A 43,502-nucleotide genomic window follows, 5' to 3' on the forward strand; every position below is an offset into this window, starting at 1 on the left:
CCCTCGACCTGCACCAGGTTCTGGAGCCAGGGCATGAACACGTTCGGATCGAGCGGCTTGTCGGTCTTGAGCGAGAGCGATTGCATGTCCTCGTCATGATAGTGCTTCAGGCCATGGCCGTGATCATGATCGTGATGATGGTCGTGACCGTGGTGATGATGATCATGGTCGTGATCATGATCATCGGCATTCAGGAAGTCCGGCTCGATGTCGAGGATGCGGTCGAGATCGAAGGCGCCGCGGTCGAGCACGTCCGCCAAAGCCACCGAGCAGCGCTCGGTGCGGTGCAGCTTCGCATAGGGATTGATGGCGCGGATGCGGGCCTCGACCTCGGCAAGCTCGCCCTTGGTGACGAGATCGGTCTTGTTCAGCACGATGACGTCGGCAAAGGCGATCTGGTTCTTGGCCTCGGGCGCATCCTTGAGACGATCGGACAGCCATTTTGCGTCCGCAACCGTCACGACCGCGTCAAGGCGCGCGTTCTTCTGCACGTCCTCGTCGACGAAGAAGGTCTGGGCCACCGGTGCCGGATCGGCAAGACCGGTGGTCTCGACGATGATGGCGTCGAACTTGCCCTTGCGCTTCATCAGGCCTTCCATGATGCGCACGAGATCGCCGCGCACGGTGCAGCAGATGCAGCCGTTGTTCATCTCGAACACTTCCTCATCGGCGCCGATGATGAGGTCGTTGTCGATGCCGATCTCGCCGAATTCGTTGACGATGACGGCGTATTTCTTGCCGTGGTTTTCCGACAGGATGCGGTTCAACAGCGTGGTCTTGCCGGCACCGAGATAGCCGGTCAGGACGGTCACGGGAATTTTTGGGGCGGTCGCTTCAGACATAACAACTCCGGACTTCGGGCTTTTCGCGCGACGCGAGGCGGGGTGGCCCCTGCCCTAGTGGTCAAGCGCGCTGGTCAGGGCCTTTATATTGTGCCTGACCATATCAATGTAAGTGGGTGCAGGCCCCTTTTCGCCGGTCAAACCGTCCGAAATCAGGGTCCCGCCGACTTTTGAGCCGGTCTCCGCCGCGATCCGCCGGATCAGCCGGTCGTCGCTGATATTTTCCAGGAACACGGCTGGGATTTTTTGGGCCTTGATCTGGCCGATGATGGCAGCGATGTCCCGCGCGCTGGGCTCGGTTTCCGTGGAGACGCCCAAGGGCGCGATGAAGTGGACGCCGTATTCGGCGGCGAAATAGCCAAAGGCGTCATGGGTCGAGATCACCTTGCGCCGCTCCGGCGGGATCTTGGCCACGGCTTCGCGGACCTCGCGGTCGAGCGTTTCGAGCTTTTCCAGATAGGCCTTGGCCTGGGCGCGGAAGAACTCCGCATCATCTGGGTCGACTGCGGCCAGCGCATTGGCGATGTCGGTGACGTAGACCTTCGCGTTGGGGACGGACTGCCAGCCATGCGGGTCAGCGGCCGAGCCGAGCTTGAGCGGTGCGATGCCGGCGCTCGCGGTGATCACCTGCGCCTTGCTGCCCGAGGACTGCACGAGGCGCGGCAGCCAACCCTCGAGACCAAGCCCGTTGACGATGACGAGCTTTGCGTCCGCGATCCGCTTCGCATCGCTTGGCGCGGGCGTGTAGACGTGGACGTCGCTGTCGGCCCCGACCAGCGTTGTCAGATTGACCCGGTCGCCGCCGACATTGCGGACGAAATCGGCCAGAATCGAGAAGCTCGCGACGACCTTCAGCTGCTCCGCGGCGTGCAGCGGCGAGGCAATCAGCAAAAGCACACAAAGCAGGATGCGCCGCATCGCTGTCACGCTTCCAGATGCCGGCCGGGAAACAGCTGCCTGACGACGCCGCCGACCCGGCCGAACATGACCGAGACGGTGTAGAGCGCGCTCGCCACCAGAATGATCGCAGGGCCCGAGGGCACACGGGTCTGGAACGACAGCACGAGACCTGCATAGCCGGAGACGGCGGCAGCGACGACCGCGATGCAGATCATGACGGTGAGATCGCGCGACCAGAACCGCGCGATGCCGGCCGGCAGGATCATCAGGCCGACCGCGAGCAGCGTGCCGAGCGCCTGAAAGCCGTTGACGAGGTTGATCACGACCAGCGCGAGGAAAGCGAGATGCGCAGGCCCGCCAGCCCGGCTCACGGTGCGCAAGAACAAGGGGTCGACACTTTCGATCACCAGCGGCCGGTAGATCACCGCGAGCACCAGCAGCGTCACCGTGGCGTTGAAGGCGACGACCAGCAGCGTCTGGTCGTCCATGGCGAGAATATTGCCGAACAGCACGTGCAGCAGGTCGATGTTGGTGCCCTTGATCGAGACGATAGTCACGCCCAGCGCCAGCGATGCCAGATAGAAGGTCGCCAGCGAGGCGTCCTCCTTCAACCCGGTCGAGCGCGCGACGAGGCCGGCGAGGATCGCGACGGCAAAACCTGCGATCAGGCCACCGGCCGTCATCGCGAACAGGTTGAGACCCGAGAGCAGGAAACCGACCGCCGCGCCGGGAAGGATTGCATGCGCCATGGCGTCGCCGACCAGGCTCATCCGCCGCAACATCAGGAACACCCCGATCGGCGCACCCGCGAGCGACAGCGCGATGACGGCCGCGAGCGCACGTCGCATGAACTCGAATTCGGTGAACGGGCCGATCAGCGCGTCATAGAGCATCGGATATCAAGCCGCCCGTGAGCGGGCATCATCGGCCGAGCATGCCGCCGCGCTGTCGTCGAAGGCTTCGCACATCCGCATCGCGACCATCAGGTTTTCCGGCGTCAGCACCTCCGCCGTCGGTCCCCACGCCACAGGGCCGCGCGCCAGCACCAGCGTCTCGCTGAAATGGGTGCGCACCATCTCCATGTCGTGCAGTGCGGCGAGCACGGTGCGGCCCTCGCCATGCCAGTGCTTCACCAGTGACAGCAGATCGGCCGTGGTCTTGCTGTCGATGGCGTTGAAGGGCTCGTCCAGCACGATCAGCCGCGCGTCCTGGAGCAGTACGCGGGCGAACAGCACGCGCTGCATCTGGCCGCCCGAGAGTGTGCCGATCGGGCGGTTTTCGAAGCCGTTGAGGCCGACGGAAGCGATCGCGCGGAGGATCTTTTCGCGCGCCGCCTTGCCGATGCCGCCGAACAGGCCGGTCCCGCGCCACAGTCCGGTGGCAACGAAGTCCAGCACCGAGATCGGGAAGCTGCGGTCGATCTCCGCACTCTGCGGCAGATAGGCGATATCGCGGCTGTCGAGCCCGCCGAGATGGATGCTGCCGTCGAGCGGCCTGAGGATGCCGACGATGCCCCGCAGCAGCGTCGACTTGCCGGCGCCGTTCGGGCCGATCACGGCCAGCAACGCACCCGGCGCGACCTCACCATTGAGATGGTGCACTGCCGGATGACGGTCATAGCCGAGCGTGACGTTGTGAAAATGCAGCGCCGCCATGGTCACCTCATCGCCAGAAAGACCACGCCCCAAAGCACGGCGCAGACCGCGAGCGCGGCCGCGAGGCGGGCGGCCATCGTCATGCGCAGGATCGACCAGTGCGCCGCCTGAGCCGGATGCGGAGAGGCCGCATCGTGGACGTGTGCGTGGGTGTGATCGTGTCCGTGCGAATGCCCGTGATCATGGGAATGGCCATGAGCATGGTCGTGTTGATGGGCTGGGGACGCGGCGGGAACCATGCCGAAACGTTATATTATAACATTACCCCTGTCCACGCCGGGCTCAGGGCTTGCCGATCACCATGGCGATGGCGGCGGCGACGAACGGGAACGGCACCGAAACCGCACAGCGGAACCAGACGAAACGGGCCGGCATGAACGGAATCTCCCACAAAATCACCCGCTGGAAGGCAAACAGCGCCCAGGCGACGACATAGGCCACCACCTGCGGCACCCCACCGCCCGATTTCAGCGCCACCGTACCGATGGAGAACCCGATCACCGGGCCGCCGGGGGTCGCGGCCCCGGCGACCACGGCAGTCGCGACCCCAAGCCAGCCGCTATCCGGGCCGAGCCAGCCGCTGATCACCTCCTGCGGGATGATGGCGGCGATGTAGCCGGAGCCGATCACCCCCAGCGCGATCCGCGGCACGATGTTGATGAAGTCCATCGAGCCTTCGCGCAGCGAGGCCTTGAACACCGGTGGGCCGCGGCGAAAGGCGATCAGGCCAACGCCGAACACCGAGCCCCACAACAGGATGTCGATCAGAAGCGCGGCGCTCAATTCTCGTCGTCCTTGATGGCCGGCTTCGGATAAAGCCGGACGTAGACGAAGCGGCCGAGCGCGCCTGCGAGCACCGGCAATGGCAGCGAGATGACGATGCGCCACAGCGTGAAGTCGGTGCCCATGATCGGGATCTCCCAGGCCACGGCCCGGCCATAGCCGATCAAGGTCCAGCTCACGACCATGGCGATGGTGGCACCGAAATCGGCGCCGACCGCGAGCAGCGCACTCGCCACGGGATAGGCGGTGAAGGGACCGCCGGGCAGGATCGCGCCGAAGGCGGTGCCGATCAGAAGGCCTTTCAGGCCCGATTTCGGCCCGAGCGCGCGCGAGACTTTTTCGTGCGGCAGGATCTCGGAGATGAACGCGCCGAGCAGGCAGCCGGCCAGCACGCGCGGCAGGATGCCGCCGAACAGCGAGAGATCGTGGGTCAGGATGTCGAGAACACCGTCGGTGCCGTCACGCCGCCAGACCAGACCTGCGCTCACCGCCACCAGCGCTGCGATGATGATGGTCGACCAGCCGATCGGCTTGCGCACGCGACCCGGCCGCGGCTCGGAGTCCGCGTCCTCGGCGGGCGCCGGTTCTTTCGGGGAAGGTTCTGACAACGGGCGCGTTCGGCTCGAGGGTGATGCCCGTCCTGATTAAGGGCGCCGCAGATGCGATGCAAACAGTACGATGACGGGAGCGATGCGCACCTCGCGCATGGCCATGCGAGACGAAGTGCGAATTCCGCACAGCAAAAAGGCGGCCGCGCATGCGACCGCCTTTCGCTATTCCGATGAGGCTTAACTCAGGCCTTGTCGAACAGGGACTCGACGTATTCCCAGTTCACGAGGTTCTCGACAAACGCCTTCAGATAGTCGGGACGGCGGTTGCGATAGTCGATGTAGTAGGAGTGCTCCCAGACGTCGCAGCCGAGGATCGGGGTGGCGCCGTGCACCAGCGGATTCTCGCCGTTCGGGGTCTTGGCAATCTCGAGCTTGCCGTTCTTGACCTGGAGCCAGCACCAGCCGGAGCCGAACTGGCCGACGCCGGCCGCCTGGAAGTCCGTCTTGAACTTCTCGAAGCCGCCGAGGTCCTCGTTCATCTTCTTCTCGATCTTGCCCGGCAGCTTGGTGCCGCCGCCATTGGGCTTCATCCAGCTCCAGAAATGGATGTGGTTGTAGTGCTGGCCGGCATTGTTGAACACCGCGGGGTTCTTGCCGAACGAGCCCTTGACGATCTCCTCAAGGGACTTGCCTTCCCATTCGGTGCCCTTGAGCGCGTTGTTGCCGTTGGTGACATAGGCCTGATGATGCTTGTCGTGGTGGAATTCGAGCGTTTCCTTCGACATGAATTGTCCGAGGGCGTCATAGGCGTAGGGGAGTGGGGGCAGCGTAAAGGTCATGGGTGTTGTCCGCGACTGATGGGGGAACGAGACTTAACGGTCACCCCTTATAGAAGGTTCCGTGGCCGTTAAATACCGCGAATTTTTCCAAAAGGCCTGGTGCAGCGGCTTGGCCGGATTGCATAAAATCGTCGCAAGGATGTCGGCGTTTCAACCAGGCCGCAAAATATCATTGCCTTTGAGGTGCTTATGGCAGAACGAAACGTACCGACGGCGCAGAGATGCGGAAGAGAGAGCGATGAGCATCGAGATCGACATTTTGAACGGCGACGCCTCCTGGCGGATGGCGGAGCCACTGCATCAGGCGGTCTTCGGACCTGATATCGTCGGGAAGCAGCCCTGGGCTCACGTCAAATGGGCCAATGCCGACCTGCGCGTGCTGATCGAGACGCCCGAGGATGGTCTCGTCTGCCACGTCGGCATCTACTTCCGCACCGTCACCTGGAATGGGCAGAAGGTTCACATCGGCGGCATCGGCGGCGTCTGCACGCGGGAGGACCGGCGCGGCCGCGGCTATGCGACCATGGCGATCGACGCTGCGCTGCATACCATGCGTGCCAACGAGGCGGTCCGCTTCGCGCTGCTGCTCTGCGAGCCGCACAATTTTGCGTTTTACGAGGCCCGCAGCTGGCTCCCCTTCAAGGGCGAGGTCTATTGCGAGCAGCCGGAGGGGCGGATCCGCTTCACCCACATGGCGCCCTACGTCTGCAACATCGTCAGCGCGCCGACGCTGGGCACCATCGACCTCTGCGGCCTGCCCTGGTGAGCCCTGCGTGAGGCGCGGCTGGTGCCGGGGCTGCACGCCATATAATATGTCGATCATCATCCAATATTCCGCGCGGTGACACATGACGATCGACGCCTCCCTGGACGCCGTGCCGCCGCCTGCCCCGGTTGCCTCCCCGATCGCCAGCTTGCTGACGGCACCGATCTTGTCCACACTGCTGCGGCTCGCGATCCCCAACATGATCGCGATGGTCGGCAGCACGCTGGTTGCGATCGCCGAGACCTCCTATATCGGCCGGCTCGGCACCATCCCGCTCGCAGCGATCGCGCTGGTGTTTCCGTTCGCCATGCTGACGCAGATGATGAGCGCGGGCGCGATGGGCGGCGGCGTCTCGTCTGCGATCAGCCGCGCGCTCGGCGCAGGCGACCGGACCCGAGCGGCGACGCTGGCGCTGCATGCCGCCATCATCGGCCTCTGCGGCGGGCTCTTCTTCACGGTGACGATGCTCGTCTTCGGCCGCTCGTTCTTCACGCTGCTGGGCGGGCGCGAGCGCGTGCTCGAGGAAGCCAGCGGCTATTCGCAAATGCTGTTCTCCGGCGCGGTCGCGATCTGGCTCGTCAACACGCTGGCCTCGGTGATCCGCGGCACCGGCGACATGCGTCTGCCCTCGATGGCGCTGATCGGCACGAGCGTGCTCCAGATCGCGCTCGGCGGCACGCTGGGGCTCGGCCTGTTCGGTGTGCCGCAATTCGGCATGCCCGGTGTCGCCGCCGGTCAGTTGATCGCGTTCACCTGTGCCGCGATCTTTTTCCTCTGGTATCTCTGGTCCGGCCGCAGCCGGCTGCCGCTGGATTTCCGCGCGTTCCATTTCGATCGCGCGTTGTTCTTCGACATCCTCAAGGTCGGCGCGGTCGCCTGCCTGTCGCCGCTCCAGACCGTGCTCACTATTTTGATCTTCACCAAGATCCTGGCGACCTTCGGCACCGAGATGCTGGCCGGCTATGGCATCGGCTCGCGGCTGGAATTCCTGCTGATCCCGATCACCTTCGCCTTCGGCATCGCCTCGGTGCCGATGGTCGGCATGGCGATGGGCGCCGGACAGGTGAAGCGCGCGCGGCGCGTGGCCTGGACCGCGGCCACGGCCTCGGGAATCACGGTCGGCCTGATCGGCGTCGTCATCGCGCTCGATCCGTCACTGTGGGTTTCACTCTTCACCAGGGATCCCGGCGTCGCCGCCGCCGCGCACAGCTATTTCCACTGGGCCGGCCCGACCTTCGTGTTCTTCGGCATGGGCGTATCGCTGTATTTCTCCTCGCAAGGCGCGGCGCGCGTCGGTGGTCCCGTGCTCGCCTCCACCGCGCGGCTTCTGATCGTCGCGATCGGAGGCGGCGGCCTCATGATGGCGCAGGCTCCGGCCTGGACCCTGTTCGCGCTGGTTGGCGGCGCCATGGCGGTGTTCGGGCTATCGACCGCGGCCTCGGTCGCCTTGGTGCGCTGGGGCAAATGAGCGCAGGTCATTGCACGCAGGCAAATAAACGCGGGAATGTGATTCCATCCAGCGTTGCACTATCCTGCTAGGCTGCTATGGAGGCGCTCCAGTTCGGGGCTCTCTCCATGACTTCCAGATTCGCTGCTCTCATCGTCCTTCTGGCTGCGCTCCTTGGCGCGACTGCCGCCCATGCGCAGAGCGCCGACGGGACCTGGCTGACCCAAGCCGGCGATGCCCGCGTCAAGATCAGCAAATGCGGCGGCGGCATCTGCGGCAACGTCGTCTGGCTGCGTGAACCCCACGACACCGCGACGGGCCAGCCCGCCACCGACAGCAAAAATCCCAATCCCGCCCTCGCCAGGCGCCCGATGATCGGCTTGCCGTTGTTCAGCGGCATGCAGCCTTCCGGGCCGAACAAATGGTCGGGCCAGATCTACAATGCCGACGACGGCAGCACCTACGCGAGCAGCGTTACGGTGACATCAGCGGATTCGCTGCGGGTCGAAGGCTGCGTCGGCGCGCTCTGCGGCGGCGAAACGTGGACCCGGGCGGGGCGCTAGCGCCTCACGCCATCATCGTCTTCAGCGCCGTCGCCGCCGAGGCGTAGCCGCCCCGCGCACCGTCGATGAAATGGACGTGGTCGCTGCGCAACGCCGACGGGGTGAAGCAGGTCATCATCGCGGCGTCCTGCTGGTGGAGCCCGTAACGCACGATGCCGTCGCGCGCGGCAGTCGCGAGGCGATCACTGAGGGCGCGTTCGAGCTCCGGCGTACAGTCGAGGATCATGCGCAGGCCGTCGTCATATTTGCGGAAGTCGGAGTTCTCCACGACCTGCCGCTTATAAAGCTTCGGCACGAAGCCGCCGACCTTGAGATCGAAGCGCATGATCAGATAGACGAAAAGCGTATAGGCCAGCACGCCGGCGCGGCGTGCGAGCAACGGACCTCCGCGCTTGGTGCGCGCCTCATAGTCCAGCCCCTGCGGCGGCCATGTCAGCGGCGGCCCTTGTGGCGGCACGGGCCGACCGGCATCCGGACTGCGCTCGACGAGATGGATGATGTCCTCGATCACCTTGCGGAATGCCGAGGGATCGGCACCCTGGGTCGGCATCACCAGCACGGACAGGATCAGGCCGCGCGCCGCCGGAATGACCTCGAAGCGGCAGGACAGGCCGGAGAGATCGGGCTGCGTGCCCGCGGGTGCTTCGGTGATCGCAAACTCGCCGCGCTTCATCGCGGCGTCGGCCCAGGCGAGCCCGCCGCCAGAAAACATCGCATAAGACAAATTGGCCGACGGACCGAAGCGCGCGACGCGCACGTCGAGGCCCTGCGCGCGGATGGCGCTCACCGGCACCAGCGCGACGCGCATCCCCAAATCGAGATCTTCCCGCACCCAGGTCGCGGTCGCAGCCAAAGCCTCGCGGGCCGGCTCGAGATCGCGGGGCGCGACCGCAAAACTCGCGCCGTCACCGCCGAACACGAACGGAAATTCGCGTCCCTCCAATGCGTTCGTCACGGCCGCGATCACGGCGGCACCGGCCATGTTCACCGCCTTGTAGCGCTGCGCCGCGATGGCCTTGGTGGAATCCACGATGTCGGCAACGCCGACGCTCCAGTCGTCGGGCAGCGGCGAGTACAAAGCGGGGTCCATCAGGCTGGTGAAGCCGCGAAAGACCGGAATGCCGCTATAGAACGCTGATGTCATCGGATGATGCCGAATGGTTGGGACGCACGTCCAAAAGACATACGTAGCAGAATCGATCCGGGTTCGCCGGAGCGCGCTCTTGCAACCATTGGCCGAAATGGACCCGGACAACAAGACGAGGGCGCGCTGCAATGCCACAGAAGCTCATTGATCGGCATCAAACAGCGGGCCGCAAATGGGGTCTAGTCTCGATGATCTGACATGGTTGCGCGGGAACATCGACGTGTCCGACTTCGACGGGAAGGACTCCATCGCTCCGGTACGCCAGCGCACCGGGCGTGATCCGATCAGTGCGGTGAAGATGCCCGAAAGCCTGACCGCGGCCGTCGATAGCTGGGCCGAAACCCATCACCTCTCGCGCTCGGATGCTATCCGCACGCTGGTCGAGCTGGGGCCTGAAGGTCGCGCCCCCGGCGCTCCCGCCAGGGCACCCGCTCGCCTCGGATGCCACCAGGATCGAAGAGCTCGCAGTGCATGAACTCGAGGGACTGCTCGATCCCGCCCTGTCTGAAGACGAACGCGAGCGCCGGATCCGCCGCCTGACCGACGGCCCGCCGGAGTTCTCGCACGAACGGATTGACCTGCCGAAGCACCGGACCTGAACGTCTAGTGCAGCTTCTCGCCCTCGCGCTTGCGCAGCGCAGATGAGGGTACGTCGTGGCAGCCGACCAGACGCACGAGTTTCTGCGGATACATTTCGTAACCGTGATCACCGGAATTTTGATGAGACATCGGTTGGCAGTGAACGGCCTGGCTGTGAACGTCGCTTTGCTGTGCGCAAGATGGCTTTGCCGACGCCTTGATCTGGCTCGAAGCGGTCATGGACTGCTCCCTATCGATTAGGGCAGATCGATTAACGTAACCCAATCGATTGCGGGGCATCTTACGGCCAAATCCGGATGATGTCATTGCGCCGGATCAATGCAATTGTGGCGATGGAGTTCCGCCTAAGCCGTGTTGCCCGCGTCGACCGTGAACACGGTACCCGTCACATTGCGACCGCCCTCGCCCAGCAGATATTCCACCATGCGAGCGACGTCGTCGGTCTCCGGCAGGCGGCGCAGCGCGCTGCGGCCGGCGATGCGCTTGCGGCTGTCGTCGGAGAGATTGTGCGTCAGCTCGGTGTCGATGAAACCGGGCGCGATCGCGTTCACGGTGATGCCGAGCTTGCCGACCTCGCGCGCGAGCGAACGGGTGAAGCCGGTGGCGGCGGCCTTGGTCGCACCGTAAACGGAGAGGCCGTTATAGCCGGTGGTCGCGATGATCGAGGAGATGTTGATGATGCGGCCGGCGCCGTCGGCCATCATCTGGCGCGCGACATACTTGGTGAGAATGATCGGCGACAGCACGTTGAGCTGCACCAGCGCCTCGATCTCGGAATTGTGCATGGTCGCGAGCAGGCCTTCGGTGCCGAGGCCGGCGTTGTTGACGAGGCCGTAGATCGGGCCGAATTCGTCGCGCACGAGTTTTGCGAAAGCGGGAATCGCGTCGATCACGGCGAGGTCACAGGCGCGGAAATGCAGGCGCCCTTCCGACCCGGCGATCGCCGCCGTGAGCTCGTCGCTCTCGCGCCGCGCCGCCGCGATCACGTTGTAGCCGGCATCGACAAGCCGCCTGCCGATCGCAAGGCCGATGCCGCGGCTGCCGCCGGTGACGAGGACATTATGCATCGGTGCGCGCCAGTTTGCCGGCCGGGGTGACGTCGAGCGCCTCGACGAAGCGGATCACCGCCGGCACCTTGTGGGACGCGAGCTGCGCGCGGCACCGATCCAGGATCTGGTCGCGGATCTCTTTCGCGCGCGCCGGATCGGCGCCGTCGGCGAGGATCACGTCGCCGACGACGATGCCGCCGGTGATCGGGCTCTTGCGTGACTTCGCCCGCGACATCCGCACGTCGGGATGACGGTTGATCACCGCCTCGATCTCTTCGGGGTGAACCTTCAGCCCGCCGATATTGATGATGCCGCCGCGGCGGCCGACGAAATAGTAGCGGTCGCCGCGCAATTCGACGATATCGCCGCTGTCGACATACCCGTCTGCATCGGTGAGCGCAGCCGCGTCGCGGCCGATATAGGCGTGCGCCGTGCGCGTCGAACGGATATGTAGCGAGCCGTCGACGACCTTCATCTCGACGCCGTTGCGGTTGCCGAGATAGTCCGCCGGAAAGCCTTCCAGCCCGTCATTGACGGCAAAGCCGACGCCGGCCTCGGTCGATGCATAGGCATGGCCGACGGAGGAATTCGGGAACGCCGCTTTCAGGCCGTCCAGCACCGCCTGGTCGGCGATCTCGCCGGAGAGGCGGACATAGCGCGGCGCGAACTGCGCGGCCGAGCCGCTCATCAACAGCTTGCGCCAGTGCGAGGGCGTGCCGGAGATGTGGGAGACGCCGCGCGCGTTCAGCCGCGTGACGTGATCGCCGAGCGCCTCATGCGGATCGGACAGCACCATCGAACCGCCGGAGAGGATGGCGCGGAGGAATATCTGCAGGCCACCATAGCGGCGGATGTCGTAGAACGTCGCCCATACCGGCGCGGGTCCACGCGCTGGGCCTTCGGCGACGATGGCGCCGGTGAGCGCTTCCAGCGTATGGCCGACGATTTTTGGCACGCCCGACGTGCCCGAAGTGAGCATCAGCCATTCCGTGGCGCGTTCGGTCCTGGCCGGTGTGGTAGCCTGAGGCGGCAGTTGTGCGGTGACGACGAGCGGCACGCCGTTCTCGGCCCAGCGATCGGGCTCGTCGGTGACGACGGCATCGATCCCGGCATCCGCCATCAGCGCATCGAGATGCGCGGGATTGAGATCGGGCGGGCACAGCAGCATGCGGCGGGCAATACCGTCGAGCTCGATCATGGCAAGGCCCGATCGGAATTGGTCGGACAATTTCAGCAGCACCGCGCGCCCGGACAGCTCGCCCAGACGGCCACCCAGGACCGTCTGCGACAGGATATCGGTCAGCGACACGACATGGTGCGCATCCGACAGCGTGCGGCCGGTCAGCTCCGCGCCGAGATGGTCGCGAAGCGCAAAGATCTCACGCGGGGACATTTTCGTAGGCCCGCACGAAATCGCCTACGGTGGCGGGGAACGCTGCGTCCTCGGAGATGGTGAAGGGGTCGACGCCGGTCTCGTCCTCGAGGCGCGCCACCAGGATGGCGAAGGCGAGCGAGTCGAAGCCCGTCTCGTGCAGGGACAGATCGTCCGAGAGTGCGGGAAGCGCGACGTGCTGCTCCTTGGCGATCTGCTGGATCGCTTCAATGACCTTAGACCGTACCGACATGGCTGGCTCGCTTCTGTTGTCGTTCGTGTTACGGCGGTTCTTGATGACCGCCTCCCTTGCCCGTTTGTTTACCCGACAGAAGTAAATGGCTTCTTGGACAATTCGGATAAAATTGGACCTATCTGGCGGATTTTCGTGCGGCTAGAGCCGGATCGTGCCCTTGTTGATTTGCGCATATGTCTCCGCGTCCAGCGCGACATAGCTGCCGGCCTTCGGGTCCAGCATGAACAGCGGGTCGGAGACCGCGCCCGGATCAAATCCCTCGCGCGCGAGTTCGCCTTTTTTCTGCTTGAACGTCTCGGTCGCATCGAGCTCGCGCGAGATGCGTATGAAGACGGGGTGAGCATAGGCCGGCAGGCGCTGTGCGAGATGGGCGGGCAGCGCCTCGAGGACGAAGCCCTCGTTTACCACGATCGCGCTCATGCCGGCGCGGCCGTCGGTGCCGGAGATGCTCACGCCGTAGGTGGTGGCGTCGATCACGCCGCTGAAATCGCGGACGGCGTCGTTGACCTCGGAGGTCGCGACGTTCTCGCCCTTCCAGCGAAAGGTGTCGCCGATGCGGTCGACGAAGTGGAAGAAGCCCTTCTCGTCGAGCCGCATCAGATCGCCGGTGCGGAACCAGGAATCGCCCTTGGCAAAAACATCGCGCAGGATCTTCTTCTCGGTCTCGCTCGCCTCGGTGTAGCCCTCGAAGCGGCCGCCGCCCTCATCCGCCGTGCCGATGCGGCCTATGGCTTCGCCGGGCTCGCCGCGCGCGCAGGGGATACAAAACCCCTCTGCATTGCGCAGCGGCGCACCATTATCGGGGTCGAGCTTGACGAGACCGGCAGGGAAACGATGCGCGAGCAGCGGCGGAACGCGGCCGATCGCGCCGGGCTGGCCCTCGACGTTGAACAGCGAGAAATTGCCTTCCGTCGCCGCGTAGAATTCGAGGATGCGCGGAATGGCGAAACGCGTCTGAAAATCATCCCAGATGTCACCACGCAGGCCGTTGCCGCAGACGAGCCGCAGGCGATGCCGGTTCTCGTATTCCGACGGCGGCGCCTTGAGCAGATAGCGGCAGAGCTCGCCGATATACTGAAACAACGTGCAGTCGTGGCGCACGATGTCGGGCCAGAAATTCGAGGCTGAGAATTTTTCCGCGATCACGACCGAGCCCCCGGCGGCGAGCATGCTGCATGGCGCGACGATGCCGCCGACCGAGTGGAATAGCGGCAAGCAATCGTAGAGACGATCCTGCGGCGTCGCGCCGGTGAGGCCCGCGAACCAAAAGCCCCAGTTGAGGATGCGGCGGTGGCTGATGCTGGCGGCTTTCGGCAGGCCGGTCGTCCCGGACGTGTAGATCAGCAGGGCCCGGTCGTCGATGGTGACGTCGCCACGCTCGTCCGGCGAAAGCGGCCCGTCATCGAGGGCGGCAAGCGCGACATCGATCGCACGCTCGCAGCGAGCATCGCCATGGGTCCAGACCTTTGCTTCCGTCTTCAGGTGCGGCGACGCGTCGTCCAGCGCATCCTTCAGTTCGTGCGCGACGATGATGTGAGCGGGCCTTGCGACACCGATGCAATGCGCGAGCGACCGGCCGACGAGCTTGGTATTGATCAGCGCGACCACGCCGCCGACCCGACTGATGCCGAGCCAGGCCGCCACATAGTCGATGCCGTTCGGCATGATCAGCGCGACAGTATCGCCCTTGGCCACACCGGCCGAGCGCGCCCACCGCGCATAACGATTGATGCGTCTTGAAAGCCCCTCATAGTCGAGGCTCGCGTCATCGGAGGCCAGCGCGATGCGATCCGGCTGACGCTGCGCCCAATCGTCGACGACATCGGCGAACAGCCGGCCCGGCAACGTCTCGATCCGTGCGGTGAGCTCGATCGCCTTCAGCCAGATTTTCGAAGCCGAAGGTGCGCGCGCGGCTTTCGGTTGCTCGATGACGCCGGTTGTCATGCCGTTCATTCTTTCGGAACGTGTCTGCTGGTTCCCGGCAGCTTAGCTCGCACGCCCTGCCCAGGTGTTAAGAGACAAGGTAAAACCGGGTTAGTGCGCGATTAACTCTAGTCATCCTTTACCAAACCGGTGGGATGGGCGTGCGCAGTCTCGCAATCCTTGCGATAGCAAAGCCAGTTGTCGGGGCGCGCTACGCGTGTCCCCTTGCCCCGCTTGCAGCGCGAGGTGAACTGGAGAGCATGATGATCACCAAGCGACATTTCATTCAGGCTGCGGCCGCTGCGGCAACCGTGCTCGCCACGCCACGCGCCTTTGCGATCGGGAATCCCTCCTATCCCTCGCATAGCGTGAAATGGGTGGTGCCCTATGCGCCGGGCGGGGCCACCGACGTGCTGTCGCGACTGCTCTGCCAGCGCCTCTCCGACCGGCTCGGCCAGACCTTCGTCGTCGAGAACAAGCCTGGCGCCGGCAGCAATATCGGGACACAGGCAGTGATCGCGTCCGCCCCGGATGGTCACACCCTGCTGTTGACCTCGACCGCGAACGCCATCAACGCCTCGTTCGATCCGGCGCTGCCGTATGATTTCGCCAGGGGGATCGCGCCGGTCGCCGGCGTCGCGCGAATTCCGCTGGTGCTGGTCGTCAACAACGACCTGCCGGTGGCCAGCGTCGCCGACTTCATTGCCTACGCCAAGGCCAATCCCGGCAAGATGTCGATCGCCTCTTCCGGCATCGGCACCTCGCTGCATCTCTCCGGCGAGCTGTTCAAGTCGCTGGCCGGCGTGCAGTTCACCCACGTGCCCTATCGCGGCTCGGCACCCGGATTGACCGACGTGATGAGCGGGCAGATCCAGGGCATGTTCGACAACGTCACTTCATCCTTCGAGCTCGTGCGCGCCGGCAAATTGCGCGCGCTCGGCGTCACCACGCGCGAGCGTTCGGAGATTTTGCCGGACGTACCGTCGATCGCGGACATGCTCAGCGGCTACGAGACGAGTTCATTCTACGGTGTCGGCGCTCCGCACGAGACGCCGCGCGAGATCGTCGACCTGCTCAATCGCGAAATCGACGCCGCGCTGTCCGATGCGGAGATCAAGTCCCGCATCGCCGGGCTCGGCGCAATCCCGCTGCATGGCAATGCCGGCGAATTCGGCGGCATGCTGACGGCGGAGACCGACCGCTGGCGCAAGGTGGTGGAGCTGTCGGGCATTCGGAAGGAATAGCGACCGCGCCTGCACGCGAAGCGGGAGCGTAGGATTCGCCAAGCGCTAGCCGCCCCGCTGATGGCGGAAGCGCTGCGGCGGTGCGGTGAACGGATAATACGGATTGAGATCGCAGCTGGCGGAGCGGCCTGAAGCGGTAGCTCGGCACTGCGGCACTGAGGTGAAGGAGCAATCATACCACTCCCCGCCACCGCCGTTCGCGCCGGAATAGACGTGCATGCAGACGGGATAGCGCGGATCGAAGGTCTGCGCATGCGACGGCGCAGCCATGAGCAAGGCACCGACGGTCATGATCAGGCCGAATAAGCGACGCATAAGAATTCCCCCTGAAAGCCGCATTGCGGATCGCTAGTGCACGTTCTTGTGGCGCCGGCGCGGCGGCGGGGGTTGGTCGAACGCATAGTAGGGATTGACGTCGCAGCTTGCCGAGCGACCCGAAGCCGTTGCGCGACATTGCGGCAGCGAGGTGAAGGAGCAATCGAAATAATCGCCGCCGCCACCGCCGAAGCCGCCGGGCGTATAGACGTGCATGCACACCGGATAACGCGGATCATAGGTCTGGGCGCTGGCATCTGCCGCCACGAACAGCGTGACAATTGCGGTGAGGGTCAGGATCGGCAAACGCATGGAGAAATCCTCGAATCTGTCATGTCGGCGGCCCGGATGCCGGCCACCTCGTATGGCATAACACCACGGCAGAGGCGACCGTTCCTGCGCGTAAATGACGGCAAGGTGAGTGCGGTGCACTGCGCCCGCTACGCGCCGAGCCCTTGCAACACCAGCCGGTTCAATCTTGCCGCAAACGCCGCAGGGTCTTCCGGCAGTTCGCCGTCCAGGATCTGCGCCTGTTCGAGCAGGAGCAGGCTGAGATCGTCGACCGCCTTCGAGCCGGCCTGAGCCTTCGTGATCGCCGAGACCAGCGGATGGCGCAGATTGATCTCGAGGATCGGCTTCGTGCGCATACCGCGGTTCTGCTGGGCCAGGATGCGCTCGAGCTCGCGGCTCGGGCCCTGGCTGTCGGCAACGAGGCAGGACGCGGAACTGGTGAGGCGCGTCGATGCCTTGACGTCGCTGACGCGCTCGCCGAGCGCGGCCTTGATCACCGCGATGGTGGCACCCTCGTCGGCGGCCGGCTCGTCCTTCTTCGCTTCGTCCGCCTCGTCGACGCGCGGGATCAGGTCGAGATTGAGATCGCCCTGGCTCAGCGACTTCAGCGGCTTGCCGTCGAACTCCGATGGCATCGAGGTCCAGAAGGCGTCGACGGGATCGGACAGCAGCAGCACTTCGATGCCACGCGCAGTCGCCGCCTCGAGCCGGGGGCTCGACTTCAGCCGCTCGATGCTGTCGCCGACGAGATAATAGATCTCGGTCTGGTTCGGCTTGAAATCAGCGATGACGTCCTTGAGCGAGCGCTTCTCGCCCGAGGTCGTGGTGAAGCGCGACAGCGCGAGCAGCTTTTCGCGGCGCTCGAAATCCTCGTAGATACCTTCCTTCAGCACCGCGCCGAAGGCCTCCCAGATCTTCGCGAAGTTTTCCGGATCCTTCTCCGCAAGGCTTTCGAGTTCGGACAACACGCGGGTCGCCACGGCCTTGCGGATCTGTGCGAGCTGCGGATTGTTCTGAAGCATCTCGCGGGAGATGTTGAGCGGGAGATCCTCGCTGTCGACGACGCCGCGGATGAAGCGGAGGTAGCCCGGCAGAAGATCGGCATCGTCGGTGATGAAGACGCGGCGGACATACAGCTTGACGCGCCCCTTGCGGTTCGGCTCGAACAGGTCGAACGGCTTGGTCGAGGGCGCAAACAGCAGCACGGCGTAGGAGTAACGCCCCTCCGCGCGATAATGCAGCGTCATCGCGGGATCGTCGAAGGCGGAGGCGATCTGCTGATAGGCTTTCTTGTAGTCTTCCGGCGTGAGCTCGGATTTCGAGCGCTGCCACAGCGCGCTCGCGGAATTGATCTGACGCGGTTCTCCCTCTTCAGGCACGAGCTCGATGGGAAAGAGGATGTTGTCGGAATAAGCGCCGACGACACGCTCGATCTCGTAGGCTTCGAGATATTTCTTCGCATCGTCCTTGAGGTGCAGGACGATCTCGGTGCCGCGCTGCACGCGGGCCGCATCCTCCTCGCTGGCACGCGCGATCTCGAAGCCCGACCCGCCTGTGGACGTCCAGGTCCAGACGTCGCTCTCGCCGGCGCGGCGGCTGACCACGACGATCTTGTCGGCGACCATGAAAGCGGAATAGAAGCCGACGCCGAACTGGCCGATCAGGCCAAGTCCATCCTTGGCTTCCTTGAGCTTCGACACGAAGGCCTTGGTGCCCGAGCGGGCGATGGTGCCGAGGTGGTCGATCAGCTCCTGCCGCTCCATGCCGATGCCATTGTCAGCGATCGCAAGCGTTCCGGCCGTCTTGTTCGGAATGATCCGGATCTTGAGCGCGTCGCCCTCGCCCAGCAGCGCCGGACTCGCGATGGCCTCATAGCGCAGCTTGTCGCAGGCGTCCGATGCGTTGGAGACGAGCTCGCGCAGGAAGATATCGGTCTCGGAATAGACGGAGTGCACCATCAGGTGCAGAAGCTCGGAAACCTCGGCCTGGAAGGGCTGCGTATGCACAGCCGTGTCTGACGTCGTCATGCGTTTACCCGGTCAATCGAAAGGGAAAGAAACCCGGGATATAGCGCGAGGGGGCAGGGGATCAAGTGGACGCAAGCAATCGCCCTCCAGGCGGAGGGCGACTTGTCCGTGGCAAATGCCGATCAGGTCACACAGCGACCGGGCTGGAGCAGCTTTGCGACCTCGGTCAGGGAGCTGACCATCGGCTCGCAGGCGATCGTCGGTTTCTTGCGGCTCTGCTTCTGGTCCGGGAGCAACACCGGCGGCTTGGCGTTACCGGTCTCGATCACCGCGGGGACCCGCAGCAGCACCGACGTGTCGGCGAGATCGTTCAGCCGCATCGACACGGTACGGGTTGGAACCTCCGCCTGCTTGATATCGGCGAGGCGGTCGGCTTTGCTGGAGCGGTTGACGTTGTGGCCCGGCTTGTCAGCGACCGCCTGCCAGCGGTCGGCCAGATCATGGCCGGAGGCCAGCTGCACGGCGCCGACCTGAACGGCGCCAAGCGTCGCGGCGAGCGCGACGGCGCCTAAAAATACCTTTTGGATCTGTGACATGGCTGTCGGTCCCTCGCCCCATGGCGATCGCGGGAACAACGCGAGGAGATGACTGGGAGTTCTCAGTCGTTAAGATCACTTAACCGTGTGCGAAAAACACACGGCCTGCGAAAAATTTCGCAACCGGCTGGAACGACTTTCGAGGACGGGAGTCGTCTCAACAGCCGGCTATTCCCCCCTGCCCCATAAGCCGGCGACGTAGGGCGCGACTGTGGTGATGCCAGTCGCGCCTTACTTTTGTCTGGCGTTCAGTTCGCCTTCCCCGCGAGCCACTCCCGCCCCTCCCCATAGAGCTTCTCGACCTCAGGCCCGGTCAGGCCGGGCATGTCGCGCTTGACCTTGTAGCCGATCAGCCCCTGCATGTAGGCGAGGTGGCGGTAGCCTTCCGGGAGCGCGGCAAGGGCTTTCTGGTCGAGCTGAAGTGTCGCGGCGGGATCGACCGGGTCGATCCGGTCCTTCTCGTAGATCGGCTGGCGGCGGACGATGCCCCATTTTTCCTGCCGCTTCTCCAGGAAATCGTAGAAGCGCCCGGTGCAGACGACGTCGCAGGGCACGTCGTGCACCGGCGCGCGCTGCGAGATGGTCATCTTGGTCTGCGCGATGGCGCGCGCCCCCTCGAGGTCGATACTGCAGCCGCCGAGGAAATGCAGGATGCGCACGCCCTTGGCGAACCCCTCCTGGCTGACCCGCATGAAATCCCGCGCCGGCCCCTGAAACCAGGTGGCGGACATCCAGCCCTCTTCATGCCAGACCGTGGCAAAGCGCTCCCAGTCGCCGGCATCCCGCCACACCGCCCAGTTCTCGACGAGGTCGCGGATGGCGAGGCGGTCGAGGAGTTGCTGGTCCATGAACACGTCTCCGATGGCACCGCGGCTGCAACGCGGCCGCTGCAGGAGGTATGAGCGGCGAATTCGATGGCCGTCAAGCGTGGCAACCTGGTCAATAAAAATCCGGCGCACCTTGCGGCACGCCGGATCGGATTTCGTCAAATGTCGGGCGTAGGCGCTCCCTTACGCCGCCGGCACTTTCGGCGCGCGGTTACGGGAGTTGCGCTGGAAGAACAGGGCCTGGCTCGCCACCGCCGATACCATCGCCGGCTGGAACGGTTTTGAGATCAGGAACGCCGGCTCGGGCCGCTCGCCGGTGAGGAAGCGCTCGGGGTACGCGGTGATGAACACCACCGGCACCTCGAAGGTGCGGAGCAGCTCGTTGACGGCGTCGAGGCCCGACGAGCCGTCGGCGAGCTGGATGTCGGCCAGGATCAAGCCGGGCCGCCGGTTCTTTGCCAAGGCGACCGCATCGGCGTGGGTACGGGCGACGCCGACGACATTATGGCCGAGATTCTTCACCAGGCTCTCGAGATCCATGGCGATGAAGGTCTCATCCTCGATGATCAGCACGTCGGTGGCGATCTCGGCGGCCATCTCACGGCCTGCGGCATCCGCGAGCCGGCGCGTCTCGCCGACGTCGGTGCCGAGAATGTAGCCGACCTCTTCTTCCGAAAATCCCTCGAGCGAGAGCAGCAGGAAGGCTTGCCGCGGCAATGGCGTGATGTTCGACAGCCGCCGCTCCGGCGGCATCGGCAGGTTCGTCACCTCGGAATCGTCGTTGACGGAAACGGAATTCCAGATTTGGGTGAACAGCCGGAACAGGCCGGCGCGCGGCCCGTGGCTCTCGTCGAGCACCGACGGATCCCCCAGCATGGCTTCCAACATGGCTGCGACATAGGCGTCACCGGAGGACTGGCTGCCCGTCAGGGCGCGTGCGTACCGGCGCAACAACGGCAAGTGTTCAGCAACGAGCTGTGAACGGGACATCCCCACTCCATATCATCTTCGGGCCGACCTTGACGTGCAGGCGTTAGGCGGGGGGCCCGGGTTCCCCTGCTGGACTGATTACGCCTCAGCCTGAGAAAAGTTCCGCATGGGGGCGGAACTTTTTCTCGCAACTCGCATTGAGCCTATCCAGGGAACGGCTCCCGGTTGAGAGAACTTCTCGATTTTACAGTTACTTAACTCGGGGAAACGTGGAACAGGTCATGAAAGATCTCAAGTCTCAAGCCAGCAAAAGCACGACCCCCGGCAAGGGAGGGCTCACTCCGGAGATCCAGTCCCGGATCGGGCACCAGCTGCGCGCCATGTACGACGACGTGGTGCGGCAGGGGGTTCCGGACCGGTTCGCGGAACTGATCAAGAAACTTGATGCGCCGGGAGCGACACCCCAAGTGGAAAATGGTGGCGGCTCTAACGACAACAACAATGGGAGGGATTGATGCCTCTCACGGACTCCCTGCGTAACGACATCCTGGCGGCCGTGCCCAGTCTGCGCGCGTTCGCCATCTCGCTCAGCGGCAATGCCGATCGCGCCGACGATCTGGTCCAGGAGACGCTGTTGCGCGCGCTCGCCAACATCGACTCGTTCCAGCCCGGCTCCAATCTGCCGGCGTGGCTGTTCACGATCCTGCGCAACCTGTTCCGCTCCGACTATCGCAAGCGGCGGCGGGAAGTCGAGGATGCCGAAGGCAATTATGCCAAGACGCTGAAGACGCAGCCCTCGCAGAACGCCCATCTCGAGTTCGAGGAATTCCGCACGGCGCTCGACAAGCTTCCGCAGGACCAGCGTGAAGCGCTGATCCTCGTCGGCGCCTCCGGCTTCTCCTATGAGGATGCGGCTTCGATCTGCGGCTGCGCGGTCGGCACGATCAAGAGCCGCGTCAACCGTGCGCGCTCCAAGCTCGCGGCGCTGCTCTATGTCGACGGCGCCGAGGATTTCGGACCCGACGAGACCATTCGCGCCGTGATCGGCGGCAGCGGCGGCTGACCGCCGGCGTCAATCGGACTGAGACCGGCATGAAGGCGGCCGTTTCCGCGGCCGTCTTCGTATGTCTGAAGCGTGAAACTTGGTGCGTGCCTGCGCCACGTCAATCACTCGTCGACGAAGGTCACGGTCTCGGCCACGCTCGCACGCGACGTGCGGTAGCTGTTGACCTTGTGGGCATTGTCTGCATAGCCGAACGAGATGCCGCAGACGATGCGGCGGTCAGCAGGCAGATTGAAATGGCGGCGGATCAGGCCGGAGTGGCGCGCGAGCGCCGCCTGCGGAATCGTGCCGAGCCCGAGCGCCTGCGCGGCCAGCATGAAGTTCGAGACATAGGCGCCGCAATCAATCGCACCGTAGATTCCGAGCGGCTCGTCGGTGTGGATGATGGCCACATGCGGCGCGCCGAAGAAATTGTAGTTCTCCAGCGCCTGCTTGGCATAGGCCGACTTGTCTCCGCGCGCGATGCCGAGTGTGTTGTAGAGCTGGAAGCCGCTATCGCGCCGGCGTTCGAGATAGGCGCCGAGATATTCGCGCGGCGGCGGGAAATCATAGTCGTCCCCGAGACCACCCGAAGCCTCCTTGTAGATCAGCTTGCGGAAACGCTCCTTGGCCTCGCCGCTGGCGATGACGACCTGCCAGGGCTGGCTGTTGCACCAGGATGCCGTGCGCTGCGCGGTCGTCAGCAAATGTTCGATCGTCGCGCGATCGACCTCCTTGGCCAGGAAGGCGCGCACCGAGTAGCGCTCGTTGAGCAGCTCTTCGAGCACGCCGATGCGGTCGTTTTGCTTTACTTGTGCGTCCATGGATCAACTCGCGCCTTCTCTTCGTAGGGTGGGAAGGCGCATAGCGCCGTGCCCACCGACAAACTTACCTCGGCGCATCTGCGCATGGTGGGTACGCTTCGCTTTGCCCACCCTACAAGATACAGCGAGAGGCTGGATCACCGTCCCTTGGTCGGCATCTTGTTATACGGCACGTCCTTGTCGACGCGGATGTCGCCCGGCAATCCCAGCACGCGCTCGGCGATGATGTTGCGCAAAATTTCGTCGGTGCCGCCCGCGATGCGCATCGAGGGCGAGGACAGCAGTATCTGCTGAAACTGGCCCTGAACGGTTTCCTCGTCGCTGCCTGTGAGAACGCCGGTCGCGCCCTGGAGGTCCATGGCATAGGTCGCGATGTCCTGCAGCATCATGCCGGAGACGAGCTTGCCGATCGAATTCTCCGGCCCCGGCCGCTCACCCTTGGACAGCGCCGAGATCGCCCGGTAGCTGGTGTATTTCAGGCCGCTCGACTTCACCGCCCAGCTCGCAAGTTTTGAGCGCACGGCGGGATCGTCGATGGCGAGGCCATCCTCCAGCATCAGATCGGAGCAGAACTCGAACATCTCGGGGACGCCGGTCGCAAGCCGCGAGCCGATCGACATCCGCTCGTTCATCAACGTGGTCAGCGACACGCTCCAGCCCTCGCCGACGGCCCCGAGGCGCTGGCTGTCGGGAATGACGACGTCGGTGAAATAGACCTCGTTGAACTCCTGCATGCCGTTGGCCTGCTTGATCGGGCGCACCTCGACGCCGGGACTCTTCATGTCCAGGAAGAACATCGTGAGGCCCTTGTGCTTGGGCACATTGGGGTCGGTGCGCGCGATCAAAAGTCCGTAGTCGGAATAGTGCGCACCAGAGGTCCAGATCTTCTGACCGTTGACGACCCAGTTGTCGCCCTTCTTCTCCGCGCGCGTGCGCAAGCCCGCGACGTCGGAGCCCGCTGACGGCTCGGAGAACAGCTGGCACCAGATCTCCTCGCCCGCGGCCAGCTTCGGCAAATGGCGCCGCTTGGCGTCCTCGCTGCCAAAAGCCATCACGGTGGGCCCGCACATGCCCTCGCCGATCTGGAACGGCTGCGTCAGCTTGCCATAGACGCCCTCCTCCTGCTGCCAGATCACCCGCTCGATCGGCGTCGCACCGCGGCCGCCATATTCCTTGGGCCAATGCAGGCAGGCCCAGTTGCCTTCGGCCTTCTTCTTCTGCCAGGCCTTGCCGACATCGACGATGTCGTGGTTGGCGAGCCGGATGCGGCCGAGCGAGGATTTTGACAGTTCGGCCAAAAACTCCTTCGGCGCGTTGGCCTCGACCCATTTGCGCGCGGTCTCGCGGAATGCGGCTTCCTGCGGGGTGTCGTCGAAATTCATGGCGGACCTCTTCGTTCTTGCTCTGTCTTAGTCCCTCATGGTGAGGAGGCGCGCAGCGCCGTCTCGAACCACGAGCCCCAGTCGGGCCTGCATCCTTCGAGACGCCGCGTTCCGCGGCTCCTCAGGATGAGGATCATCAGCCTCTTCCCTTCGTCGGGATCTTGTTGAACGGCACGTCCTTGTCGACCCTGATGTCGCCGGGCAGGCCCAACACCCGCTCGGCGATGATGTTGCGCATGATCTCATCGGTGCCGCCTTCGACACGGGTGCCCGGCGCGCGCAGCAGCATCGCCTGGAAGCGGCCGGCGAGTTCGGCGTCCTCGCCGCTGACCACTCCGCTCGCACCCTGCAAGTCCAGCGCGTAGCTCGCAACGTCCTGGATCATCGAGCCCGCCACCAGCTTGCCGATGGAATTTTCCGGTCCCGGGCGCTCGCCCTTCGACAGCGCGGAGATCGCGCGCATGCTGGTGTATTTCAGCCCGCTCGCCTTCACTGCCCAGTTCGCGAGCTTCGCGCGCACGGCACGATCCTCGATGGCCGGGCCATCGTCCAGCATCAGGCTGGAGCAATATTCGAACAACTCGGGGAAGCCTGTCGAGACGGCCGCGCCGATCGCGCTGCGCTCATTCATCAGCGTGGTCAGCGAGACGTTCCAGCCGTCACCGACCTCGCCGAGGCGCTGATGATCGGGAATGCGGACGTTGGTGAAATAGACCTCGTTGAAGTCGGAAGCGCCGCTCGCCTGCTTGATCGGCCGCACCTCGACGCCCGGGCTCTTCATGTCCAGGAAGAACATGGTAAGGCCCTTGTGCTTGGGCACGGTCGGATCGGTGCGGGTCAAGAGGATACCGTAATCGGAATAGTGCGCGCCCGACGTCCAGATCTTCTGGCCGTTGATCACCCATTCGTCGCCGTCCTTCTCGGCGCGCGTGCGCAGGCCCGCAACGTCGGAGCCGCCGGCCGGTTCGGAGAACAGCTGGCACCAGACCTTTTCGCCGGAGGCGAGCGGCGGCAGATAGGCGCGCTTATGCTCCTCGCGCGCGAACGCCATCATGGTCGGCCCGCACATGCCGTGGCCGATGATGAACATGCGGGATAGCTGGCCGAACGGCCCCTCTTCCTGCTGCCAGATCACACGTTCGATCGGCGATGAGCCGCGGCCACCATACTCCTTGGGCCAGTGCAGACAGGCCCAGCCGGCATCGGCCTTCTTCTTCTGCCAGGCCTTTGCCACTTCCAGAATGTTGGCGTTCTTCAATTGCGTGCGGCCGAGCGAGGACTTGCGAAGCTCGTCCTCGTACTGCTTGGGCGCATTCGCCGCGATCCAGGCGCGAGCAGTGGCGCGAAATTCGGCTTCCTGCGGGGTGTCGTCGAAGTTCATGACGTTGCCCTTTGCCTACGCCGCGTTCTTCTTGCGCATGCGGTCGATCAATTGGTCTTCCCAATAGGACAGGCTGCCGAGACCGAGCGCCATGGCGTTGGCGCGGCGGTAGTACATGTGGCAGTCGAACTCCCAGGTGAAGCCCATGCCGCCGTGGACCTGGATGTTGTTCTTGGCGCAGTGCTGGAACGCCTGCGTCGCACTGATGCGCGCGGCTGCAGCCGCTTCCGGCAATTCGCCCGCATTGGTCGAGAGCGCCCAGGCGCCGTAATAGCTGTTGGAACGTGCCAGCGTCGCCGACACGTACATGTCCGCCAGCATGTGCTTGACGGCCTGGAACGAGCCGATCTGTCGGCCGAAGGCGATGCGGTCGAGCGCGTAGTCGCGGCCCATCTCCAGGGCGCGGTCGGAGCCGCCGACCTGCTCGAACGCGCAGAGCACCGCGGCGCGGTCGAGCACTTGAGTCAAGATGCTCCAGCCTTCGCCGGCCGCGCCCAGCGGCTCGGCCTTGCAATCCCTGAAAGTGATCTCGGCCTGCCCGCGGGTCGGATCGAGATTGGAAAGGCTTTTCACCTCGACGCCGCCGTCCTTGAGGTCGACAATGAACAAGGAGACGTCGCCGTCGCGTCCGCTCGATCCCGTGCGCGCCGCGACCACCGCGAAATCGGCAATCGCGCCGTCGGCGACCGGCTTCTTGACACCGTTGAGCATGCCATTGGCAGCCGTGAGCTTGATGGTCTTCGGCGACGGATTGCCCTTGCCCTCGAACAGCGCCAGCGTGCCGATCGCCTCGCCCGAGGCAATCGCCGGCAACCATTTCTTCTTCTGCGCGTCGCTGCCCGCGATCAGCAGCGCTTCGGCAGCAAGATAGACGGTCGAGGAAAACGGCACCGGCGCGTTCGCCCGGCCCATCTCTTCGGCGATCACGCAAAGTTCGAGATGACCGGCGCCCGCGCCGCCAAAGTCCTCCGGGATTGCGACACCGAGAAAGCCCATCTCGGCGAGGCCTTTCCACAGCTCCTTGTCATAGGGCGCCTTGCCGTCGAGAACTGCGCGCACCGCCTTCGGCGGGCACTTCTCGGTGAGGAATTTGCGCGCCTGGTCGCGGAGCTGCTTCTGGTCGTCGGAGAAATCGAAGTTCATGGCGCGTATCCGTGTTGATGATGTCGATTACTTGAGAATGATGACGTCCTGGTCGGGCTTGTCGGCATAAAGCCGCTCCACCAGAACGGCACGGCGCTCCAGGCCGGCGCGCTGGTTGATGTAGCCCTTGTCGGTGAGCTCGTTGCCGTCGATCGAGGGCGGCTCCGCCATCAGCATGGCGCGTGCGATGATGCGGCTGCTGGCGCCTTCGCACTCTTTGTTGTGAGCCTGCAGCCCGCGCCTGAAGCAAGCGATCACCTCGGGATGCTTGACTGCATCATCGAAGCTGAGATCGGCCTTGCCGACGAGTTGGCGGCAGGCATGCAGGTTCGGCCAGGCCAGCAGGCCGATGAAGGCGCGATCCTGCCCCGCGACCAGCGCATCATGCACGACCGGCGTCGCGGCTGCGATCGCATCCGTGCGCAGCGAGCCGACATGGACGAAGGTGCCGGTGGTCAGCTTGAAGTCCTCGACCACGCGCCCGGCAAAGATGATCCCTTTCACCGGATCGGTGTCGTCGACGAAGACGCCGGCGTCACCGATGCAGTAAAAACCTTCCTCATCGAACATCTTCTTCGTCAGGTCGGGCTGGCCGAAATAGCCGGGGGTGACGTTGACGCCGCGCAGACGCAGCTCGTATTTCGAGCCGCAGGGCACCATCTTCAACTCGACGCCGGGGAACGGCAGGCCGATGAGGCCGACGCGCTCGGTGTCCCAATAGGTGCCGGTCGAGGTCGGCGCGGTCTCGGTCGAGCCCCAGCCGGTGTAGAACACGATGCGCTCACCGGTGGTCTTCACGGCGAGGGCCTGCATGCGGTCGTAGAGATCATCCGGCAACCGCGCGCCGCCATAGGCCATGATCGAGAGGTTCTTGAAGAAGGATCGGCACAGCGCCTCGTCCTTCTCCATGGCGGCGGCGAGCGCGGCATAGCCGGCGGGGACGTTGGCGTAATAGGTCGGCGAGATCTCGCGCAGATTGCGCAGCGTCTCATCGAATTGGCCCGGCATCGGCCGGCCGTCATCGATATAGAGCGTGCCGCCATCGACCAGGATCGGGTGGAACGCCGCGTTGCCGCCCATGGTGTGGTTCCAGGGCATCCAATCCAGCATGGTCGAGATCGGACCGCCGGGATCGCGCGGCCGCACCTGCATCATCATCGCCGCATTGGCGCACATCATCGCTTGCGTGTTGATGACGGCCTTGGGCATGCCTGTCGAGCCTGACGTGAACAGCAGCTTGCCGACGGTCTCAGGCGTGATCTTCGCGATCGACCCTTCGACATCGGCAGTCACGGCTGTCGCCGCGAGCGCGGCAAAGCTGACGCTCTCGATACCCTCGCAGGGCCGCAAGACGTGAACCACGGTGACGCCGGTGAGATCGAGCGCTTTCAGCGCCTTCTCGAAGGTCGGACCGTCCTGCACCATCACCACGCCGGGCTTGATCAGGTCGAACAGATATTTCAGCTTGACGTGATCATGGCTCATCAAGGAGTAGGCCGGCGAGACCGGCGCGGCCGGGACGCGCGCCTGCATCGCGGCCTGCGTCATCAGCGCGTGCTCGATCGAATTGCCGGAGAGAATCGCGACCGGGCGGCCGTCGAGCGCAAGATTGAGCAGGCCTTGCGTCAGCGCATCCACGGTGCGCTTGGCTTCGCCATAGGACACCTTACGCCATTCGCGGTTAGGGCCGCCGCGCTGGGCAAGCCAGATCCGCTCGGGCGCTTCCTTCGCCCATTTTGCCAGCGAAGCCGGGATATGCTTCTCGTAGGTCTGCAGCGGGATGCGCGACTTCAGCACCACCGTGCCGTCGTCGCGGCGCTCGACATCGATGTCGCGCGCAAGCCACTTGACCTTGCGAAAGGCGGGCTTCGTCATCACCGCCGCCGCGCTTCCACTCATTGTGCGTCTCCCGGAATTTCTTGTCCTTTACGGATCTTCATTGTCAGCGCCTGATATAGACAGGCTTTCGCTTCTCAAGGAAGGCCCTGATGCCTTCCGAAAATTCTTCGGAGCGGCTGCACAGGACCTGGTTGCGATCCTCCATCGCGATCACGGTTTCCAGCGATCCGGCATCGACGCTCATGTTGAGGCATTCCTTGGACAGGCGTAGGCCCACGGGCGAGGCCGTGATCATCGCGTCGACATAGGGTTCGGCGGCCTCATCTAGCTTGTCCTCGTCGACGACCTCGGAGACCAGCCCGACCGCGAGCGCCCGCTCGGCGCCGATGAAGCGTCCCGTGAGGATCAGCTCCGAGGCAACGGAGACACCGACAAGGCGTGGCAGGAAATAACTGGTGCCGATGTCGCAGCCGCCAATGCCGAGCTTGATGAAGGCGCAGTTCATCCGCGCCGATCTCGTCGCAATGCGGATGTCGGAGGCGAGCGCAAGTGCAAAGCCGCCGCCAGCCGCCGCGCCCTGTACCAGCGCCAGGATCGGCTGCGGACAGCGCCGCATCAGCATCACGATGTCGGCGATGCGCCGCTGCGAATCCAGCGACTCGGTGACATCAGGCGGCTCCTGCTGGCCGGCACGGCGCGCCATCGCTGCCTTGAGGTCGAGACCCGCACAGAAATTCTTGCCGGCGCCCTTCAGCACCACGACGCGCGTGTCGCGGTTGCGCTGGAGGCCCTGGAAATAGACGTTGAGCGCCTCGATCAACGCAGGATCGAGCGCGTTGAGGTGTTCGGGACGATTGAGCGTCACGGTGTCGACGCCGTCATTGTGCTCGATCAGCAGCGGTTGGGACATGAGGCGCCTCGTGCTTGCCGCCGTTCGCGGTGCCGATTGCTGCGCCCTCTCCCCTTGCGGGAGAGGGCATCTACGCTGTGAGCCCGGAATTCGCTTGGGTGAGGGGTCTGTCTCCGCGGATAGAGACCCCTCATCCGGCGCGCTCAAGAGCGCGCCACCTTCTCCCACAAGGGAGAAGGGAGGAAGAGCTACCGCGGCGCCATGCGGATGGCGCCGTCGAGACGGATGGTCTCGCCATTGAGCATCGGGTTCTCGACGATGTGCACGGCCAGCGAGCCGTATTCATTGGCGTCGCCGAGACGCGCGGGATGCGGCACCTGGGCGCCTAAGCTCTTGCGGGCCTCTTCGTTCAAGCCCATCAGCAGCGGCGTCAGGAACAGGCCGGGCGCGATGGTGTTGACGCGGATCTTCTGGCTCGCAAGGTCGCGCGCGGCCGGCAGCGTGAGGCCGACGACGCCGCCCTTCGACGCGGCATAAGCGATCTGGCCGATCTGACCTTCGTAGGCCGCGACCGAAGCGGTGTTGACGATGACGCCGCGCTCTTCACCGACCGGCTCGATCGTGACGAGACGCTCGGCGAACAGACGCAGGCAGTTGAAGGTGCCGATCAAATTGACATTGATGATGCGCGCGAACTTCTCCAGCGGGTAGACCCCGTCGCGGCCGACGATGCGCTGCGAGCCGCCGATACCGGCGCAGTTCATCAGCACGCGCGCGACGCCGTGCGCGGCTTCCGCCTTGGCGATCGCCGCCTTGATCTGCTCCTCGCTGGTGACATCGGCATGAAGCGCGATGCCCTTCACTTCGGCGGCGACCTTCTCGGCGTTTTCCTTGCTCTGGTCGATCACGCCGATCTTGGCGCCCTTGGCGGCCATGGCGCGGGCGGTCGCGGCACCGAGGCCCGACCCGCCGCCGGTGATGAGAACGGCTACGTCTTTCAACTGCATCGCAAATACCTTTCCTCGAACCTTTTCCTTGGGCGTTTCTTCTCTAGACTTCTGCGTTCTGGCCGGATCATCCGGCCGCGGCAGTTTCCTCGACATTCGTGAGAATGCCGCCGCAGATCAGCGTTTCCATATGCTTGATGTATTGCCGGCAAACGTCGTCGGTGACCGGGCCGACGCCGGTCGCGCGTGACATCGCGTGCCGGCCGAAGAACAAGTGATCGCAGGCGCCGATCAGGCTGGTGTAGAACAGCACCGGATCGGTGGCGCGGAATTCGCCCTGACTGACGCCTTCGGCGAGCAGGCGGCGATGGAAATCCAGCAGCGGCGCGACGAAGAATTTCGAGACTTCGTCCGCGGAGCCCGCGACGCTCTCGTGCAGCAGATAGTGGATCAGCCGGTTCATGTAGGGAAACCGGTGATAAGCGCGGATGATGCCGCCGATATGCAGCTTCAACTTGGCGGTCGGCGTGATCGGCTGCGCCAGCAGATATTCGAGATTGGACAGTTCCGTCCCCGCATCGCGCTCGAGCAGCGCCAACAGCAGGCCGTCCTTGTTGCCGAAGTGATATTTGACCAGCGCGGCGTTGGCCCCGGACTTCTGGGCGATGTCGCTCAGCGAAATCTCGATCGAGGAGCGTTCGATCATCAGCTCGCTCGCGGCCACGAGCAATTTCTCTGCCGTGGAATTCTTTCCGCTGGGGAGCCTGTTCGGTACGCTGGTAGTCACGGAGATCCCTGATTTTGGCGCGAGAGCGGCCGCAGATAAGCCCAAGCAGCGCCTCCCCACAAGAGTTAATTGATCGATTGACTAAACAACCCGTCGCCCCTTAAATCCGCCCCGACAAGCAACCGTTCAAAACAATCCAGGGAGAAACCGACATGGCCGAGGCTTACATCGTCGCCGCTGCGCGTACCGCCGGTGGGCGCAAGGGGGGCCGCCTCGCCGGATGGCATCCGGCCGATCTCGCCGCGAAGGTGCTGGACGAGCTGGTCGATCGCACCAAGGTCGATCCCGCTTTGGTCGAGGATGTGATCATGGGCTGCGTCATGCAGGTCGGCGAGCAGTCCAACAACGTCGCGCGCAACGCCATCATGGCCTCGAAACTGCCGGAGAGCGTGCCGGGCACCTCGATCGACCGCCAGTGCGGCTCCTCGCAGCAGGCACTGCACTTCGCAGCCCAGGCCGTGATGTCCGGCGCGATGGACGTGGTGATCGCCGCCGGCGTGGAATCGATGACGCGCGTGCCGATGGGCCTGTCGTCGCAGCTTCCCGCCAAGAACGGCTTTGGCAACTACAAGAGCCCGGGTATCGAGCAGCGTTATCCGAACATCGTCTTCAGCCAGTTCACCGGCGCCGAGATGATGGCCGAGAAGTACGGTCTCTCCAAGGACGAGCTCGACGAGTACTCCTACAACAGCCATCAGCGCGCGATCGCGGCAACCCAGGCCGGCCACTTCAAAAAGGAGATCGTGCCGCTCGAGATCACCCGCGCCGACGGCTCTAAGGACACCCACCACATCGACGAGGGCATCCGCTTCGACGCCACGCTCGACGGCATCAAGGGCGTCAAGCTGATCGCCGAGAACGGCAAGCTCTCCGCGGCCAGCGCCAGCCAGATCTGCGACGGCGCCTCCGGCGTGATGGTGGTGAACGAGCGGGGCCTGAAGCAGCTCGGCGTGAAGCCGCTGGCGCGCGTCCACCACATGACCATGATGGGCGGCGATCCCGTGATCATGCTCGACGCACCGCTGCACGCCACCAAGCGCGCGCTGGAAAAGGCCGGCATGACGATCGACGACATCGACCTGTTCGAGGTCAACGAGGCCTTTGCCTCGGTGCCGACCGGGTGGCTGAAGACCACCGGCGCCGATCCGGAACGTCTCAACGTCAATGGCGGCGCCATCGCACTCGGCCATCCGCTCGGCGGCTCCGGCACCAAGCTGATGACGACCCTGGTGCATGCCCTGCATCAGCGCGGCAAGCGCTACGGGCTCCAGACCATGTGCGAAGGTGGCGGCATGGCCAACGTGACGATCGTGGAGCGGCTGTAAGCCGTACTTCGCTAATGGTGTCGTCCCGGCCTAGTGCGCAATTGTGCACTAGGCCGGGATGACACCTTTTTTGTTGAGAGACCTGCGCTCATGACTCACCCCTCCATCCACGCCCGCGCCACACCCGACAAGATCGCCTATCAGATGGCCGGGACCGGCAAGGCGATCACCTATCGTGAGCTCGACGAGCTCTCGAACCAGGGCGCGCACCTGTTCCGTTCGCTCGGGCTGAAGGCCGGCGACCACATCGCGCTGCTGATGGAGAACCGCCTCGCCTTCATGGAGATCTGCTGGGCCGCGCAACGCAGCGGGCTCTATTACACCGCGATCAGCCGCTATTTGAAGCAGGACGAGATCGACTACATCATCGCCGATTGCGGCGCCAAGGTCGTGATCACCACGCCGAAATGCGCCGACCAGATCAAGGGTGCGGCCGGCGAGCCGGTCTTCTACATGATGGACGAGCCGCAAGCCGGCTTCCGCTCCTACGACAAGGAAGCCGCCGCACAGCCGACAACGCCGATCGCCGATGAGGTCGCCGGCTATGACATGCTGTATTCGTCCGGCACCACCGGCCGGCCCAAGGGCATCAAGAAAGCATTCGAGGGCAAGCCGATCGACGAGCCGAACGCGTTTCTGCGCGTGCTCTGCGCCAGCATGTGCGGCATGAGTGCCGAGACTATTTATCTCTCACCGGCACCGCTCTATCACGCCGCTCCATTGCGCTTTAACATGATGGCAATCCTGCTCGGCGGCACTTCCATCATCATGGAGCACTTTGACGCCGAAGATTTCCTGAAGCTGGTCGAAAAATACAAAGTGACCCACGCGCAGCTCGTGCCGACCATGTTCGTGCGCATGCTCAAGCTGCCGGACGAGGTCCGCAACCGCTACGACGTCTCGACGCTGAAGGGCGCGATCCACGCCGCCGCGCCCTGCCCGGTCGACGTCAAGGCCAAGATGATCGAATGGTGGGGGCCGATCCTGATCGAGTATTACGCGGGCTCAGAAGGCAACGGCGTCACCGTCTGCAACTCGAAAGAATGGCTGGAGCACCGCGGCAGCGTCGGCCGCGCCGTGGTCGGCAAGATCAAGATTCTGGACGAGAACGACGAGGAGCAGCCGACGGGCGAGATCGGCACGGTCTATTTCGCCGATGCGCCGGTTTTCACCTATCACAACGATCCCGAGAAGACGAAGAAGGCCTACAACGCAAAAGGCTGGTCGACGCTCGGCGACGTCGGCTATCTCGACAGTGACGGCTTTCTCTTTCTCACCGACCGCAAGTCCTACATGATCATCTCGGGTGGCGTGAACATCTATCCGCAGGAGACCGAGGACGTACTCATCACCCATCCCGAAGTCGCCGATGTCGCGGTGTTCGGTGTGCCGAACGAGGAGATGGGCGAAGAGGTCAAGGCCGTGGTGCAGCCGCACGATCCCAAGCGCGCCGGCAGGGAGCTGGAGGTCGACCTGATCGCCTACTGCAAGAGCCGCCTCTCGACGATCAAATGCCCGCGCTCGATCGATTTCGAAGCCGAGCTGCCGCGCACGCCGACCGGCAAGCTGGTGAAACGGCATTTGCGCGACAAATATTGGCCGAAGGCGGCGGCGAAGATTTAGCCCGCCTCATCGCCTCAATCGAACAAGCTCGGCGTGTGGTTCACCAGCGCGCCTTCGATCTCCAGCATCTTCAGCTTCGTCACCACGCCGCCATTCGCGGAGAAGCCGCCGGGCTTGTTGCCGGCCGCCAGCACGCGATGGCAGGGCACGACGATCGGGCACGGGTTGCGGCCGAGCGCCTGGCCGACGTCGCGCGACAGTTCGACACCGCCGAGCTGCTTGGCGATGTCGCCATAGGTGACGGTCTTGCCCGGCGGAATGGTGCGGGCGATCGCGTAGACGCCGCGGTTGAAGTCGGGCACGCCGTCGAGATCGAGCGGGATGTCGGTGAGGTCATCCGGCTCGCCGGCGAGCAATTTTGTAATGCGGTCGATCGCCTGCTGCACGTCCGCGGTCGGCTCGGCTTCGCTGGCGTCGGCATGGCGCTGGCTGATGCGGGTGCGGATCTTCTGCTCACCGCCCATCGGCAGTTGCGTGCCGTTGATGCCGCGCGGACCCCAGGCAATGGCGCACAGGCCGATCTTGCTATCGAACAGGGCAAAATGCTGGTCGGTCATGGTTTGGTCCCTGGCTTGCGTTCCCTTGCATGCCCCCAATGTGAACTGAGCTCAAATCTAGGCTTGGAAATAGTTGCGATCCACCCGGTTTCCGGGAATCTTGCACAGGAGTTCCGCCTCCCCTTTTCGCGAGCCCCGAATGCAAAGCCTCCACGTCAACGGATACGACATGCCCTATCTCGACGTGGGCGAAGACCGGGACCGGCCGCCGCTGGTCTGCGTGCACGGCTCGCTCAACGACTTCCGTGTCTGGGGCTGCGTGCTCGGCCCGCTATCCCAGCGGCACCGGCTGATCTGCGTCAGCCTGCGGCATTTCTTCCCAGCGCAATGGGATGGCGTCGGCGACACCTATTCGATCGCCCAGCATGTCGAGGACGTCATCGCCTTCATCGAGGAGCTCGACCTCGGCCCGGTCGATTTGATGGGCCATTCCCGTGGCGGGCACATCTGCTTCCGCGTGGCGCAGCGGCGGCCGGATCTGCTCCGGCGGCTGGTGCTGGCCGAGCCCGGCGGCGAGCTCGATGCGAGCCTCGATCCTGATTATGCCGGCGGTCCCTCGCCGCTGCTGGCGCGGTTCACGGCCTCGGCCGAGAAGATCGCGGCCGGCGCCATCGACGGCGGCCTTGCCGTCTTCGTCGACACGCTTGAAGGCGCCGGCACCTGGCCGCGGCTGCCGGCGCTGGTGAAGCAGAATCTGCGTGACAACGCTTTCACACTGATCGGCCAGGTCCGCGACAACCGCCCGCCATTCTCGAAGGCGGACGCGGAGTCCATCAAGATGCCGACGCTGTTCGTCCTGGGCGCGCGGACCAAGGGCCTGCTGCCGAAAGTGCTGCATGCGCTCGCCGCGCATGTGCCGTATTCCAGGACGGCGGTCATCCCGAACGCAACGCACCCGATGTTCGAGCAGGCGCCGCAGAAATACTCCGAAGTGGTGCTGGATTTCCTGGCGGGCTGATCATGCAGACATTTCGCGTCAATGGTTACGACATGGCCTATCTCGAAGTGGGCCAGGGGCCGCCGCTAGTGTGCGTGCACGGCACGCTCGGCGATTTCCGCACCTGGTACTCCGTGCTCGGCCCGCTGTCGAAATCGCATCGCGTGATCTCGGTGAGCCTGCGGCATTTCTTTCCCGAGCATTGGGACGCCGTCGGCGACGACTACAAGATGGCCCAGCACGTCGCTGACGTGATCGCCTTCATCGAGCAGGTCGAACCCGCGCCGGTCGATCTGATGGGCCATTCGCGCGGCGGCCACATCGCGTTTCGCGTGGCGCAGTCGCGGCCCGATCTGTTGCGCAAGCTGGTGCTGGCCGAGCCCGGCGGCGATCTCGATGCCAGCCTGCCGGTGCCCGCAGGCACGCCCGTGCATCCGCCGCTGGCCGCGCGCACGGCGCGCTCGGTCGAGATGATCCGCGCCGGCGACACCGATGGCGCACTGCAGAACTTCTACGAAGGGATCGAAGGCGACGGCTCGTGGCGGCGCGTGCCGGCGGCGGCGAAGCAGCAATTGCGCGACAACGCCATCACCTTCCTCGGCCAGATCAACGAGCAGCGCAGGCCCTACACGCTCGCGGACGCGCAGGCGATCAGAACCCCGACGCTGCTGATCGGCGGCGGCGCGACGACGGGGAGCCTTTCGGTGATGTGGCGTGTGCTGGCCGAGCACATCGCTGGGGCGAAGACGGCCGTGATCCCCAACGCCGGCCACTGGATGTTCGAGCAGGCGCCGCTGGAGTTCGGCGAGGCGGTGAACGCGTTCCTGGCGGAGTAGGCGGCCTCACATCTCTTTTCCTTGAAAACAACCCCATGCACAGTAGCCGGGCCTAGCAATATCAATGGCTTGGCCGAGCGCAAAAATGGGTCGGACGCTCTGTTGGTCCGCGCTTGACGCCCTTCCCCTCTCGGCCGTATCTTTGAATACGGAATTCCGTATTCTCTCTCATGCTCTCGGAGCTGCCGGCGTGATCCCTCTCGATCCGCTTCCGAACTTGATCGACCAGGTCTATGCGCGGATCCTGGAGGCGATCTCCGACCGCACGCTGCAGCCCGGCCAGCGCATCCGGCAGAACGAGCTCGCCGACAGGCTCGGGGTGTCGCGCCAGCCGGTGTCGCATGCGCTGCACCTGTTGCACCGGCAGGGGCTGGTCGCCGAGAGCGGCCGGCGCGGCTTTGAAGTCACCCAGCTCGATCCCGCACGCATCCGCCAGCTCTACGAGGTACGCGGCGCGATCGATGCTCTAGCCGCACGGCTCGCGGCAGAACGCGCCGCAACCGATGCGGCGGGACACGCGCGGCTGGAGGCGGCGCTCGCCGCCGGGCGCGGGATCGATGGCAAGACCACGCTCGCCGAGCTGATTGTGCTCGACGTCGAGTTTCATCGCGCGATCTATCGGCTCGCCGGCAATCCCGTGATCGAGGAGACGATCACGCCGCAATGGCCGCATATGCGCCGCTCGATGGCAACAGTGCTGTCCGAGCTGGATTATCGCGGCAGCGCCTGGGCCGAGCATGCCGACATTGCCGGACACATTCTCGCGGGCGACGCGAAGGCGGCCGAGCGTGCGGCGCTTGCGCATGCGCAGACGGCGGGACGGATGACCGAGGAGAGACTGAGGGCAACGGAAGAGGCGGCGGCGTAGCGACCGCCACTGCCAAGACGTGGATGGCCGGGTCAAGCCCGGCCATGACGAGCGACAACAAAAATCAAAACAGGAGGACGCGCCGTGAAACTGTCCCAGGAGCAATTGGAGTTCTTCCACCGCGAGGGTTGGCTGTTCCTGCCCGAACTGTTCAGCCAGGAGGAGGTCGATCTCCTCGCGCGCGAGGCGGTTGCCATCTATGACGCGAACCGGCCGGAAGTTTGGCGCGAAAAGAGCGGCGCGCCGCGCACCGCCTTTGCCGCGCATCTCTACAACGAAGCGTTCGGCATCCTGGGTGCGCATCCGCGCATGATCGACCCCGTCGAGCAATTGTTCGGCGAGCAGGTCTACATGCACCAGTTCAAGATCAATGCGAAATCCGCCTTCACCGGCGACGTCTGGCAATGGCACCAGGATTACGGCACCTGGAAGCGCGACGACGGCATGCCCGAGCCGCGCGCGATGAACATCGCGATCTTCCTCGACGAGGTGATGCCGATCAACGGCCCGCTGATGCTGGTGCCGCAGAGCCAGAACGCCGGCGACCTCAAGGCCTCGCACGACCTCGCGACGACCTCCTATCCGCTGTGGACGCTGGACGAGGAGACCGTGACGCGCCTGGTCAAGCAGGGCGGCATCGTGGCGCCAACCGGAAAGCCCGGCGGCATGCTGATGTTCCACGGCAATCTCGTGCATGGCTCGGCCGGCAACATCACGCCCTATCCGCGCAAGATCGTGTACCTGACGCTGAACGCGGTTTCGAACTACATCCGCACTCCGACGCGGCCGGAGTACATTGCCCATCGCGACTTCGCGCCGATCAAGACGGTGGAGGACGACGCGCTGGTCCGGCTCGCCCGTGCGCCGCGGCAGGCGGCGGAGTAGACTTACTCGCAGGACATCCTCAGCCGTCATGCCCGGGCTTGTCCCGGGCATCCACGCCTTGAGACGATCACTGCAGGCAAAGACGTGGATGGCCGGGACAAGCCCGGCCATGACGAGCTGATAGATATACGCACCTCACCAATTCTGCCCTCGCTGGACATTCCCCATGAACCTCTTCCGCCTCCTCCAGGCCCGCGCTGCCGCCGGCAAGCCCGTCCGTGTCGCGCTGATCGGCGCCGGAAAATTCGGCTCGATGTTCCTGGCGCAGGTGCCGCACACGCCAGGGCTGGAGGTGCCCCTCATCGTCGACATCGACCGCGACCGGGCGCGCGAGGCCTGCCGCACGGTGGGGTGGGACGAGGCCCGCATCGCCGCCACCGTCTTCACCGACGACGGCGCGCGCGCCATTGCCGGTGGCGCGATGGACGTGGTGGTGGAGGCAACCGGCAATCCGGCCGTGGGCATCAGGCACGCGCGCGCGGCCATCGCGGCCGGCAAGCATATCGTGATGGTCAATGTCGAGGCCGACGTGCTGGCGGGTCCGCTGCTCGCCGAGGAAGCCCGCAAGGCCGGCGTGGTCTACTCGCTCGCCTATGGCGATCAGCCCGCGCTGACCGCGGAGATGGTGGATTGGGCTCGCGCCACCGGTTTTCACGTGGTTGCCGCCGGCAAGGGCACGAAATATCTGCCGGCCTATCACGACGTGACGCCTGAAAGCGTCTGGCAGCATTACGGGTTGACCGCGGGCGAGGCGCAATCGGCCGGGATGAATCCGCAGATGTTCAACTCCTTCCTCGACGGCACCAAATCGGCGATCGAGATGGCCGCGATCGCGAACGCCTGTGGACTGGACGTGCCTGCGGAGGGCCTGCTGTTTCCACCCTGCGGCGTCGACGACCTCCCGCACATCATGCGGCCTCGCAGCAAGGGCGGCGTGCTGGAGCGATCGGGCGTCGTGGAGGTGGTCTCCTCGCTCGAGCGCGACGGAAGGCCGGTGTTTCGCGATCTGCGCTGGGGCGTTTACGTCGTGCTGGAGGCGCCGAACGACTACGCCGCCGACTGCTTCAGGCAATACGGCCTCAAGACCGACGGCAGCGGACGGTACGCGGCGATGTACAAGCCCTATCATCTGATCGGCCTCGAGCTGAACATCTCGGTGCTGTCGGCCGCGCTGCGGGGCGAGCCGACCGGGCAGCCCCACGGCTTCCGTGGCGACGTCGCCGCCGTGGCAAAACGCAACCTGCGCGCCGGCGAGATGCTGGACGGCGAAGGCGGCTACACAGTGTGGGGCAAGCTGGTGCCGGCGGCCGCGAGCCTCAAGGCCGGCGCGCTCCCGATCGGCCTGGCGCATCGCGTGAGGCTGAAGCACGACGTCGCCCATGGCGAGATCGTGCGCTGGAGCGACGTCGAGTTCGACGCAGGCAACGAGACGGTCAGGACGCGGAGGGCAATGGAAGCGGCGTTCGTCAGCGCCGAATAGGCCGCGCACTCATAAATCGAGATTCATTGGTGCGGCCTGAGCGATCTCCGCCGGACGACGCTTTGCGGACTCAAGCCTAACATCGCCTACTCTCAGACAGGGCCAGCAGCCGAAGACAAGCGCAGCCTTTTTGCCCGTCTGCATCAAAGCACTCCAAGTATTGACCGCAGCGCAATCGAATGATGACCGCGCTTCTGTGGATCTTTCCAATTGCCTAAAAGCGACAGCCCTTTTTACGGTTCGTTTTGCTAATTCCCGTAAGTTACGCAAAGCAGACACTTTTTGCTATTTTATCGCGAACTTTGCAGGGGTTCTATCATGGGTTTTTTCTCGTTTCGTTTGAGTCATAAAATCCTGTTGATCGGGCTCATTGGCTTGCTCGGGCTCGCGGTATTCGGCGGCATCTATTTGACAGGCGCAGCATCGCAGGAGGGATCGCGCAAAGTGGCAGAAGAGGCTCGGCTACTGTCGAACCTCAATGAGAAGCTCGCGCGTGACATGCTGGATGCTCGCCGGGCGGAGAAGGATTTCCTGCTGCGACGGGATGAAGCTTCCATGAAACGCCATGCAGCAGTCAGCGCGACGATCACGACACAGATAGACCGGCTTGGGACGACGGTCCGAGCGAGCGGGTTTAGTGGGCTTTCAGAGAAAGTCGACAACCTTGCCAGGGGTTTCAATGAATACCAGAAGCAATTTGCCGCCTTGGAGCAAACAGAGATCAGGCTCGGTTTGAACGAGAAGCTCGGATTAAGCGGATCGTTGCGCGGGTCGGTGCATGACATCGAAGCCCGATTGAAGGATACCAACAGCCAAGCGCTCACGAGTGGCATGCTGATGATGCGACGGCATGAGAAAGATTTCATGCTCCGGCGAGATCCGAGCTACGTTGAGTCGTTCCAGAAGAGCGCGGACGACTTTGCCAAGACGGTCGCGGCTTCTGATCTCGTTACGGCTGTAAAGACCGATATCGCAGCCAAGCTGCAGAGCTACAGAAACGACTTTGCATCGTGGGCGGAGGCTGCCCAACGCGCCAAGGTCGACGCTTCGGCGATGTCGAAGGCGTACGCGAACATCGAACCCATCTTCGAGTCCATCGAACAGGATGTTCGGCAACGCCACGATGACGCCCAGGCGCGAGAGGCGGACACGCTGGCCGCTGTGAAACGCTGGATGCTGATCGCATTGGTGCTCGCAATTGTCGTTGTTTCGGCACTCTCACTGACCATCGCTCGTTCTGTTACGAAGGCCATTGCCTCAATGGTGCAAGCCATGGTCCGTCTGGCCAGAGGCGACATGACCGTGGCGGTCCCCGGCATCGGGCGACAAGACGAGATCGGCGAGATGGCCGGGGCGGTCGACGTTTTCAAGACGAACATGATCGAGGCGGAGCGCCTTCGTGCCGAACAGCTCGATGTCGAAAAGCGTCAGGCCCTACAGCGGAAGGCCGACATGCATCGCCTAGCCGGCGAGTTTGAAGCGGCGGTTGGCGAGATTGTGGAAACCGTTTCGTCCGCTTCGACCGAACTCGAAGCATCCGCAGGAACGCTCTCAAGAACGGCTGAACACGCCCAGGACCTCGCAACCACCGTTGCTTCGGCCTCTGAGGAAGCATCCACCAATGTACAATCAGTCGCTTCCGCAACCGAAGAACTGTCGTCGTCCGTGACCGAGATCAGCCGGCAAGTCCAGGCTTCAGCCCGGATGGCTTCCCAGGCGGTCGATCAGGCAAGAACCACCACAGAAAAGGTCGGCGCGTTGTCCAAGGCAGCGGCAAGGATCGGTGACGTCGTTGATCTGATCAACACCATTGCCGGCCAGACCAACTTGCTGGCTCTTAATGCCACCATTGAAGCTGCGCGCGCGGGCGAGGCAGGCCGTGGGTTTGCAGTAGTCGCCTCTGAGGTCAAGGCACTGGCCGAGCAAACGGCCAAGGCCACAGGTGAAATCGGTCAGCAGATATCCGGGATTCAGACCGCGACCGAGGAGTCGGTCCATGCGATCAATGCGATTTCGGGAACTATCGAACAGCTCTCGGAAGTCTCTTCTACCATCGCCGCCGCCGTCGAGGAGCAGGGGGCGGCCACTCAGGAGATTTCTCGCAATATTCAGCAGGCGGCGCAGGGCACCGAGTTGGTCTCGTCGAACATCAGCGACGTCCAGCGCGGAGCAAGCGAAACAGGATCAGCCTCCACGCAGGTGCTTTCCGCCGCTCAGTCCCTATCACTGGAGAGCAATCGGCTAAAGCAGCAAGTCGACCGGTTTCTGGTCACGGTTCGCGCGGCCTAGTAATCTGGTAACGCGCAAAAATCCGCCGTAGTCGACGAGAACGTCGGCTACGCGTCAAAGGCTGCTCTGCCGGAGGACCGCTCCGGGTCACAATCTGACCTGGGCAACGACCCCGGATATCGGCTTTGGTTCTGCGTCAGGGCAGCAGCCGCTCCTCCTTCGCCTGCCTGAACCACTTCCGGAACATGTCCTCGGTGTCCATCATCTCGGTGAAGCCGGCGCGGTTGATCTTCACGGTCGAGACGATCGATGGCAGACCGGATTCGGTCTGGCCGTAGCGCAGGCTGTAATCGGCGTATTGGAATGAGAGGCCGACGAATTCGGTCAGCGCCGGCGATACGAGGTCGTGCTTGCGCCGCAACGCGTCCCAGGGAGCGACCCAGCTCAGGAATTCCCTCGCGAGCGACAGCGGGACCGGCTTGCCCGGCTTCATCTCCAGCGCATCGGCGACCGCAGGCCAGATGTTCTCCCAGGTAAAGACGTCGCCATTGGTCACGTTGAAGGCCTCGTTGCGCGCGGCCTCGGCCTCGCCCGACCAGGCGATGGCGCGGGCGAGGAGATCGACATCGACGGCCTGCCCCACCCGCGGGGCGCCGCCGGGGTAATCGAGCGGCCTGCCCTGCTCGCGCAGCATCGCGGCATAGACGCCGAGCGGCGGAATCAGGTCCATGGCGCCGCCCATGGCGAGGCCGACGATCAGCACCGGCCGCAGGATGCTCCAATGCCAGCTCTTGCCGGTTTGGAGCTCGCGCAAGAAGTTTTCCTGCGCCCAGTAGAAGTTGGGCTGCTCGTACATTTCGGAGCGGCCTTCGCGGGCCGGGACGGTCAAGGGGCGAACGTGCACGCCGTAGGCCTTGGTGCCCTGCAGCAGGGCGACATGCCTGAGGCCCGGCGCCACAGGCTCGAGTGCCCCCATCAGATTGCGCAGCATCAAATCGTTGGTCTTGATCTGCTGGGGGTCGCGCCAGCCGTCGACGAGCTGCGGCGCCTCGTAGAGCGCGGCGTAGATCAGATGGGTTGCGCCGCTCAGTTCCGATGCGGCGCGCCCGCAATCCGCGGCACTGGTCAGGTCGATCGGGACATGACGGGCACCGTAGAGGTCTCGCGGCTTCCGCCGGGACAGCGCAATGACATCGCATCCGCCCGCCAGGCCGAAGTGTCGCAACGCCGCATTGCCGACGAGACCGCTCGCTCCAGCGACCACGACTTTCTTGCCCGTCATACGCGAGCCTCCCTGGTTTTTGCGCGACTGAATAGCAGATCGCTCGCAGGCCCGACTTGCGTCAGGCCGGCGTTCGCACTTGCGAGGCGGCCAAGAGGCTTGAGACTTGAGGCTTGATTCCGGCGAAGCGCCCGGTCATCCTCGCCGCGGAACCGCAACGATCGGAATTCCATCTACGAGTGCCCGCAAGGGCCGTTCGGAAACGCCACAACGTCTCAACAGAAAACGTCGAGCGTCGACGAAGACAAGACGACACCAAGATCGTTCCCCAAGTCGAAGCATCGACTTAACGGAGGGAAGCGCATGGAACGTCGTAAATTCCTGACGGCAGGCGGATTGGGCTTGGCCGCAAGTGCTGTCGCTGCGCCGGCGATCGCGCAGTCGATGCCCGAGATCAAATGGCGATATGCCGCGAGCTGGCC

At 64.3% G+C, this 43,502-nt stretch carries 45 protein-coding genes and 1 pseudogene (2 of these 46 cut by a window edge); 16 read left to right on the forward strand and 30 right to left on the reverse strand.

Features of this window, described 5'->3' with window-relative positions:
• The 8 genes from AC0L3U_RS05995 to AC0L3U_RS06030 all read right to left on the reverse strand — a co-directional run.
• Positions 1-842: the 5' portion of a CobW family GTP-binding protein gene (locus AC0L3U_RS05995; protein WP_473361045.1), read on the reverse strand. 208 nt of this gene lie to the left of the window's left edge; 842 of the gene's 1,050 nt are visible here — the first part of the coding sequence; it begins with the start codon at positions 840-842; its stop codon lies off the left edge, out of view.
• A gap of 54 nt (positions 843-896) precedes the next feature.
• Entirely contained in the window at positions 897-1,760 is an 864-nt protein-coding gene (locus tag AC0L3U_RS06000) for a metal ABC transporter substrate-binding protein (RefSeq protein WP_473361046.1), read from the reverse strand.
• Positions 1,761-1,765: 5 nt separating this feature from the next.
• Positions 1,766-2,635 carry a metal ABC transporter permease gene (locus AC0L3U_RS06005; protein ID WP_456767601.1) on the reverse strand — a complete coding sequence of 290 codons (870 nt, stop codon included), beginning with the start codon at positions 2,633-2,635 and terminating at the stop codon, positions 1,766-1,768.
• Positions 2,636-2,641: 6 nt separating this feature from the next.
• Positions 2,642-3,397 (reverse strand): metal ABC transporter ATP-binding protein, encoded by a 756-nt coding sequence (locus AC0L3U_RS06010; RefSeq protein ID WP_473361047.1) that lies wholly within the window; start codon positions 3,395-3,397, stop codon positions 2,642-2,644.
• A gap of 2 nt (positions 3,398-3,399) precedes the next feature.
• Positions 3,400-3,636: a hypothetical protein gene (locus AC0L3U_RS06015; RefSeq protein WP_473289947.1), complete on the reverse strand. Its 237-nt coding sequence runs from the start codon at positions 3,634-3,636 to the stop codon at positions 3,400-3,402.
• Between the two features lie 43 nt (positions 3,637-3,679).
• A complete protein-coding gene (locus AC0L3U_RS06020; protein ID WP_148775145.1) occupies positions 3,680-4,180 on the reverse strand; it encodes a hypothetical protein in 501 nt (166 codons plus the stop codon).
• A complete protein-coding gene (locus AC0L3U_RS06025) occupies positions 4,177-4,788 on the reverse strand; it encodes a permease (RefSeq protein ID WP_456767598.1) in 612 nt (203 codons plus the stop codon). The genes AC0L3U_RS06020 and AC0L3U_RS06025 overlap by 4 nt, the downstream gene beginning before the upstream one ends.
• Before the next feature lie 185 nt (positions 4,789-4,973).
• Positions 4,974-5,570 carry a superoxide dismutase gene (locus AC0L3U_RS06030; protein WP_473361048.1) on the reverse strand — a complete coding sequence of 199 codons (597 nt, stop codon included), beginning with the start codon at positions 5,568-5,570 and terminating at the stop codon, positions 4,974-4,976.
• A gap of 238 nt (positions 5,571-5,808) precedes the next feature.
• On the opposite strand from AC0L3U_RS06030, the gene AC0L3U_RS06035 reads away from it, so the two are divergent.
• From AC0L3U_RS06035 to AC0L3U_RS06045, 3 genes are all read left to right on the forward strand, one after another.
• Positions 5,809-6,336: a GNAT family N-acetyltransferase gene (locus tag AC0L3U_RS06035; protein ID WP_473361049.1), complete on the forward strand. Its 528-nt coding sequence runs from the start codon at positions 5,809-5,811 to the stop codon at positions 6,334-6,336.
• Positions 6,337-6,418: 82 nt separating this feature from the next.
• Positions 6,419-7,804 carry an MATE family efflux transporter gene (locus AC0L3U_RS06040; RefSeq protein ID WP_473361050.1) on the forward strand — a complete coding sequence of 462 codons (1,386 nt, stop codon included), beginning with the start codon at positions 6,419-6,421 and terminating at the stop codon, positions 7,802-7,804.
• A 107-nt stretch (positions 7,805-7,911) separates the two neighbouring features.
• Entirely contained in the window at positions 7,912-8,346 is a 435-nt protein-coding gene (locus AC0L3U_RS06045) for a DUF2147 domain-containing protein (protein WP_247462933.1), read from the forward strand.
• A gap of 4 nt (positions 8,347-8,350) precedes the next feature.
• Here AC0L3U_RS06045 and AC0L3U_RS06050 read toward each other — a convergent pair whose 3' ends face one another.
• Positions 8,351-9,490, reverse strand: coding sequence for a DUF3095 domain-containing protein (locus AC0L3U_RS06050; RefSeq protein ID WP_473361051.1), 1,140 nt, complete (start codon positions 9,488-9,490; stop codon positions 8,351-8,353).
• 175 nt (positions 9,491-9,665) lie between these two features.
• Between AC0L3U_RS06050 and AC0L3U_RS06055 the strand changes: the two are divergent.
• Positions 9,666-10,092: pseudogene (locus AC0L3U_RS06055) on the forward strand (ribbon-helix-helix domain-containing protein).
• 4 nt (positions 10,093-10,096) lie between these two features.
• Here AC0L3U_RS06055 and AC0L3U_RS06060 read toward each other — a convergent pair.
• From AC0L3U_RS06060 to AC0L3U_RS06080, 5 genes are all read right to left on the reverse strand, one after another.
• Complete coding sequence (locus AC0L3U_RS06060) at positions 10,097-10,312, reverse strand: hypothetical protein (protein WP_473361052.1); 216 nt, start codon at positions 10,310-10,312, stop codon at positions 10,097-10,099.
• 125 nt (positions 10,313-10,437) lie between these two features.
• Positions 10,438-11,160: an SDR family NAD(P)-dependent oxidoreductase gene (locus tag AC0L3U_RS06065; RefSeq protein WP_473361053.1), complete on the reverse strand. Its 723-nt coding sequence runs from the start codon at positions 11,158-11,160 to the stop codon at positions 10,438-10,440.
• Positions 11,153-12,535, reverse strand: coding sequence for a class I adenylate-forming enzyme family protein (locus AC0L3U_RS06070; RefSeq protein ID WP_473361054.1), 1,383 nt, complete (start codon positions 12,533-12,535; stop codon positions 11,153-11,155). The genes AC0L3U_RS06065 and AC0L3U_RS06070 overlap by 8 nt, the downstream gene beginning before the upstream one ends.
• Positions 12,522-12,767, reverse strand: coding sequence for an acyl carrier protein (locus AC0L3U_RS06075; RefSeq protein WP_007597226.1), 246 nt, complete (start codon positions 12,765-12,767; stop codon positions 12,522-12,524). Before AC0L3U_RS06075 ends, AC0L3U_RS06070 begins: the two co-directional genes overlap by 14 nt.
• Positions 12,768-12,908: 141 nt before the next feature.
• The gene (locus tag AC0L3U_RS06080) at positions 12,909-14,723 is read right to left on the reverse strand and encodes a long-chain-acyl-CoA synthetase (protein ID WP_473361055.1); all 1,815 of its coding nucleotides are present in this window, start codon (positions 14,721-14,723) and stop codon (positions 12,909-12,911) included.
• Between the two features lie 233 nt (positions 14,724-14,956).
• On the opposite strand from AC0L3U_RS06080, the gene AC0L3U_RS06085 reads away from it, so the two are divergent.
• Complete coding sequence (locus tag AC0L3U_RS06085) at positions 14,957-15,937, forward strand: Bug family tripartite tricarboxylate transporter substrate binding protein (protein WP_473289928.1); 981 nt, start codon at positions 14,957-14,959, stop codon at positions 15,935-15,937.
• 45 nt (positions 15,938-15,982) lie between these two features.
• On the opposite strand, the gene AC0L3U_RS06090 is transcribed toward AC0L3U_RS06085, so the two are convergent.
• The 6 genes from AC0L3U_RS06090 to AC0L3U_RS06115 all read right to left on the reverse strand — a co-directional run bounded on the left by AC0L3U_RS06090 (position 15,983) and on the right by AC0L3U_RS06115 (position 20,923).
• Positions 15,983-16,252 carry a DUF3551 domain-containing protein gene (locus tag AC0L3U_RS06090; RefSeq protein ID WP_473361056.1) on the reverse strand — a complete coding sequence of 90 codons (270 nt, stop codon included), beginning with the start codon at positions 16,250-16,252 and terminating at the stop codon, positions 15,983-15,985.
• Between the two features lie 33 nt (positions 16,253-16,285).
• Entirely contained in the window at positions 16,286-16,564 is a 279-nt protein-coding gene (locus tag AC0L3U_RS06095) for a DUF3551 domain-containing protein (protein ID WP_473361057.1), read from the reverse strand.
• A 128-nt stretch (positions 16,565-16,692) separates the two neighbouring features.
• Positions 16,693-18,570, reverse strand: coding sequence for a molecular chaperone HtpG (htpG, locus tag AC0L3U_RS06100; RefSeq protein ID WP_473361058.1), 1,878 nt, complete (start codon positions 18,568-18,570; stop codon positions 16,693-16,695).
• A gap of 122 nt (positions 18,571-18,692) precedes the next feature.
• A complete protein-coding gene (locus AC0L3U_RS06105; RefSeq protein ID WP_027514096.1) occupies positions 18,693-19,106 on the reverse strand; it encodes a hypothetical protein in 414 nt (137 codons plus the stop codon).
• 248 nt (positions 19,107-19,354) lie between these two features.
• Positions 19,355-19,954 carry a nuclear transport factor 2 family protein gene (locus AC0L3U_RS06110; RefSeq protein WP_473361059.1) on the reverse strand — a complete coding sequence of 200 codons (600 nt, stop codon included), beginning with the start codon at positions 19,952-19,954 and terminating at the stop codon, positions 19,355-19,357.
• Positions 19,955-20,116: 162 nt separating this feature from the next.
• Positions 20,117-20,923 (reverse strand): response regulator, encoded by an 807-nt coding sequence (locus AC0L3U_RS06115; RefSeq protein ID WP_027565571.1) that lies wholly within the window; start codon positions 20,921-20,923, stop codon positions 20,117-20,119.
• Between the two features lie 221 nt (positions 20,924-21,144).
• Between AC0L3U_RS06115 and AC0L3U_RS06120 the strand changes: the two genes are divergently transcribed.
• Together AC0L3U_RS06120 and AC0L3U_RS06125 are read left to right on the forward strand one after the other, a co-directional pair.
• Entirely contained in the window at positions 21,145-21,378 is a 234-nt protein-coding gene (locus AC0L3U_RS06120) for a NepR family anti-sigma factor (RefSeq protein WP_007597239.1), read from the forward strand.
• Positions 21,378-21,926: a sigma-70 family RNA polymerase sigma factor gene (locus AC0L3U_RS06125; RefSeq protein WP_007597240.1), complete on the forward strand. Its 549-nt coding sequence runs from the start codon at positions 21,378-21,380 to the stop codon at positions 21,924-21,926. The genes AC0L3U_RS06120 and AC0L3U_RS06125 overlap by 1 nt, the downstream gene beginning before the upstream one ends.
• A gap of 104 nt (positions 21,927-22,030) precedes the next feature.
• On the opposite strand, the gene AC0L3U_RS06130 is transcribed toward AC0L3U_RS06125, so the two are convergent.
• From AC0L3U_RS06130 to AC0L3U_RS06165, 8 genes are all read right to left on the reverse strand, one after another.
• Complete coding sequence (locus tag AC0L3U_RS06130; RefSeq protein WP_473361060.1) at positions 22,031-22,729, reverse strand: nitroreductase; 699 nt, start codon at positions 22,727-22,729, stop codon at positions 22,031-22,033.
• A gap of 137 nt (positions 22,730-22,866) precedes the next feature.
• Positions 22,867-24,111 carry an acyl-CoA dehydrogenase gene (locus tag AC0L3U_RS06135; RefSeq protein ID WP_473361061.1) on the reverse strand — a complete coding sequence of 415 codons (1,245 nt, stop codon included), beginning with the start codon at positions 24,109-24,111 and terminating at the stop codon, positions 22,867-22,869.
• 136 nt (positions 24,112-24,247) lie between these two features.
• Complete coding sequence (locus AC0L3U_RS06140; protein ID WP_473361062.1) at positions 24,248-25,492, reverse strand: acyl-CoA dehydrogenase; 1,245 nt, start codon at positions 25,490-25,492, stop codon at positions 24,248-24,250.
• A 15-nt stretch (positions 25,493-25,507) separates the two neighbouring features.
• Positions 25,508-26,635, reverse strand: a complete 1,128-nt coding sequence (locus AC0L3U_RS06145) for an acyl-CoA dehydrogenase family protein (RefSeq protein ID WP_473361063.1) — start codon at positions 26,633-26,635, stop codon at positions 25,508-25,510.
• 27 nt (positions 26,636-26,662) lie between these two features.
• Entirely contained in the window at positions 26,663-28,534 is a 1,872-nt protein-coding gene (locus AC0L3U_RS06150) for an AMP-binding protein (protein ID WP_473361064.1), read from the reverse strand.
• Positions 28,535-28,577: 43 nt separating this feature from the next.
• Positions 28,578-29,384, reverse strand: coding sequence for an enoyl-CoA hydratase/isomerase family protein (locus AC0L3U_RS06155; protein WP_473361065.1), 807 nt, complete (start codon positions 29,382-29,384; stop codon positions 28,578-28,580).
• Positions 29,385-29,572: 188 nt separating this feature from the next.
• Positions 29,573-30,331: an SDR family NAD(P)-dependent oxidoreductase gene (locus AC0L3U_RS06160; protein WP_007615252.1), complete on the reverse strand. Its 759-nt coding sequence runs from the start codon at positions 30,329-30,331 to the stop codon at positions 29,573-29,575.
• A 67-nt stretch (positions 30,332-30,398) separates the two neighbouring features.
• A complete protein-coding gene (locus tag AC0L3U_RS06165) occupies positions 30,399-31,001 on the reverse strand; it encodes a TetR family transcriptional regulator (protein ID WP_473361066.1) in 603 nt (200 codons plus the stop codon).
• A 209-nt stretch (positions 31,002-31,210) separates the two neighbouring features.
• On the opposite strand from AC0L3U_RS06165, the gene AC0L3U_RS06170 reads away from it, so the two are divergent.
• Both AC0L3U_RS06170 and AC0L3U_RS06175 read left to right on the forward strand, forming a co-directional pair.
• Positions 31,211-32,383: an acetyl-CoA C-acetyltransferase gene (locus AC0L3U_RS06170; protein ID WP_473263779.1), complete on the forward strand. Its 1,173-nt coding sequence runs from the start codon at positions 31,211-31,213 to the stop codon at positions 32,381-32,383.
• Positions 32,384-32,473: 90 nt separating this feature from the next.
• Positions 32,474-34,006, forward strand: coding sequence for an acyl-CoA synthetase (locus AC0L3U_RS06175; RefSeq protein ID WP_473361067.1), 1,533 nt, complete (start codon positions 32,474-32,476; stop codon positions 34,004-34,006).
• A gap of 14 nt (positions 34,007-34,020) precedes the next feature.
• Here AC0L3U_RS06175 and AC0L3U_RS06180 read toward each other — a convergent pair whose 3' ends face one another.
• Entirely contained in the window at positions 34,021-34,563 is a 543-nt protein-coding gene (locus AC0L3U_RS06180; RefSeq protein ID WP_456653296.1) for a methylated-DNA--[protein]-cysteine S-methyltransferase, read from the reverse strand.
• Positions 34,564-34,702: 139 nt separating this feature from the next.
• On the opposite strand from AC0L3U_RS06180, the gene AC0L3U_RS06185 reads away from it, so the two are divergent.
• From AC0L3U_RS06185 to AC0L3U_RS06210, 6 genes are all read left to right on the forward strand, one after another.
• On the forward strand, positions 34,703-35,521 hold the full coding sequence (locus tag AC0L3U_RS06185) for an alpha/beta fold hydrolase (protein WP_473361068.1): 819 nt from the start codon (positions 34,703-34,705) through the stop codon (positions 35,519-35,521).
• Between the two features lie 2 nt (positions 35,522-35,523).
• Positions 35,524-36,336, forward strand: coding sequence for an alpha/beta fold hydrolase (locus tag AC0L3U_RS06190; protein WP_473361069.1), 813 nt, complete (start codon positions 35,524-35,526; stop codon positions 36,334-36,336).
• Between the two features lie 190 nt (positions 36,337-36,526).
• Complete coding sequence (locus tag AC0L3U_RS06195) at positions 36,527-37,204, forward strand: GntR family transcriptional regulator (RefSeq protein ID WP_473361070.1); 678 nt, start codon at positions 36,527-36,529, stop codon at positions 37,202-37,204.
• An 84-nt stretch (positions 37,205-37,288) separates the two neighbouring features.
• Positions 37,289-38,089 carry a phytanoyl-CoA dioxygenase family protein gene (locus AC0L3U_RS06200; RefSeq protein ID WP_007615261.1) on the forward strand — a complete coding sequence of 267 codons (801 nt, stop codon included), beginning with the start codon at positions 37,289-37,291 and terminating at the stop codon, positions 38,087-38,089.
• Between the two features lie 166 nt (positions 38,090-38,255).
• On the forward strand, positions 38,256-39,569 hold the full coding sequence (locus AC0L3U_RS06205) for an NAD(P)H-dependent oxidoreductase (protein WP_473361071.1): 1,314 nt from the start codon (positions 38,256-38,258) through the stop codon (positions 39,567-39,569).
• Between the two features lie 318 nt (positions 39,570-39,887).
• Entirely contained in the window at positions 39,888-41,858 is a 1,971-nt protein-coding gene (locus AC0L3U_RS06210) for a methyl-accepting chemotaxis protein (RefSeq protein WP_473361072.1), read from the forward strand.
• 136 nt (positions 41,859-41,994) lie between these two features.
• Here the strand turns inward: AC0L3U_RS06210 and AC0L3U_RS06215 are convergent, their stop codons facing one another.
• Positions 41,995-43,080, reverse strand: coding sequence for an NAD-dependent epimerase/dehydratase family protein (locus tag AC0L3U_RS06215; protein ID WP_473361073.1), 1,086 nt, complete (start codon positions 43,078-43,080; stop codon positions 41,995-41,997).
• A gap of 303 nt (positions 43,081-43,383) precedes the next feature.
• Between AC0L3U_RS06215 and AC0L3U_RS06220 the strand changes: the two genes are divergently transcribed.
• Positions 43,384-43,502, forward strand: partial view of a TRAP transporter substrate-binding protein gene (locus AC0L3U_RS06220; protein WP_473361074.1) — the 5' end (the start) only. Its footprint extends 970 nt past the window's final position; only the first 119 of its 1,089 coding nucleotides appear in the window; it begins with the start codon at positions 43,384-43,386; the stop codon falls past the right edge of the window.

The sequence above is a fragment of the Bradyrhizobium sp. Kon69 genome (assembly GCF_055807515.1).

What these genes read in the sequence shown, in the direction of transcription:
- AC0L3U_RS06085 (WP_473289928.1), top strand. Translation starts at nt 14,957, where the DNA reads ATGATCACCAAGCGACATTTCATTCAGGCTGCGGCCGCTGCGGCAACC.
- AC0L3U_RS06005 (WP_456767601.1), bottom strand. Translation starts at nt 2,635, where the DNA reads ATGCTCTATGACGCGCTGATCGGCCCGTTCACCGAATTCGAGTTCATG.
- AC0L3U_RS06030 (WP_473361048.1), bottom strand. Translation starts at nt 5,570, where the DNA reads ATGACCTTTACGCTGCCCCCACTCCCCTACGCCTATGACGCCCTCGGA.
- AC0L3U_RS06150 (WP_473361064.1), bottom strand. Translation starts at nt 28,534, where the DNA reads ATGAGTGGAAGCGCGGCGGCGGTGATGACGAAGCCCGCCTTTCGCAAG.
- AC0L3U_RS06115 (WP_027565571.1), bottom strand. Translation starts at nt 20,923, where the DNA reads ATGTCCCGTTCACAGCTCGTTGCTGAACACTTGCCGTTGTTGCGCCGG.
- AC0L3U_RS06175 (WP_473361067.1), top strand. Translation starts at nt 32,474, where the DNA reads ATGACTCACCCCTCCATCCACGCCCGCGCCACACCCGACAAGATCGCC.
- AC0L3U_RS06160 (WP_007615252.1), bottom strand. Translation starts at nt 30,331, where the DNA reads ATGCAGTTGAAAGACGTAGCCGTTCTCATCACCGGCGGCGGGTCGGGC.
- AC0L3U_RS06095 (WP_473361057.1), bottom strand. Translation starts at nt 16,564, where the DNA reads ATGCGTTTGCCGATCCTGACCCTCACCGCAATTGTCACGCTGTTCGTG.
- AC0L3U_RS06155 (WP_473361065.1), bottom strand. Translation starts at nt 29,384, where the DNA reads ATGTCCCAACCGCTGCTGATCGAGCACAATGACGGCGTCGACACCGTG.
- AC0L3U_RS06060 (WP_473361052.1), bottom strand. Translation starts at nt 10,312, where the DNA reads ATGACCGCTTCGAGCCAGATCAAGGCGTCGGCAAAGCCATCTTGCGCA.
- AC0L3U_RS06010 (WP_473361047.1), bottom strand. Translation starts at nt 3,397, where the DNA reads ATGGCGGCGCTGCATTTTCACAACGTCACGCTCGGCTATGACCGTCAT.
- AC0L3U_RS06215 (WP_473361073.1), bottom strand. Translation starts at nt 43,080, where the DNA reads ATGACGGGCAAGAAAGTCGTGGTCGCTGGAGCGAGCGGTCTCGTCGGC.
- AC0L3U_RS06130 (WP_473361060.1), bottom strand. Translation starts at nt 22,729, where the DNA reads ATGGACGCACAAGTAAAGCAAAACGACCGCATCGGCGTGCTCGAAGAG.
- AC0L3U_RS06035 (WP_473361049.1), top strand. Translation starts at nt 5,809, where the DNA reads ATGAGCATCGAGATCGACATTTTGAACGGCGACGCCTCCTGGCGGATG.
- AC0L3U_RS06180 (WP_456653296.1), bottom strand. Translation starts at nt 34,563, where the DNA reads ATGACCGACCAGCATTTTGCCCTGTTCGATAGCAAGATCGGCCTGTGC.
- AC0L3U_RS06170 (WP_473263779.1), top strand. Translation starts at nt 31,211, where the DNA reads ATGGCCGAGGCTTACATCGTCGCCGCTGCGCGTACCGCCGGTGGGCGC.
- AC0L3U_RS06090 (WP_473361056.1), bottom strand. Translation starts at nt 16,252, where the DNA reads ATGCGTCGCTTATTCGGCCTGATCATGACCGTCGGTGCCTTGCTCATG.
- AC0L3U_RS06205 (WP_473361071.1), top strand. Translation starts at nt 38,256, where the DNA reads ATGAACCTCTTCCGCCTCCTCCAGGCCCGCGCTGCCGCCGGCAAGCCC.
- AC0L3U_RS06015 (WP_473289947.1), bottom strand. Translation starts at nt 3,636, where the DNA reads ATGGTTCCCGCCGCGTCCCCAGCCCATCAACACGACCATGCTCATGGC.
- AC0L3U_RS06045 (WP_247462933.1), top strand. Translation starts at nt 7,912, where the DNA reads ATGACTTCCAGATTCGCTGCTCTCATCGTCCTTCTGGCTGCGCTCCTT.
- AC0L3U_RS06075 (WP_007597226.1), bottom strand. Translation starts at nt 12,767, where the DNA reads ATGTCGGTACGGTCTAAGGTCATTGAAGCGATCCAGCAGATCGCCAAG.
- AC0L3U_RS06190 (WP_473361069.1), top strand. Translation starts at nt 35,524, where the DNA reads ATGCAGACATTTCGCGTCAATGGTTACGACATGGCCTATCTCGAAGTG.
- AC0L3U_RS06070 (WP_473361054.1), bottom strand. Translation starts at nt 12,535, where the DNA reads ATGTCCCCGCGTGAGATCTTTGCGCTTCGCGACCATCTCGGCGCGGAG.
- AC0L3U_RS06125 (WP_007597240.1), top strand. Translation starts at nt 21,378, where the DNA reads ATGCCTCTCACGGACTCCCTGCGTAACGACATCCTGGCGGCCGTGCCC.
- AC0L3U_RS06140 (WP_473361062.1), bottom strand. Translation starts at nt 25,492, where the DNA reads ATGAACTTCGACGACACCCCGCAGGAAGCCGAATTTCGCGCCACTGCT.
- AC0L3U_RS06040 (WP_473361050.1), top strand. Translation starts at nt 6,419, where the DNA reads ATGACGATCGACGCCTCCCTGGACGCCGTGCCGCCGCCTGCCCCGGTT.
- AC0L3U_RS06145 (WP_473361063.1), bottom strand. Translation starts at nt 26,635, where the DNA reads ATGAACTTCGATTTCTCCGACGACCAGAAGCAGCTCCGCGACCAGGCG.
- htpG (WP_473361058.1), bottom strand. Translation starts at nt 18,570, where the DNA reads ATGACGACGTCAGACACGGCTGTGCATACGCAGCCCTTCCAGGCCGAG.
- AC0L3U_RS06210 (WP_473361072.1), top strand. Translation starts at nt 39,888, where the DNA reads ATGGGTTTTTTCTCGTTTCGTTTGAGTCATAAAATCCTGTTGATCGGG.
- AC0L3U_RS06185 (WP_473361068.1), top strand. Translation starts at nt 34,703, where the DNA reads ATGCAAAGCCTCCACGTCAACGGATACGACATGCCCTATCTCGACGTG.
- AC0L3U_RS06120 (WP_007597239.1), top strand. Translation starts at nt 21,145, where the DNA reads ATGAAAGATCTCAAGTCTCAAGCCAGCAAAAGCACGACCCCCGGCAAG.
- AC0L3U_RS06000 (WP_473361046.1), bottom strand. Translation starts at nt 1,760, where the DNA reads ATGCGGCGCATCCTGCTTTGTGTGCTTTTGCTGATTGCCTCGCCGCTG.
- AC0L3U_RS06050 (WP_473361051.1), bottom strand. Translation starts at nt 9,490, where the DNA reads ATGACATCAGCGTTCTATAGCGGCATTCCGGTCTTTCGCGGCTTCACC.
- AC0L3U_RS06110 (WP_473361059.1), bottom strand. Translation starts at nt 19,954, where the DNA reads ATGGACCAGCAACTCCTCGACCGCCTCGCCATCCGCGACCTCGTCGAG.
- AC0L3U_RS06065 (WP_473361053.1), bottom strand. Translation starts at nt 11,160, where the DNA reads ATGCATAATGTCCTCGTCACCGGCGGCAGCCGCGGCATCGGCCTTGCG.
- AC0L3U_RS06105 (WP_027514096.1), bottom strand. Translation starts at nt 19,106, where the DNA reads ATGTCACAGATCCAAAAGGTATTTTTAGGCGCCGTCGCGCTCGCCGCG.
- AC0L3U_RS06080 (WP_473361055.1), bottom strand. Translation starts at nt 14,723, where the DNA reads ATGAACGGCATGACAACCGGCGTCATCGAGCAACCGAAAGCCGCGCGC.
- AC0L3U_RS06135 (WP_473361061.1), bottom strand. Translation starts at nt 24,111, where the DNA reads ATGAATTTCGACGACACCCCGCAGGAAGCCGCATTCCGCGAGACCGCG.